At 60.9% G+C, this 53,339-nt stretch carries 64 protein-coding genes and 1 pseudogene (1 of these 65 only partly in view); 43 read left to right on the top strand and 22 right to left on the bottom strand.

The window, feature by feature from the left end; genetic code table 11:
- Window positions 1–513: 513 nt before the first annotated feature.
- Window positions 514–735: an RNA-binding protein gene (locus tag IVA96_RS24490; RefSeq protein ID WP_247419696.1), complete on the bottom strand. Its 222-nt coding sequence runs from the start codon at window positions 733–735 to the stop codon at window positions 514–516.
- 858 nt (window positions 736–1,593) lie between these two features.
- Between IVA96_RS24490 and IVA96_RS24485 the strand changes: the two genes are divergently transcribed.
- Window positions 1,594–1,788 (top strand): hypothetical protein, encoded by a 195-nt coding sequence (locus IVA96_RS24485; RefSeq protein ID WP_247281026.1) that lies wholly within the window; start codon window positions 1,594–1,596, stop codon window positions 1,786–1,788.
- A 25-nt stretch (window positions 1,789–1,813) separates the two neighbouring features.
- On the opposite strand, the gene IVA96_RS24480 is transcribed toward IVA96_RS24485, so the two are convergent.
- Window positions 1,814–2,980: an OpgC domain-containing protein gene (locus IVA96_RS24480; RefSeq protein WP_247281027.1), complete on the bottom strand. Its 1,167-nt coding sequence runs from the start codon at window positions 2,978–2,980 to the stop codon at window positions 1,814–1,816.
- A gap of 255 nt (window positions 2,981–3,235) precedes the next feature.
- On the opposite strand from IVA96_RS24480, the gene IVA96_RS24475 reads away from it, so the two are divergent.
- The 3 genes from IVA96_RS24475 (at window position 3,236) to IVA96_RS24465 (ending at window position 4,761) form a co-directional block, all read left to right on the top strand.
- Window positions 3,236–3,541: an ETC complex I subunit gene (locus IVA96_RS24475; protein ID WP_247281028.1), complete on the top strand. Its 306-nt coding sequence runs from the start codon at window positions 3,236–3,238 to the stop codon at window positions 3,539–3,541.
- 211 nt (window positions 3,542–3,752) lie between these two features.
- Window positions 3,753–4,247, top strand: coding sequence for an Lrp/AsnC family transcriptional regulator (locus tag IVA96_RS24470; protein WP_247281029.1), 495 nt, complete (start codon window positions 3,753–3,755; stop codon window positions 4,245–4,247).
- 217 nt (window positions 4,248–4,464) lie between these two features.
- A complete protein-coding gene (locus tag IVA96_RS24465; protein ID WP_247281030.1) occupies window positions 4,465–4,761 on the top strand; it encodes a DUF3551 domain-containing protein in 297 nt (98 codons plus the stop codon).
- 102 nt (window positions 4,762–4,863) lie between these two features.
- Here IVA96_RS24465 and IVA96_RS24460 read toward each other — a convergent pair whose 3' ends face one another.
- Complete coding sequence (locus IVA96_RS24460) at window positions 4,864–5,892, bottom strand: AraC family transcriptional regulator (protein WP_247281031.1); 1,029 nt, start codon at window positions 5,890–5,892, stop codon at window positions 4,864–4,866.
- Between the two features lie 111 nt (window positions 5,893–6,003).
- On the opposite strand from IVA96_RS24460, the gene IVA96_RS24455 reads away from it, so the two are divergent.
- The 4 genes from IVA96_RS24455 to IVA96_RS24440 are packed head-to-tail and all read left to right on the top strand — an operon-like array spanning window position 6,004 to window position 11,726.
- Window positions 6,004–7,176: an isovaleryl-CoA dehydrogenase gene (locus IVA96_RS24455; RefSeq protein WP_247281032.1), complete on the top strand. Its 1,173-nt coding sequence runs from the start codon at window positions 6,004–6,006 to the stop codon at window positions 7,174–7,176.
- A gap of 24 nt (window positions 7,177–7,200) precedes the next feature.
- The gene (locus tag IVA96_RS24450; protein ID WP_247281033.1) at window positions 7,201–8,805 is read left to right on the top strand and encodes a carboxyl transferase domain-containing protein; all 1,605 of its coding nucleotides are present in this window, start codon (window positions 7,201–7,203) and stop codon (window positions 8,803–8,805) included.
- Window positions 8,806–8,809: 4 nt separating this feature from the next.
- The gene (locus IVA96_RS24445; protein WP_247419691.1) at window positions 8,810–10,813 is read left to right on the top strand and encodes an acetyl/propionyl/methylcrotonyl-CoA carboxylase subunit alpha; all 2,004 of its coding nucleotides are present in this window, start codon (window positions 8,810–8,812) and stop codon (window positions 10,811–10,813) included.
- A 1-nt stretch (window position 10,814) separates the two neighbouring features.
- Window positions 10,815–11,726: a hydroxymethylglutaryl-CoA lyase gene (locus IVA96_RS24440; RefSeq protein WP_247419688.1), complete on the top strand. Its 912-nt coding sequence runs from the start codon at window positions 10,815–10,817 to the stop codon at window positions 11,724–11,726.
- A gap of 6 nt (window positions 11,727–11,732) precedes the next feature.
- Here the strand turns inward: IVA96_RS24440 and IVA96_RS24435 are convergent, their stop codons facing one another.
- From IVA96_RS24435 to IVA96_RS24420, 4 genes and pseudogenes are all read right to left on the bottom strand, one after another.
- A complete protein-coding gene (locus IVA96_RS24435; RefSeq protein ID WP_247419685.1) occupies window positions 11,733–12,659 on the bottom strand; it encodes a dihydrodipicolinate synthase family protein in 927 nt (308 codons plus the stop codon).
- 76 nt (window positions 12,660–12,735) lie between these two features.
- Window positions 12,736–13,719 carry a TRAP transporter substrate-binding protein gene (locus IVA96_RS24430; protein WP_247419681.1) on the bottom strand — a complete coding sequence of 328 codons (984 nt, stop codon included), beginning with the start codon at window positions 13,717–13,719 and terminating at the stop codon, window positions 12,736–12,738.
- A 23-nt stretch (window positions 13,720–13,742) separates the two neighbouring features.
- On the bottom strand, window positions 13,743–15,008 hold the full coding sequence (locus IVA96_RS24425; RefSeq protein ID WP_247419679.1) for a TRAP transporter large permease: 1,266 nt from the start codon (window positions 15,006–15,008) through the stop codon (window positions 13,743–13,745).
- Window positions 15,008–15,618, bottom strand: a pseudogene (locus IVA96_RS24420) (TRAP transporter small permease). The gene IVA96_RS24425 and the pseudogene IVA96_RS24420 overlap by 1 nt, the downstream one beginning before the upstream one ends.
- Window positions 15,619–15,842: 224 nt before the next feature.
- Between IVA96_RS24420 and IVA96_RS24415 the strand changes: the two are divergent.
- Entirely contained in the window at window positions 15,843–16,535 is a 693-nt protein-coding gene (locus tag IVA96_RS24415; protein ID WP_247419676.1) for a GntR family transcriptional regulator, read from the top strand.
- A 108-nt stretch (window positions 16,536–16,643) separates the two neighbouring features.
- Here IVA96_RS24415 and IVA96_RS24410 read toward each other — a convergent pair whose 3' ends face one another.
- Genes IVA96_RS24410 through dctP form a run of 3 tightly spaced genes read right to left on the bottom strand, consistent with a single transcriptional unit; the run spans window position 16,644 to window position 19,572 of the window.
- Entirely contained in the window at window positions 16,644–18,002 is a 1,359-nt protein-coding gene (locus IVA96_RS24410; RefSeq protein WP_247419675.1) for a TRAP transporter large permease, read from the bottom strand.
- Entirely contained in the window at window positions 17,999–18,553 is a 555-nt protein-coding gene (locus IVA96_RS24405; RefSeq protein ID WP_247419674.1) for a TRAP transporter small permease, read from the bottom strand. The genes IVA96_RS24410 and IVA96_RS24405 overlap by 4 nt, the downstream gene beginning before the upstream one ends.
- Window positions 18,550–19,572 (bottom strand): TRAP transporter substrate-binding protein DctP, encoded by a 1,023-nt coding sequence (gene dctP, locus IVA96_RS24400; protein ID WP_247281042.1) that lies wholly within the window; start codon window positions 19,570–19,572, stop codon window positions 18,550–18,552. Before dctP ends, IVA96_RS24405 begins: the two co-directional genes overlap by 4 nt.
- A 323-nt stretch (window positions 19,573–19,895) precedes the next feature.
- On the opposite strand from dctP, the gene IVA96_RS24395 reads away from it, so the two are divergent.
- The gene (locus tag IVA96_RS24395) at window positions 19,896–20,138 is read left to right on the top strand and encodes a pentapeptide MXKDX repeat protein (RefSeq protein ID WP_247419722.1); all 243 of its coding nucleotides are present in this window, start codon (window positions 19,896–19,898) and stop codon (window positions 20,136–20,138) included.
- 157 nt (window positions 20,139–20,295) lie between these two features.
- Here IVA96_RS24395 and IVA96_RS24390 read toward each other — a convergent pair whose 3' ends face one another.
- On the bottom strand, window positions 20,296–20,643 hold the full coding sequence (locus tag IVA96_RS24390; RefSeq protein ID WP_247419673.1) for a DUF6481 family protein: 348 nt from the start codon (window positions 20,641–20,643) through the stop codon (window positions 20,296–20,298).
- A 263-nt stretch (window positions 20,644–20,906) separates the two neighbouring features.
- On the opposite strand from IVA96_RS24390, the gene IVA96_RS24385 reads away from it, so the two are divergent.
- The 3 genes from IVA96_RS24385 (at window position 20,907) to IVA96_RS24375 (ending at window position 22,387) form a co-directional block, all read left to right on the top strand.
- The gene (locus tag IVA96_RS24385) at window positions 20,907–21,134 is read left to right on the top strand and encodes a hypothetical protein (protein WP_247281045.1); all 228 of its coding nucleotides are present in this window, start codon (window positions 20,907–20,909) and stop codon (window positions 21,132–21,134) included.
- Between the two features lie 77 nt (window positions 21,135–21,211).
- Window positions 21,212–21,424: a hypothetical protein gene (locus tag IVA96_RS24380; RefSeq protein WP_247281046.1), complete on the top strand. Its 213-nt coding sequence runs from the start codon at window positions 21,212–21,214 to the stop codon at window positions 21,422–21,424.
- 198 nt (window positions 21,425–21,622) lie between these two features.
- Entirely contained in the window at window positions 21,623–22,387 is a 765-nt protein-coding gene (locus IVA96_RS24375) for a hypothetical protein (protein ID WP_247281047.1), read from the top strand.
- A gap of 296 nt (window positions 22,388–22,683) precedes the next feature.
- Here the strand turns inward: IVA96_RS24375 and IVA96_RS24370 are convergent, their stop codons facing one another.
- The gene (locus tag IVA96_RS24370; RefSeq protein ID WP_247281048.1) at window positions 22,684–22,845 is read right to left on the bottom strand and encodes a hypothetical protein; all 162 of its coding nucleotides are present in this window, start codon (window positions 22,843–22,845) and stop codon (window positions 22,684–22,686) included.
- 250 nt (window positions 22,846–23,095) lie between these two features.
- On the opposite strand from IVA96_RS24370, the gene IVA96_RS24365 reads away from it, so the two are divergent.
- Window positions 23,096–23,284 carry a hypothetical protein gene (locus IVA96_RS24365; protein WP_247281049.1) on the top strand — a complete coding sequence of 63 codons (189 nt, stop codon included), beginning with the start codon at window positions 23,096–23,098 and terminating at the stop codon, window positions 23,282–23,284.
- 250 nt (window positions 23,285–23,534) lie between these two features.
- Window positions 23,535–23,753, top strand: a complete 219-nt coding sequence (locus IVA96_RS24360; protein WP_247281050.1) for a hypothetical protein — start codon at window positions 23,535–23,537, stop codon at window positions 23,751–23,753.
- Window positions 23,754–24,181: 428 nt separating this feature from the next.
- On the opposite strand, the gene IVA96_RS24355 is transcribed toward IVA96_RS24360, so the two are convergent.
- Window positions 24,182–24,409, bottom strand: coding sequence for a DUF2171 domain-containing protein (locus IVA96_RS24355; protein ID WP_027574503.1), 228 nt, complete (start codon window positions 24,407–24,409; stop codon window positions 24,182–24,184).
- 124 nt (window positions 24,410–24,533) lie between these two features.
- On the opposite strand from IVA96_RS24355, the gene IVA96_RS24350 reads away from it, so the two are divergent.
- The 9 genes from IVA96_RS24350 to IVA96_RS24315 all read left to right on the top strand — a co-directional run bounded on the left by IVA96_RS24350 (window position 24,534) and on the right by IVA96_RS24315 (window position 32,580).
- Window positions 24,534–25,817, top strand: a complete 1,284-nt coding sequence (locus tag IVA96_RS24350; protein ID WP_247281127.1) for a hypothetical protein — start codon at window positions 24,534–24,536, stop codon at window positions 25,815–25,817.
- 1,006 nt (window positions 25,818–26,823) lie between these two features.
- Window positions 26,824–28,128 (top strand): AAA family ATPase, encoded by a 1,305-nt coding sequence (locus tag IVA96_RS24345; RefSeq protein ID WP_247419670.1) that lies wholly within the window; start codon window positions 26,824–26,826, stop codon window positions 28,126–28,128.
- Between the two features lie 313 nt (window positions 28,129–28,441).
- Entirely contained in the window at window positions 28,442–29,395 is a 954-nt protein-coding gene (locus IVA96_RS24340; RefSeq protein WP_247419667.1) for a hypothetical protein, read from the top strand.
- Window positions 29,396–29,595: 200 nt separating this feature from the next.
- Window positions 29,596–30,135 (top strand): hypothetical protein, encoded by a 540-nt coding sequence (locus tag IVA96_RS24335; protein ID WP_247419666.1) that lies wholly within the window; start codon window positions 29,596–29,598, stop codon window positions 30,133–30,135.
- Window positions 30,135–30,719: a hypothetical protein gene (locus IVA96_RS24330; RefSeq protein ID WP_247419663.1), complete on the top strand. Its 585-nt coding sequence runs from the start codon at window positions 30,135–30,137 to the stop codon at window positions 30,717–30,719. Before IVA96_RS24335 ends, IVA96_RS24330 begins: the two co-directional genes overlap by 1 nt.
- Window positions 30,720–30,883: 164 nt before the next feature.
- Window positions 30,884–31,390: an HK97 family phage prohead protease gene (locus IVA96_RS24325; protein WP_247419659.1), complete on the top strand. Its 507-nt coding sequence runs from the start codon at window positions 30,884–30,886 to the stop codon at window positions 31,388–31,390.
- A gap of 160 nt (window positions 31,391–31,550) precedes the next feature.
- A complete protein-coding gene (locus IVA96_RS35650; protein ID WP_256465492.1) occupies window positions 31,551–31,679 on the top strand; it encodes a hypothetical protein in 129 nt (42 codons plus the stop codon).
- Window positions 31,676–32,299, top strand: a complete 624-nt coding sequence (locus IVA96_RS24320; protein ID WP_247419656.1) for a hypothetical protein — start codon at window positions 31,676–31,678, stop codon at window positions 32,297–32,299. Before IVA96_RS35650 ends, IVA96_RS24320 begins: the two co-directional genes overlap by 4 nt.
- A complete protein-coding gene (locus IVA96_RS24315; protein ID WP_247419653.1) occupies window positions 32,296–32,580 on the top strand; it encodes a hypothetical protein in 285 nt (94 codons plus the stop codon). Before IVA96_RS24320 ends, IVA96_RS24315 begins: the two co-directional genes overlap by 4 nt.
- A 1,367-nt stretch (window positions 32,581–33,947) precedes the next feature.
- Here the strand turns inward: IVA96_RS24315 and IVA96_RS24310 are convergent.
- Window positions 33,948–34,145, bottom strand: a complete 198-nt coding sequence (locus IVA96_RS24310; RefSeq protein WP_247277145.1) for a hypothetical protein — start codon at window positions 34,143–34,145, stop codon at window positions 33,948–33,950.
- Window positions 34,146–34,284: 139 nt separating this feature from the next.
- Window positions 34,285–34,461 (bottom strand): hypothetical protein, encoded by a 177-nt coding sequence (locus IVA96_RS24305; protein ID WP_247419651.1) that lies wholly within the window; start codon window positions 34,459–34,461, stop codon window positions 34,285–34,287.
- Between the two features lie 126 nt (window positions 34,462–34,587).
- Here IVA96_RS24305 and IVA96_RS24300 point away from each other — a divergent pair, with 126 nt between their 5' ends.
- Window positions 34,588–36,633 (top strand): hypothetical protein, encoded by a 2,046-nt coding sequence (locus tag IVA96_RS24300; protein ID WP_247419648.1) that lies wholly within the window; start codon window positions 34,588–34,590, stop codon window positions 36,631–36,633.
- Between the two features lie 53 nt (window positions 36,634–36,686).
- On the opposite strand, the gene IVA96_RS24295 is transcribed toward IVA96_RS24300, so the two are convergent.
- The 4 genes from IVA96_RS24295 to IVA96_RS24280 form a co-directional block, all read right to left on the bottom strand.
- On the bottom strand, window positions 36,687–37,262 hold the full coding sequence (locus IVA96_RS24295) for a hypothetical protein (protein WP_247419646.1): 576 nt from the start codon (window positions 37,260–37,262) through the stop codon (window positions 36,687–36,689).
- A gap of 1 nt (window position 37,263) precedes the next feature.
- On the bottom strand, window positions 37,264–39,072 hold the full coding sequence (locus IVA96_RS24290) for a KAP family NTPase (RefSeq protein WP_247419643.1): 1,809 nt from the start codon (window positions 39,070–39,072) through the stop codon (window positions 37,264–37,266).
- A 473-nt stretch (window positions 39,073–39,545) separates the two neighbouring features.
- Entirely contained in the window at window positions 39,546–39,821 is a 276-nt protein-coding gene (locus IVA96_RS24285) for a hypothetical protein (RefSeq protein ID WP_247419639.1), read from the bottom strand.
- Window positions 39,818–40,072 (bottom strand): hypothetical protein, encoded by a 255-nt coding sequence (locus IVA96_RS24280; protein ID WP_247419636.1) that lies wholly within the window; start codon window positions 40,070–40,072, stop codon window positions 39,818–39,820. Before IVA96_RS24280 ends, IVA96_RS24285 begins: the two co-directional genes overlap by 4 nt.
- 330 nt (window positions 40,073–40,402) lie before the next feature.
- On the opposite strand from IVA96_RS24280, the gene IVA96_RS24275 reads away from it, so the two are divergent.
- The 14 genes from IVA96_RS24275 to IVA96_RS24210 all read left to right on the top strand — a co-directional run bounded on the left by IVA96_RS24275 (window position 40,403) and on the right by IVA96_RS24210 (window position 47,947).
- The gene (locus IVA96_RS24275; protein WP_247419633.1) at window positions 40,403–40,810 is read left to right on the top strand and encodes a hypothetical protein; all 408 of its coding nucleotides are present in this window, start codon (window positions 40,403–40,405) and stop codon (window positions 40,808–40,810) included.
- A 134-nt stretch (window positions 40,811–40,944) separates the two neighbouring features.
- Window positions 40,945–41,202, top strand: coding sequence for an XRE family transcriptional regulator (locus tag IVA96_RS24270; protein WP_247419631.1), 258 nt, complete (start codon window positions 40,945–40,947; stop codon window positions 41,200–41,202).
- Window positions 41,175–42,323, top strand: a complete 1,149-nt coding sequence (locus IVA96_RS24265) for a tyrosine-type recombinase/integrase (protein WP_247419629.1) — start codon at window positions 41,175–41,177, stop codon at window positions 42,321–42,323. Before IVA96_RS24270 ends, IVA96_RS24265 begins: the two co-directional genes overlap by 28 nt.
- A gap of 108 nt (window positions 42,324–42,431) precedes the next feature.
- The gene (locus tag IVA96_RS24260; RefSeq protein WP_247419627.1) at window positions 42,432–43,688 is read left to right on the top strand and encodes a site-specific integrase; all 1,257 of its coding nucleotides are present in this window, start codon (window positions 42,432–42,434) and stop codon (window positions 43,686–43,688) included.
- Window positions 43,689–43,904: 216 nt separating this feature from the next.
- On the top strand, window positions 43,905–44,117 hold the full coding sequence (locus IVA96_RS24255; protein ID WP_247419626.1) for a hypothetical protein: 213 nt from the start codon (window positions 43,905–43,907) through the stop codon (window positions 44,115–44,117).
- 31 nt (window positions 44,118–44,148) lie between these two features.
- Window positions 44,149–44,832, top strand: coding sequence for a hypothetical protein (locus IVA96_RS24250; RefSeq protein WP_247419624.1), 684 nt, complete (start codon window positions 44,149–44,151; stop codon window positions 44,830–44,832).
- 26 nt (window positions 44,833–44,858) lie between these two features.
- Window positions 44,859–45,032 (top strand): hypothetical protein, encoded by a 174-nt coding sequence (locus tag IVA96_RS24245; RefSeq protein WP_247419622.1) that lies wholly within the window; start codon window positions 44,859–44,861, stop codon window positions 45,030–45,032.
- The gene (locus IVA96_RS24240) at window positions 45,029–45,325 is read left to right on the top strand and encodes a hypothetical protein (RefSeq protein ID WP_247419620.1); all 297 of its coding nucleotides are present in this window, start codon (window positions 45,029–45,031) and stop codon (window positions 45,323–45,325) included. Before IVA96_RS24245 ends, IVA96_RS24240 begins: the two co-directional genes overlap by 4 nt.
- The gene (locus IVA96_RS24235; RefSeq protein ID WP_247419619.1) at window positions 45,322–45,660 is read left to right on the top strand and encodes a hypothetical protein; all 339 of its coding nucleotides are present in this window, start codon (window positions 45,322–45,324) and stop codon (window positions 45,658–45,660) included. The genes IVA96_RS24240 and IVA96_RS24235 overlap by 4 nt, the downstream gene beginning before the upstream one ends.
- Window positions 45,657–45,881, top strand: a complete 225-nt coding sequence (locus IVA96_RS24230; RefSeq protein WP_247419615.1) for a hypothetical protein — start codon at window positions 45,657–45,659, stop codon at window positions 45,879–45,881. Before IVA96_RS24235 ends, IVA96_RS24230 begins: the two co-directional genes overlap by 4 nt.
- Complete coding sequence (locus IVA96_RS24225) at window positions 45,881–46,549, top strand: hypothetical protein (RefSeq protein WP_247419612.1); 669 nt, start codon at window positions 45,881–45,883, stop codon at window positions 46,547–46,549. Before IVA96_RS24230 ends, IVA96_RS24225 begins: the two co-directional genes overlap by 1 nt.
- A 3-nt stretch (window positions 46,550–46,552) precedes the next feature.
- Entirely contained in the window at window positions 46,553–47,440 is an 888-nt protein-coding gene (locus tag IVA96_RS24220; RefSeq protein WP_247419609.1) for a hypothetical protein, read from the top strand.
- The gene (locus IVA96_RS24215) at window positions 47,440–47,589 is read left to right on the top strand and encodes a hypothetical protein (RefSeq protein ID WP_247419605.1); all 150 of its coding nucleotides are present in this window, start codon (window positions 47,440–47,442) and stop codon (window positions 47,587–47,589) included. Before IVA96_RS24220 ends, IVA96_RS24215 begins: the two co-directional genes overlap by 1 nt.
- On the top strand, window positions 47,582–47,947 hold the full coding sequence (locus IVA96_RS24210; protein ID WP_247419603.1) for a hypothetical protein: 366 nt from the start codon (window positions 47,582–47,584) through the stop codon (window positions 47,945–47,947). Before IVA96_RS24215 ends, IVA96_RS24210 begins: the two co-directional genes overlap by 8 nt.
- A gap of 1,019 nt (window positions 47,948–48,966) precedes the next feature.
- Here the strand turns inward: IVA96_RS24210 and IVA96_RS24205 are convergent.
- The gene (locus tag IVA96_RS24205; RefSeq protein ID WP_247419600.1) at window positions 48,967–49,248 is read right to left on the bottom strand and encodes a hypothetical protein; all 282 of its coding nucleotides are present in this window, start codon (window positions 49,246–49,248) and stop codon (window positions 48,967–48,969) included.
- Window positions 49,249–49,353: 105 nt separating this feature from the next.
- On the bottom strand, window positions 49,354–49,710 hold the full coding sequence (locus tag IVA96_RS24200; protein ID WP_247419597.1) for a hypothetical protein: 357 nt from the start codon (window positions 49,708–49,710) through the stop codon (window positions 49,354–49,356).
- 129 nt (window positions 49,711–49,839) lie between these two features.
- On the opposite strand from IVA96_RS24200, the gene IVA96_RS24195 reads away from it, so the two are divergent.
- Window positions 49,840–50,223: a hypothetical protein gene (locus IVA96_RS24195; protein WP_247419594.1), complete on the top strand. Its 384-nt coding sequence runs from the start codon at window positions 49,840–49,842 to the stop codon at window positions 50,221–50,223.
- Here IVA96_RS24195 and IVA96_RS24190 read toward each other — a convergent pair.
- Window positions 50,220–50,615, bottom strand: a complete 396-nt coding sequence (locus tag IVA96_RS24190; RefSeq protein WP_247419589.1) for a hypothetical protein — start codon at window positions 50,613–50,615, stop codon at window positions 50,220–50,222. The genes IVA96_RS24195 and IVA96_RS24190 overlap by 4 nt on opposite strands.
- A gap of 105 nt (window positions 50,616–50,720) precedes the next feature.
- Here IVA96_RS24190 and IVA96_RS24185 point away from each other — a divergent pair, with 105 nt between their 5' ends.
- From IVA96_RS24185 to IVA96_RS24175, 3 genes are all read left to right on the top strand, one after another.
- The gene (locus IVA96_RS24185) at window positions 50,721–50,888 is read left to right on the top strand and encodes a ribbon-helix-helix domain-containing protein (protein ID WP_247419587.1); all 168 of its coding nucleotides are present in this window, start codon (window positions 50,721–50,723) and stop codon (window positions 50,886–50,888) included.
- Between the two features lie 699 nt (window positions 50,889–51,587).
- Window positions 51,588–51,758 carry a helix-turn-helix domain-containing protein gene (locus IVA96_RS24180; protein WP_247419719.1) on the top strand — a complete coding sequence of 57 codons (171 nt, stop codon included), beginning with the start codon at window positions 51,588–51,590 and terminating at the stop codon, window positions 51,756–51,758.
- Window positions 51,759–51,897: 139 nt separating this feature from the next.
- Window positions 51,898–53,339 carry the 5' portion of an AAA family ATPase gene (locus IVA96_RS24175; RefSeq protein WP_247419584.1) on the top strand. It continues 325 nt past the right edge of the window, so 1,442 of the gene's 1,767 nt are visible here — the first part of the coding sequence; its start codon is at window positions 51,898–51,900; its stop codon lies beyond the right edge, outside the window.

Below are 53,339 nucleotides of genomic sequence, written 5' to 3'. Positions count from 1 at the left end.
CCACCAGCATCCCAACCTCGGCTTCCATGACTCGATGGAAGCCACTGTGGACCCTTATCCCGGGGTCCCGATTGGATGCCGATCACCCCGAAAACGGGGTCCTTATTCCATGCCGAAACACAATTATGAACGATTTGGCACCCGTCGGCCGGACGCGCACCCCAAACCCGGGAAGCTTCGCGTCCCATACTGTGTATTCCGAGGCCTGCTTTTCCAGGCTGTCGACCAAGGTCTTTGTGATGGTTTGACCGCTCATTTGCCCTCCGGGAAGCACGGGGGAAGCACCGCGGTGCCAATCACAGCAGGCGATAGATGCCGGAAAGTTAGGGAGCGACCGATTTTCTTCGGAGCATTAGGGCGCCTGCGGGCGTCGGAGGGTAGGTGAGGGAATAGCCGGTATGTTTTGGGTACTGCAGGTCGTTGGTTCGAATCCAGCTGCCCCGACCAGTCCCGACGTGCGCCTCAAGCATCCCCAGGCCGACGCCCAAGCCTTATGAGGGCTTCGGGACCGCGTCAGAACAACAGCCAGCTGACGAGGTGCCAAGCAACCCAGGCGAGGGCGCAAATCCAGCCCAGCATGGCGATCCCCGCGAGGCCGAGCCCACCGAGCGCAAGCAGCGAGCTTCCGGCCTCCGGCGTCTCGACGAGCTTCTCCGGCGTATCGACTTGGCTCCCAGCGTTTCCTCGCGCTGCGGCCTGGCGTTCGTTGGTTTCGGCTCGTTCGCGACAGTTCACCGGCCGCGCTCCAGCTCATATGGACGTGCGACGCCTCCGTGCAGGCGGGCGCACGCTGATTGCGGACACCCTCGGACAGGCGGGAAAAAGCTGCAACGCGTGGCGCAGCGATTGGTTGCCCTCGTGTGGGCCGAAAGGCGCGGCGGAAGCTTTGGCGCTCAACCTCCTTGCCGCGCGACTTCGGTGCGACGCCTCAAGCCGTTGCGGTCGTCAGAGCGGCGCAGAATTTCCGGACGCTCTTCGAACCTTCTGAGCGCCGCCAAAGACATATTCGTGTTGGGGATTTCAGCGCCCAATGCCTAACGGACGCCGCCGAGCGATGATACTCCGCTTGCGCGGCGTTGCGCTTTTCAGGCATCACTGTTCAGATCTCGTCATCAGCTCGAGGCGTGCCAGCCGAGCGGAAATGGCACGAACGGCCAGACCGTCTGGTTATCGTTGGCGGCTTTCGGCGGCTGCTGGGCGGACGTGTTTACGATCGGGACAGGCGCCGTCGATCGCAGTGCCAAGCGCAGACATGCACATTGCAAATTCATTGTGGTCGCCCCGGCCGGTCAATTGTTTTCAAAATACGTGTCGGGCCAAAAACACGCGCGTCTCAAATCGGCGCGCTCTCAAATCACGCAAGCATTCTAGAAAAGTCGACCGCGGCTTTCAACCAATCTCGCCGTTTGCGCACGAGAAGTAAGGTTGACCGGTTAGGTTAAGGGCGAGCGATTGTTGCGGCCGCCTCAGTGACTGTTATCACATCAAGCACGGCTCGCGATGGGCTGCCGGAAATCCGCGCTCGCACGTGGACGGCAGCGCGCGCATCAGTTGAGTTCTGCGCGGGTGACTTCCGCGCCAGTGAGTTCTGCCATGTCTTTCGATCGCAATTCCAAGACCGCCGGTCCGCAGACGAGCTGGACCGAAATCTGGCATCTCTGGACCGTGATCGTGCCGCGCCGTTCGATCAACGGGCAGCTCGTGTACGGCAAGGTCTGGCGCCGCCATGACGGCCGCGACTGGATCTACAAGAAGTTCACCGAGTTCGACGGCGAAGCGGCGGCCTGACGCGGCTTCGGCCGCCGCGTCACGATCAGGCCGCCTTCGCTGCCGGCTTGGACGGTGGCGGCTTCAAGGGCTTGTCCTGCTTCTTCGACCAGGAGATGTAATAGGCCACCGTCGTCATGATCGCGATGCCGGCGATGCTGACGAAGAGCTGCGCAAGCAGCGAGCCCGAGCTCATCGACAGCTCGAAATGGCCGACGAAGGAGAGGAACACGCCGACGCAGAACACCGCGAGTGACTGCTGGCCGCAGACGATCAGCGGATCGAACACCTTCCACTCTAGGCCCGGCCACTCCTTCGGCACGAAGCGGATCACCAGGATCACGATCACGACGAAGTGGATGAAGCGGTAGGGCGCGAGGTTGGTCTTGTCGTTCGGGTTGAAGGCCGAGAACAGCCACTGCGGGAACATGCCGCCGAAGGTCGGGAAGCGCCCAGCCATAGTCATGATCAGCGCGAAGGCGAGATAGGCGAGGCAGAGGTAGAGCGTGACCGGCGCATTGATCAGCGCCATCGAGCGCCGCGCGCCGCCCATGGCGCACCAGGCCCCGAACACGAACAGCACCTGCCAGCAATACGGGTTGAAGTACCACTGCCCGGCCGGATAGGCCGTCAGATTCCAGCCGAAATGGCGCGCGGCGAGCCACAGCACGATTGACAGCGCCATCGTCACGTCGGGTTTGCGCAGCATGAACCACAGCACCGGCGGGAACAGTCCCATCAGCACGATGTAGAGCGGTAGCACGTCGAGATTGAGCGGCTTGAAGCGCAGAAACAGGCCCTGGCGCAGCGTCTCGGTGGCATTGTCGACGAGGCCGGCGACGTTGAACTCGTTGATCATCTCGGAATCGCCGAAGCGCAGGGCGAGGTAGCTGATCGAGGCGATATAGATCACGAACAGGATGATGTGGGCGACATAGAGCTGCCAGACCCGCTTGGTCAGCCTTGTGGCGCCGACGATGAAGCCGCGCTCCAGCATCATGCGCGCATAGACGAAGGACGCCGTGTAGCCGGAGATGAAGACGAAAAGGTCGGCGGCGTCGGAAAAACCGTAATTGCGCGTCGTGACCCAGTTCACGACGTTGTCGGGGATGTGGTCGAGGAAGATCGCCCAGTTCGCGACGCCGCGAAACAGGTCGAGCCGGAGGTCGCGACCCTTTTCGGGAAGTGTTGCGCTGATGTTCAGGAAGGCCATGCAACGAGAGCTTTCGGAAGGAACAAATACGCTGATGTCGGGGAGGCAATGGCGTCGGGCGGGGTCCCGGCGCGGAAGGCGGGTACGCAATTGTCACGGTGCAGCATAATGACTATACCCGTAAGGTAGGGCACCCGGGAGCCGGAATCACCGAACATTTCTCCAACGGTGTCTCTATACTATCCCCGAGGTTTCCACCAACTGCCACCGTGACGCATCGAAATCGAGCGAAAGACCAAGAGGCCCGGACCACCCATGACCGCACGCATTTTCAAGCCCGCCAAGAACGCGATGCAATCCGGCCGGTCCAAGACGAGGGAATGGCAGCTCGACTACGAGCCGGAGCAGCCGCGTTCGGTCGAGCCGCTGATGGGCTGGACCTCGTCCGGCGACATGAAGCAGCAGATCACCCTGCGCTTCCACTCTAAGGAAGAGGCGGTCGCCTATTGCGAGCGCAAGGGGATCGCCTACCAGGTGATCGAGCCGCAGGAGTCGGTGCGCCGGCCGGTCGCTTATGCCGACAATTTCTCGTTCCGGCGCGGCGAGCCCTGGACGCATTGAGGAGCGGGCGAGACTGCGCCGCGTCCAAACGACGTCAACTCGTCATGCCCGGGCTTGTCCCGGGCATCTACATCTCAGGGGCGCGCGAAAGAACCTAGATGGCCCGGACAGGGCCCGGCCATGAGGCAACCAGTGGCTCTGGCCCTTGGCAGCTATTCTGCCGCGTGCTTCGCTGGTGCGAGGCATGACGAGCTTATGGGCGAGGTGGGGTATGGCGGGGCGTGACCAGCTCGATCGCGTCGATCTGAAGATACTGTCCGAGCTGCAGCAGGACGGGCGGGTTCGCAACAACGAGCTGGCGCTGCGCGTCGGCGTATCCGCGCCCAACTGCCTGCGGCGGCTGAAATCGTTGTTCAGCCGCGGCGTGATCCGGGCGGTGCGCGCTGTCATCGACGAACGGCGGCTCGGCTTTGAGGTGGTGTCGTTCGTGTCGATCCAGCTCGGCAGCCAGGCCCAGCCGGTGCTGGAGGCGTTCGAGAGCTCGATCGCCGCAATCCCGCGCATCCAGCAGTGCTGGCGGATTTCGGGCGACACCGATTATCTCCTTAAATGCGTGGCGCCGAGCGTCGAGAGCATGCGCCAGCAGCTCCTGCATTTCGCCGCGATGCCGAACGTGAAGAACGTCCGCAGCTTTCCGGTGCTGGGTGTCGCGAAGGACGTGCCACTGCCGTTGCAGGAGGTCGCCGTGGCGGCGCCGGCAGGATAGGATCCGAATACTCCGGTCGGACAAATCGGTATTTCATGCAATCCGAATTATAATACATGAGTCAATAACCTAACTGTGACATGTGATTTGCGAAGTCCTGCAATGCGCTCGGCCGTGATTGTCGGTTCCCCGGCGCCGCTTAGATGCAAGGTGTGAACCTCGGCGTGCCTGCCATGCCGAGGACTCTTTTGTGGGACCCTGAAGCAGGAAAGACACCATGACATCGATTTCGAAGACGTTCGTCGCATCCGCTGCGACGCTGTTTGCATCTGCGTTTCTGATGATGACCGCACCCGCAGCACAGGCGGAAGAATACTGCATCACCAACGGCGCCCAGGCCGCTCATGGCTGCGGCTATCCGACGATGGAAGCGTGCCGGGCCGCGGCCGGCGGCATCGGCGGCACGTGCTCGCAGAGCGGCGGAGCGAAAACCTCCAGCGACGCGTTCGCCTTGCAGCCGAAGCAGACGCAGTCGCGCAAGCTTCGGTCGGGCGGACAGACCAATTCGAACTGACGTTGCAATCGAGACTGGTTTGGAGATGTGACGGCCTCCGAGAGTCATCTCGGAGGCCGTCAATTTCATGACGACCACGCAACGCACGCGCTCGCGTGTGCCTCACCGATACCGGCCGCGAAATTCACGCGGGCTCGCGCCGGTCCAGGTACGGAAGGCGCGCGAGAAGCTCTTCTCGTTGCGGAAGCCGGCGATCTCCGCGATGCGCTTGATCGGGGTGCGGCCGCGCATCAGCTCCTGCTTGGCGAGCTCGAACTTCGCCTCTTCCTTGAGATCGCGCAGTGAGGTGGCCTCTTCGCGCAGGCGTCGGTGCATGGTGCGTGTGGACAGCGCGAGCTCGCGCGCGACATCCTCGGCACCAAGGACCCGCCCACGCGCATTGCGGAGCACGCGGCGGACGCGCTCGACCAGCAGGCGGTCGCGCCGATAGGGCAGCACGGTCAGCCGCAACGCGCCTTTGAGCATGTTGTCGAGGTCGACCGCGGTGCGCGTGAGCGGCAGCGAGAGATAGTGCTTGTCGAAGATGATCGCGGCGCGGTCCGCGTCGAAGCGGATAGTCCGGCAGAAGATGGTCGGATAGACGGAGACGTGGCCGGGCTCCGGGTACGGGAATTCAGCCGCGCGGAGCGCGATCTGGGAGTCGACCGCCCAACACGAGAAGCCGAGCACGTAGCGGAACAGGGTGACCAGGCAGAACTCGCGGAAGGGCCCGAGGTCACGGAGCTCGCGGATCGACACGACGGCCGTCTCTTCGCCAACCTCGAGATCGAGCAGCACATCCTCGGTCACCAGACGGTGATGCCGGCACCATCGCTTGAGTGCGACCTCCAGCGTCTGTGCGGTGATAGAGGCCCGGCACAGCATGCCGTAGGTGCCCCAAGGCAGCCGCCGCGAGAACCAGCCGAGCGCTTCGTCATCGAGCTCGCGCATGGCATGGCCTGCCACGGCCTCGAACTGGGCGGCGGTGATCCGCCCATCCGGAGAATTGACAAGGTCCAGCGCTACCTGACCCCGGCTCAGCGCCTCCGCTGGATCGCGGCCGTATCGTTCATAAGCGGCGACCACGCCGCGGACGAAGGCGGCAGGGGTCACGGCGCGGCGCGGGATAGCGGTGGCGGCTTGAAAAGGCATCGGAATTCCCTCGGAAAATCCTCGCCAAGTTTGGCGGAAAATGCAACCTTTTCGACCGCAAGAGCGCCTGGGCCCCGCTAGGTTCGGACGCAAAGATACGGAGGAATCGCCTTGAACATCCCGAGCATCGACTTCGATCTGGGCGAAGACATCGGCATGCTGCGCGACACGCTTCGCGCTTTCGTGGAGGCGGAGATCACCCCGCGCGCTGCCGACATCGAGAAAGCCAATCTGTTTCCGGCAGACCTCTGGAAGCGTTTCGGCGACCTCGGCCTGCTCGGCATGACCGCGCCGGAGCAATATGGCGGGTCAAACATGGGCTACCTCGCCCATATCGTCGCCATGGAGGAGATTTCGCGCGGCTCGGCTGCCGTGGGGCTCTCCTACGGCGCCCATTCCAATCTCTGCGTCAACCAGATCCGCCGCAACGGCAACGACACCCAGCGCCAGCGCTATCTGCCGAAGCTGATCTCCGGCGAGCATGTCGGCGCGCTCGCGATGTCGGAGCCCGGCGCCGGCTCCGACGTGGTCTCGATGAAGCTGCGCGCCGACAAGCGCGGCGACCGCTACGTGCTCAACGGCTCCAAGATGTGGATTACCAATGGCGGCGACGCCGACGTGCTCGTCGTCTACGCCAAGACCGATCCGGAGGCCGGTCCGCGCGGCATGACCGCCTTCCTCATCGAGAAAGGCTTCAAGGGATTCACCCACGGCCAGCACCTCGACAAGCTCGGCATGCGCGGCTCCAACACCTACCCCTTGTTCTTCGACGAATGCGAGGTGCCGGAGGAGAACGTGCTCGGCAAGGTGGGCGAGGGCGTCAAGGTTCTGATGTCCGGCCTCGACTATGAGCGCGCGGTACTGTCAGGCGGCCCGCTCGGCATTATGGCGGCCTGCATGGATGCGGTGGTGCCCTACATGCACGAGCGCAAGCAGTTCGGCCAGCCGATCGGCGACTTCCAGCTGATGCAGGGCAAGCTTGCCGACATGTATTCGACCTGGCAGGCCACGCGCGCTTATGTCTATGCGGTGGGGCGCGCCTGCGACCGCGCCGACCACGCGCGCAGCTTGCGCAAGGATGCCGCTGCCGCGATCCTCTATTCCGCGGAGAAGGCGACATGGATGGCGGGCGAGGCGATTCAGGCGCTCGGCGGGGTCGGCTACACCAGTGAATTTCCGGTCGGACGTCTGTGGCGCGACGCCAAACTGTACGAGATCGGCGCCGGCACCTCGGAGGTCCGCCGCATGCTGATCGGCCGCGAGCTGATGGCCGAGACGGCTTGAAACGTTCACCTCATTGGAATCATCATGCCGCTCCATTCCAGCATCGATCCGTCTTCATCAGACTTCGCGCGCAATTCCGAGGCCATGCGCACCCTCGTCGCGGACTTGCGTGAAAAGCTTAGCCAGGTCGCCGGCGGCGGCGGTGAGGCGTCGCGCAACCGCCACACCGCACGCGGCAAGATGCTGGCGCGCCAGCGCGTCGACCTGCTTGTCGATCCCGGGACGTCATTCTTGGAGCTGTCGCCGCTCGCGGCCTATGGCCTCTATGGCGGCGACGTGCATTCGGCGAGCGTCGTCACCGGGGTCGGGCGCATCTCGGGTCGCGAATGCGTGATCGTCGCCAATGATGCCACCATCAAGGGCGGCACCTACTATCCAATGACGGTGAAGAAGCATCTGCGTGCGCAGGACATCGCGCGGCAGAACAACCTTCCTTGCGTCTACATGGTCGATTCCGGCGGGGCCTTCCTGCCGCTCCAGGACGAGATCTTTCCGGATGAGCGGCATTTCGGCCGCATCTTCTACAACCAGGCGCAGATGTCCTCGGCTGGTATCCCGCAGATCGCGATCGTGATGGGCTCCTGCACTGCCGGCGGCGCCTATGTTCCAGCGATGTCGGACGAGAGCATCATCGTTCGCAATCAAGGCACCATCTTCCTCGGCGGTCCGCCACTGGTGAAGGCTGCGACCGGCGAAGTCGTGAGTGCGGAGGAGCTCGGCGGCGCCGACGTGCATTCGCGGCAGTCCGGCGTGACCGACCATTACGCACAGAACGATGCACACGCGATCGGCATCGCCCGGCGCATTGTCGGCACCTTGAAGCCACCGACGCGGCCGAACCTCAACATGCATCCGCCGCGCGAACCGCTGTTTGCGGCGGAGGAGATCTACGGCGTGGTCCCGGTCGACGGCCGCAAGCCATTCGACGTGCGCGACATCATCGCCCGCATCGTCGACGGCTCCGAGTTCGACGAGTTCAAGAAGCTTTACGGCACGACGCTGGTGTGCGGCTTCGCTCATATCTGGGGCTATCCGGTCGGAATTATCGCCAACAACGGCATCCTGTTCAGCGAGAGCTCGCTCAAGGGCGCACATTTCATCGAACTGTGCTGCCAGCGCGGCATCCCGCTGGTTTTCCTGCAGAACATCACGGGCTTCATGGTCGGCAAGAAATACGAGGCCGGCGGCATTGCGCGCGACGGCGCCAAGCTGGTGACGGCGGTTGCGACCGCTTCGGTGCCGAAATTCACCGTCGTGATCGGGGGCTCCTATGGCGCCGGCAATTACGGCATGTGCGGCCGCGCTTACTCGCCGCGCTTCCTGTGGATGTGGCCGAACGCGCGCATCTCGGTAATGGGCGGCGAGCAGGCCTCGATGGTGCTGAGCCAGGTCCGGCGCGACAATATCGAGGCCAAGGGTGATAGCTGGTCCAAGGAAGAGGAAGAGAAATTCCGTAGCCCCATCCGCGCGCAATATGAGAGCCAGGGGCATCCCTATTACGCGACCGCGCGCCTCTGGGACGACGGCGTGATCGATCCGGCCGACACGCGGCTGGTGCTTGGGCTCGGCCTCTCGGCGGCGTCGAATGCGCCGATCGAGCCGACGAAATTCGGCCTGTTCAGGATGTGATGCGATGGACCGCTCAAAGCTCTACCGGCGATTTCGCACGCTCCTGATCGCCAACCGCGGCGAGATCGCCTGCCGCGTCATCCGCACTGCGCGGGCCATGGGCCTGCGCACGGTCGCGGTCTATTCCGAGGCCGATCGCGACGCGATGCATGTCGCGCTCGCCGACGAGGCCGTGCTGCTCGGGCCGGCGCGGGCACGCGACAGCTATCTCAATGTCGAGCGGCTGATCGAGGCCGCGCGCAAGACCGGCGCCGAAGCCGTGCATCCCGGCTACGGCTTCCTATCGGAGAATGCCGAATTCGCGCGGGCCTGCCTCGATGCGGGGCTTGTTTTCGTCGGGCCAACCGCCGAGATGATGAATGCGATGGGCTCGAAATCCGGCTCCAAGGCGCTGATGGAGAAGGCTGGCGTGCCGCTGGTGCCCGGCTATCACGGCGAAGTCCAGGACGAGGCGACGCTTTCGAAGGCTGCGGACAGGATCGGCTTTCCCATCCTGGTGAAGGCGTCGGCCGGCGGCGGCGGCCGCGGTATGAGGATCGTGCGCTCGGCGGCCGAACTCGGGCCCGCGATCATCAGCGCCAAACGCGAAGCCAAGGCTGCGTTCGGCGACGACCGCATGCTGATCGAGAAGTATGTCGACAATCCTCGGCACATCGAGGTGCAGGTGATCGGCGACAGCCACGGCAATCTCTTGTCGCTGTTCGAGCGCGAGTGCACGCTCCAGCGCCGGCACCAGAAGGTGATCGAGGAGGCACCATCGCCGACACTCAATCCTGCCCAGCGCGAGACCGTTTGCGCCGCCGCGCGAAAGGCGGCGGGCGCGGTGAACTATGTCGGGGCGGGTACGATCGAGTTCGTCTCCGACGGCAAGGACGTGTTCTTCATCGAGATGAACACGCGCCTCCAGGTCGAGCATCCCGTGACCGAGCTGATTACGGGCATCGACCTCGTCGAATGGCAGCTGCGCGTCGCCTTCGGCGAGGCGCTGCCTTTGAAGCAGGACGAGATCCGGCTCAACGGCCATGCGGTCGAGGCGCGCGTCTATGCGGAAAATCCAACCAAGAATTTCATGCCATCGGTCGGCAGGATCTCGACCTGGCGTTTGCCGGCCGAGACCGGCGGACTGCGCATCGATGCCGGCTATCGCGAGGGCGACAGCGTGTCGCCGTATTACGATGCGATGCTCGCCAAGATGATTGCCTGGGCGCCGACGCGGGACGTCGCGATCGAGCGGCTCAACCGCGGACTGCAGGAGTCCGACGTCCGCGGCATCGTCACCAACATTCCGTTCCTGTCGGCGCTGATGACGCATCCGAAGGTGCGGACCAATGCGATCGACACCGGCTTCATCGAGCGCGAACTGGCGGTGCTGACACAGGCAGCGCCGGCGCCCGGCGAGCTCGAGCTGTGCGCCGCCGTGGCCGCAATCGTCAATGACGAACGGCAAGCAGCGCAGGCGGATGCGAATTCGCCCTGGCAGACCTTCGGCTGGCAGCCGGTCGGCTGCCGCCAGCGCATTTTCGCCTTTCGCGTCGGCCATGGGCCAGAGCAGAAGATTACGCTGAACTACGGGAGCGGCGCCTCGACGCTGGTGATCGGCGAACGCGAGCTGGCGTTCGCGATTGCCACCAAGGAAGGCGGCTTTGACTTGACGCTGGACGGCGTCAAATCGCAGGTCGCGGCGGTGATCGACGGCCATGAGCTGTATTTGCGCACGCGCAACGGCCGCTTCGACCTGCACTGGGTCGATCCGTTCGGCGGCGAGAGCGAAGAGCATGCCGGCGAGGACAAGATCGCGGCGCCGTTGCCGGGTACCGTCGTCGCCGTGCTGGCGGAGGAGGGCGCCAAGCTCGATAAGGGCGCGCCGATCCTCACGCTCGAAGTGATGAAAATGGAGCAGACGCTGCGCGCGCCCTATGCCGGCGTGCTGAAGTCCGTCAAATGCAAGGTCGGCGACATCGTGCAGGAGGGGGTCGAACTCGCTGTGGTCGAGCCTTCGGGAGAGTGAGATGAGCGATCAGGTCCGCATCATCGAAATGGGGCCGCGCGACGGCCTCCAGAATGAGAAGACGCCCGTCAGCGTCGAGGTCCGCATCGCTTTCGTCGAGGCGCTGGTCGCGGCTGGCCTCACCACGGTCGAGGTCGGCGCTTTCGTCTCGCCCAAAGCGATCCCGCAAATGGCAAGCTCGGACGCCGTGCTGCGCGGCGTCAGCCATGTGCAGGGCGCCGAATTCCATGTGCTGGTGCCGAACGAGAAGGGTTATGATGCCGCACGTGCTGCGGGCGCGCAGGTCGTCTCGGTGTTTGCGGCGGCCTCGGAAGGCTTTTCGCGCGCCAACATCAATTGCTCCGTCGCGGAGTCCATTGAGCGGTTCAAACCGGTGCTCGCGCGCGCCAAGGCGGACGGTGTTCCGGTGCGTGGCTATATCTCCTGCGTGCTGGGCTGCCCGTTCGACGGCGAGATCAAGCCGAAGGCGGTCGCCGATCTTGCCAACACGCTATGGGAGCTCGGCTGCTACGAGATCTCGCTCGGCGATACAATCGGCGTCGGCACGCCGAGCAAGGCAAGGGAGATGCTGCGCGCCGTAGCCGCCAACATTCCTCCCGCCAATCTCGCCATGCATTTCCACGACACCTACGGCCAAGCCCTCGCCAATCTCTATGCGGGGATGGAGGAGGGCGTCCGCGTTATCGACGCCGCCGCGGGCGGCCTCGGCGGCTGCCCCTACGCCCCCGGAGCGACTGGCAATGTCGCGACCGAGGACGTCGTCTACATGCTCGAAGGTATTGGCATCAGGACCGGCATCGATATGGACCGGCTGCTGGCGGCGACCAACGAGATGAGTGCCGTGCTGGGCAAGCCGCCAGTGAGCCGCGTGGCGTCCGCGCTGAACGCCAAGCGGAGGCGCGTGGCGACTTAAGGCCGCTTACGCCGCCTTCAAGCCCACGTCCGGCAGGCGCGGCCGGTTCTTGAGCGCCTTGTCCATCATAGCCTCGACCTCTGCCTTCTCTTGTGGCAGCAGCGCCAGGCGCGGCGGGCGCGTCAGCGCGGTGCCGCGGCCCATGATGTGCTCGCACAGTTTGATGCACTGGACGAGGTCCGGGCGTGCATCCAGATGCAACAGCGGCATGAACCATTCGTAGAGCGGCATCGCCTCGGCGTAGCGCCCTGCCTTGGCGAGACGGAACAGGGTCTCGCCCTCGCGCGGGAAGGCGTTCGACATGCCGGAGACCCAGCCAACCGCGCCCATGGCGACGCTCTCGACGATGACGTCGTCAAGACCAGCGAACAGCACGAAGCGGTCGCCGACCATGTTGCGGGTGTCGATGAACCGTCGCGTGTCGCCGGACGAATCCTTGAAGCAGACGACGGTGTCGACATCGGCGAGCGAGGCCAGGATGTCCGGAGTGACGTCGTTCTTGTAGATTGGCGGATTGTTGTAGAGCATCACCGGCAGGTCGGTGGCACTGGCAACGGCGCGGAAATGCGCAGCCGTCTCGTGCGGCTTGGACGAATAGACCAGCGCCGGCATCACCATCACACCGTCGATACCGGCGCCCGCGGCTTCCCTGGCGGTCTCGACTGCAAACGCCGTGGTGAATTCGGCGATGCCGCACAGCACGGGCACACGGCCGGCCGCAACCGACTTCGCGGCCTCCATGATCGCGACCTTCTCCTTGCGCTCCAGCGAGGTGTTCTCGCCGACCGAGCCGCAGACGATCAGACCGGAAACCCCGTCGCGGATCAGCCCATCCATGACCTTGGCTGTCGCATCGATGTTGAGCGACAGATCGTCGTTGAACTGCGTGGTGACGGCCGGGAAGACGCCTTCCCAGGAAATGCGTCGGCTCATTGCTTGGCTCCGATTGGAATTGTATCGGCGGATGGTTCAATCCGCCGGGCAGTGATGGTGAAGGGCGAGGGTGGGATCAGAGCGTCGCGCCGACCTTGCGCAGCTCGGCGAGGACAGGGGCTTTTGGCAGCCAGATCTTGTCGAACTCGGCAATGACGGCCTCGGTGTCCTTGGCGTCGACCTGGCGGATCGGGATCGGCGCGTTCTTGAAGTTCTCGATCAGCGCGGGCTCATTGCCGGCGAGCTCGTCGATCTGCACATCCAGCGTCGACTTGATCGTCTTCGTGATCAGCTCGCGGTCGGCCGAGGGGAGCGACTGCCAGACTCGGCCCGAGACGACCGCCGCCATCGGCATGAAGACGGCATTCATCTGGAGGATCACTTTCGACACCTTGTCGAAGCGCTGGTTCCAGGAGAATTCGAGATCGGCCTCGAGGCCGTCGACCTGGCCGTTGGCCATGGCGTCGAACACCTGCGGCGTCGGGATCGGAGTCGGTGCAGCGCCCAGCGAGGAATAGAAATCGCGATAGACCGGCGTCGGATTGATGCGCAGCTTCATGCCGCGAATGTCGGCCAGGGTATTCAGATCCTTGGAGGAGAACACGGCGCGCATGCCGGTGATGCCCCAGCCGAGCCCGATCGTTCCGGTCTCCTGCGGCAGCACTTCGAACAGCTTCACCGCCGCCGGATGCCGCACGAATTTCGCGACCGCAGGTGTCGAGCGGACGATATAGGGCGCATTGATCGCGGCGATGTGCGGCACGCGGGAGCCGAGCTCGGCGGCTTGGATGAAGCCCATGTCGAGCGCGCCGGATTGCAATTGCTGCATCATCGCGGGCTCGTTGCCGAGCTGCCCGGAGTGGAACACGCTGACGCTCAAGCGGCCGCTCGTGGCCGCCTTGAGATCTTCGCCGAATTTGAGCGCGGCCTTGTTCCAGGAATGGCCGTTGGGCGTGATCAGGCCGAGCCGGAATTCCTTGGGTTGGGCGAGCGCCAGCGACGGCGCGAACACCGATGCGGCGGCACTGGCGGCCAGAAAGCGGCGACGTGAAAGCGGCATGGTCGGGCTCCTTTCGGATGGGCCTATTTGACGAGGATCAGCGAGAGTGACGGGTAGAGCGAGAGCAGCACGAGGAGGACGCAGGAGATGACGAAGAAGGGCAGCGTCACCATGAACATCTTACCCGGCTTGGCACCGGTGACAGCGGCCGCAACGAAGAAGCAAAGTCCGACCGGCGGCGACAGCAGGCCGAGCACGAGGTTGATCACCACCACGACGCCGAAATGCCGGGGGTCGATGTGATAGACGTCGGTCGCGACCGGAAGCAGGATCGGCACCGTCATGATCAGGCCGGGAATGCCGTCGATCACCGTGCCGATCACCAGCAGGATGACGTTGCAGATCAGCATGAAGCTGACCGGGTCCTTGGCGGCCGTCTGGATCCAGGCGGCAGTCTCCTGCGGCACTTTGCCGAAGATCAGGACCCAGGAGAACACCGCCGCGGCTGCCACCAGGAACAGCACGATTGCCGAGTAGACGGCGCTGCGCAGCATCATTTGCGGCAGCTGGGAAAATTCGAACTCCTTGGTCCAGAATTTTCCGACCAGTGCTGCTGCGACGGCCCCGACGGCTGCGGATTCGGTCGCGTTGGCGAGGCCGCCGAGAATGGTGCCGACGATGACGATAGGGATCAGCAGCGTCGGAGACGTCCGCAGGATCGTCATGATGCGCTGACGCGGCGTCTGATAGTCTGCGCGGGGATAGCTGTAGACATAGCCCATCAGCGCGATGACGAGGCAGAACATCACGGTGAGGATGACGCCAGGCACGATGCCGGCGATCAGCATGTCGCTGACCGAGACCTGCGCGAGCACGCTGTAGACCACGAACATCACCGATGGCGGGATGATCGGGCCGAGCATGCCGCCATAGGCGGTCAGTCCCGCGGCGAAGGTCTTGTCGTAGCCCTTCTTCTCCATCTCCGGCACCATGATCTGGGCCATGATCGCGACCTGCGCAGTCGCAGAGCCCAGGATCGACGAGATGAACATGTTGGCGAGGATGTTGACGTAGGCGAGCCCGCCCTTGAACGAGCCGACGAACGCCATCGCCATGTCGACGATGCGCCTTGTGATGCCGCCGCCATTCATGATCTCGCCGATCAGGATGAAGAGCGGAATGGCGATCAGGCCGTAGCTGTCGACACCGCCGAAAAGCTGGAGCGGGTAAGACTGGAACAGCACGGGATTGCCGGATGCGGCGATGTAGACGAGGCCGGCGAGGCACAGGCAGAGGCCGATCGGCACGCCGACCAGCATGAAAGCCATGAAGGCGGCTGACGTGATCATCAGTTGACCCCGTCCAGCTCGGAGAGCTGAAAGCCTTTTGGCGAGGTGCGCGGGACCAACTCGAGATCTTCCAGCAGATTGGCGAGGCCGTGAATGGTCATCGACACCGCGAAGATAGGCAGCGTCAGATATAGCACCCAGGTCGGCCAGTTCAGCGTCTGGGTGTGCTCGGTGTAGAGGAAGTTGAAGGTCTCGGCGGCGAGCTTGCGCCCGTCGAAGCCGGCGCGGGCGAGACCAATCGGGTCCATCCAAAGCACGCAGGTGACGATCAGTGCGGCGCCGAACACGACCACGAGGCCGGTCGAGATCACTTTGGCGAGCTTCTGGCGCGGCGCGCCGAAAGACGCTCCGTCAGCATGGTCACCGCGAAATCGAGCCGCAGCCGGGTCATCGCGGAGGCGCCGATGAAGGTCAGCCAGACCACGCAATAGACGGCGGATTCGTCGATCCAGTAGATCGGGAAATGCGAGTACCGGGTGACGACGTTCACCAGGATCAATCCGGTAAGCAGGTACATGAGGCCCATCAGCGCGAGGCGCTCGACCGCGAGCAGGGCGCTGGACGCGCGGACGATCATGCGTCGAACGCTGAATGCGCGTGTGGGCAGCATCGTCTGTTCGATCATGGAGGCCCAACCTCGAGATTTGTCGTGCTATCGCCAAATGTATAATTTATACATTTACGCTGTCAAACGGAGATTGCGGCCACTTCGGCGGCAGGACGCGCTTGGCTGGGCACTGGCTTTTGCTGGACTCTAGCTTTCGCTGAAGCCTTCAACATGCAAGAGAGGGACCGCTTCGGCCGGATGAATCGCGAAGGAAGACAGAAGGTCAGATGAAACAGCCTTTGAAGCATCGCACGCTGTCGGCTGCGATCGTCGACCAACTCAGGCAGGCGATCCTCGACGGCACCTATCCGGCGGGATCGCAGCTGCGCCAAGATGCGCTTGGCGAGGCCTATGGCGTCAGCCGCATCCCGGTGCGGGAGGCGCTGTTTCAGCTGGAGGCGGAAGGGCTGGTGCGCATCGTGCCGCAGAAGGGCGCCATCGTCTCCGAGCTGTCGCTGGACGAGATCAACGACGTGTTCGATTTGCGCCGCATCCTGGAGCCGAGATTGCTGGCGCAGTCGGCGCCACGTTTCACCGTTGATGATTTCGACGGGCTCGACGACATCCACAAGAGTTTTGAGAAGGCGATCAAGGCGCGCAACGTCAGCGAATGGGGGCAGCTCAATGCCGACTTCCACATGGCGCTCTACGTTCATGCGCCGCAGCCGCGCACAAGAGCGATCGTGCTGTCACTACTCCAGACCAGCGACCGCTACACCCGCTTGCAGCTCTCCAACACCAAGGCGATGGGGATCGCCGAGAAAGAGCACGCCCATCTGATCGCGCTCTGCCGCGCACAGAAGGTCGATGAGGCCTGCCGCTTCCTGGAGCGGCACATCGAAGCCGTGCGTAAGGATCTGTTGCAGGTGGTGGCCGGCAGCGCGATCGCGCCGAAGTCACGGCGGAAGGAGAAATCGTAAGGCGAGGAAAAGCGCGCAGCGCCGTGCCCACCATCTGTCCATGATCGCGACCGAAGTGGTGGGCACGCTTCCGCCTTCGCTCCTCGAGCTACGGCAGTTCGGCTAGCTCTACCTGCTCCCGTCCGGCCCCATCACGAGATCCGGCAGCCAGGTCGAGATCTCCGGCACGAGGCACAGCAGCAGGACTGCGAGCATCATCAGCAGCACGAAGGGCAGCGTGCCCCAGATCACCTCGCGCAAGGGAATGTCGGGCGCGACATTGCGGATGACGAAGATGTTGAGGCCAACCGGCGGGTGGATCAGGCCCATCTCCATCACGATGGTCATGACCACGCCGAACCAGATGATGTCGAAATTGGCGGCGCGGAGCGGCGGCAGGATGATCGGCGCCGTCATCAGGATAATCGAGACCGGCGGCAGGAAGAAGCCGAGCACCACGACCATGACGAGGATCGCGAACAGCAGCTCCCAGCGCGGCAGGTGCATCGCGACGATCGATTCGGCGACCGATTGCGAGATGTGCAGATAGCTCATCACGTAGGAATAGAGCAGCGACATGCCGATGATCATCATCAGCATGGTCGATTCCCGGATCGTCGACCGCATGATCGGAGCGAGATCGCTCGGCCGCCACACGCTGTAGATCGCTGCGATCAGCGCCAGCGCCAAGAGGCCGCCGAGGCCGGCGGTTTCCGACGGCGTGGCGTAGCCGCCATAGAGCGCGATCATGACGCCGGTGAGCAGCAGCACGAAGGGGATCACCCGCGGCAGGACGCTGAAGCGTTCGGCGAGCGTATACTCGTCGCGCTGCAGGATCGGAGCTTCCGCGCCGCCGTTCTTGTAGATCGCTTCGGCGGCGGCATATTCCTGGCGGAAGCGGATCACGGCATAGGCGCCGAACAGCGAGACCAGCAAGAGGCCGGGCCCGATGCCGGCGAGGAACAGCCGCCCGAGCGACTTTTCGGCGGCGACGGCGAACAGGATCATGGTGATCGAGGGCGGCAGCAGAATGCCGAGCGTGCCGCCGGCAGCGATAATGCCGGCAGCAAAGCCGCCGGAATAGCCGCGCTTGCGCATCTCGGGGATGCCGGCCGAGCCGATCGCCGAGCAGGTCGCGGGCGAGGAGCCCGCCATCGCTGCAAACAGCGCACAGGCGAAGACGTTGGCAACGCCGAGGCCGCCCGGCACCCGATGCAGCCAGGCATGCAGCGCCGAATAGAGATCCTGGCCGGCGCGCGACTTGCCGATCGCGGCACCCTTGAGGATGAAGAGCGGGATCGACAAGAGCGTGATCGAGGCCATTTCCTCGTAGACGTTCTGCGTCACCGTATCGAGCGAAGCGGCGGGCATGTAGATGCCCATGAACACGACTGCGACTGCGCCAAGCGCGAACGCAATCGGCATGCCCGAAAACATCACGAGCAGCGTCGCGATGCCATAGGCGAGGCCGATACCAAAGACGCTCATGGCCGCCGGGCTCCGGTGAAGGGCAGCGCAAGCTGCACGAGGATCTGGATGCAGAGCAGGCTCATGCCGAGTGCCATCAGCGAATAGGGAATGGCGAGGGGCGGCGACCACATCGAGTTGGAGACCTGGCCGTCGACATAGGCTTCATGGGCCAGGGTCCAGGACTTCCAGGCGAAGAAGCCGCAGAACAGGAACGTTGCGGCGTCGACCAGCCAGAGCCGGACCTTGTTCGCGAACGGCGAGAGCAGGCCGACGAAGGCCTCGATGCCGATGTGGCCGCGGTTCTGCTGCACATAGGCCGCCGTCATGAAGGTGGCGCCTACCAGCAGGAACACGGCGGCCTCATCCTGCCAGTAATTGGCGGCCTTGAACAGCGCGCGGCTGAGCACGCTGTAGCTCAGGATCATACAGGCCGCGACCAGCGCGATCGCGGCGAACACGACGATGATGCTGTTGAGGACGGCGAGGCCGCGATCGATCGCCGCCGCAAGGCCTGTTCTTGCGGCAGCGTTCGGCAGGTCATCACGATCCGGAAGCGGACCGTGGCTCATGCTGCGACGTCGGTGGCGAGCTTGAGCAGGTTCGCAGCGGTCGCGGTCTTAGCGCTGTAGTCCTTCCAGGCGGTGTCGCGGGCGATGTCGCGCCACTTGCCGACGGTCGCGGCGTCGAGCGCCGAGACCTTGGCGCCGGCTTTCTCGTAGACCTTGGCGACCTCGACGTCGTCGTCCTGCGCGCCCTTGCGGCCGAAGGCTTCGAGCTCGGTGCCGACCGCGAGCAGGATGTCCTGATGGTTCTTCGGCAGCTTGTCGAAGATCGCCTTCGACATCATCAGCGGCTCGAGCATGAACCAATAGGAGGTGCCGGCCCCTGATGTCAGCGACTTCGCGACCTCTTCGAGACGGAACGAGATCAGGCTGGTGGACGAGGTGATGCCGGCATCGCAGGCGCCGGTCTGCATCGCCGCGTAGATTTCGTTCGATGGCACCGACAGCACCGAGGCGCCGGCGGTCTGGAGCACCATGTCCATCTCGCGCGAGCCGCCGCGCACCTTCAGGCCCTTGGCGTCTTCAGGCGCGACGATCGGCTTGGAGCGGCTGGCGACGCCGCCGGCCTGCCAGACCCAGGTGAGCAGAATGATGCCCTTGTCGGCGAGGAAGTCGGTCAGCGCCTTTCCGACCGGTTCTTTCTTCCAGCGCAAGCCCTGGTCATAGGTGGTCACGAGGCCGGGCATCAGGCCGATATTGGTCTCCGGCAGCTCGCCGCCCGCATAAGGCATCGGATAGAGGCTGATGTCGAGCGCGCCCTTACGCATCGCGGAGAACTGCGCGTTGGTCTTGATCAGCGAGGAGTTCGGATAGATTTCAGCGGCGATGTCGCCATTGCTGCGCTTGGCGACTTCGGCGGCGAACATGCGGCAGAGCCGGTCGCGGAAATCGCCTTTGTCGATGGTGCCACCTGGGAATTGGTGCGAGATCTTCAGCGTGGTGGCGGCCTGCGCCGTCCCGGTGCCGAAGCGAAGAATGGCGGGTGCGGCGACGGCGGTCGCGAGCAGATGACGGCGCGTGAGCATGGTGTGATCCCCTTGGGCGGTTCTTTGCAAGGTTCTTGTTTGGCGTGAATTTGGGTCCGGGTTTTCGAGCCCGGCGCGTAGGCCCATCCTAGCCGGTCTTACACCCGATGATCTCTCATCTGATAGTTCGAGACCGAATGCCGCGGCAAGTGCCGGACGTGCTGCGCTGCACACTTTCGATCTGCGTGGGACTACGCCAGACGAAGGACGGCAGCGGGCGCGCGGAAATTATCGGCCGGCGCGTAACAACACCACGTGGCAATCCGTCGACAGGACAGCGGCATCCGTCGCTGACAAACACCATCTCGAAGGGAAGACTGCTCATGACCATTCGCACCCGCATCGTGCTCGGCATTTCGGCTGCCGCCCTGTCGCTTGGCCTCGCGCTGATGCCTGCCGCCTTTGCTCAGGACAAGATGGGCAAGGACGAGGGCATGATGAAGAAGGACACCATGTCCAAGGACGGCGTGAAGAAGAATACCATGTCCAAGGACGAGGGCATGAAGAAGGATCACATGTCGAAGGACGGCATGAAGAAAGACGACGGGATGATGAAGAAGAATTGATTATCCGCGGTCGTCGCGAAGCGCCTCGCCGAGGCGAAGGCGCGCGCTTCGGATGCCCTCCGCAATCGGCCATCGGGGCGGCGCATTCGCGCGCTCCGGTGGACCATCTCGAAGTGAAGTGAACTGAGGCGTGCCTCAGTTCAATTTGATTTGAACGCTACTTCCGCTTGGCCTTGCGGGCCGCGTAGCGGGCGTCGCGCTTTGCCTTCTGCTCGGCCTCGAGCGCAGCCATCCTTTCGGCCGCCTCCTGAGCCTCGCGTGCAATCCGCGCGGCCTCGGCTGCCTTCGCCTCTTCCTCGCGGCGCTTCTGCTCAGCCTTCTCCGCGTCGCGCGCGGCCTTTGCCTCGGCGCGCTTCACTGCGAGAGCCTCGCGCTCGGCGCGCTTCGCCGCAACCGCGGGATCATCGGGCCCGGGTTGGGATTTGAATTTGTTCAAAAGATTTTTGCGTGCGTCCTGCGCCGCCTTCTGACGGTCTGCGAAACCGGGTTCCCTGAATCCACTCATCGACCAGCCTTGTCTTCCTCGCTTTCGATCCTACATCACTGCCTGTTGGTACGTCGGCTGGGCATAGCAGGCGCCACGCGACGCACATGCGTGTACATCGACGCACGTCGCAACGCCACCCAAATCGCAGCCGATCAGGTCAACGAAAAATCGCCCCCCGACGATCTCTCGTAGCCCGGAAAAACTGCCGAATTGTGATGTCCCTCATAAGGGAGCACGCGGAGCGGCGCCTAGCGTCCGCCCCAACGAGACGGAGCACGGGCATGACGATCTTCCGACTGAGCCTGAAGGCGCTCGGAGCTGCCTTCGTGGTGGCGGCGCTGGCCGGCGCCGCATTGCTGCTAGCCCGTCCGCAGCCGATCGAGAGCGCCGTGTTGGGCGCCGATTGGGAGTGCACCCGGACCGCATTCGTGCTCACCACCTGTGCACCGCGGACGACCCCGGCGGTCGAGACCTCGCGCAAGGATGCAATCCGGCCGACCAGGGGCTGAACTGGATCGGACGATCGGATGTGACGCCACGTCGCAGAGGTGCTAAAGGCACCTTGCCCGACCGAAACAGGTCACCCATGTCCAAGCCCGAATCGGGCCCGAAGCCCAAATCCTCTCAAAAGTCACCATCCGGCGACAACCGCCGCGGCGCGGTCGCCGGCTTGATTATCGCGATCGTGATCCTGGGCGTCGGCTGGTGGCTCGCGCGGGATCTCACGGCCGCCAGCAAGATGCAGGACTGCCTGATGTCAGGGCGGAGCAACTGCAACGTGATCGAGCCGGCGCGCTAGGAGCGGTCCGGCGCGCACCGCTGCAGCTCTTTCGGGCCAAAAATTGCTCTGATCTTAATCATTTTTAACGGGACTTGGCCGATCAAGCAGGTCAGTTATGTCAGCCCGGCATCAGCTCGGCGTGAGATGAAGCGTTTATCGCGCCAGGAACCACGGCAATTGAGCACGGCAATCGAGAGAGTAGGGGGTCAAACACGCATGAGTGCGTCCAGCCGCATGAAGATCATCATTCCCTTGGTTTCGGCCATGTCGTTGCTCGCGCTGTCGGCGCAGGCGCAGGAGGCCAGACCGCCGAAGGAGGCCGGCCAACAGCCGGCAGGGTCGCGACCCGGCGCGCCGCCCCAGGACAATCAGTCCATGCGCAAGGGGCCTCCGCCGCAGCAGGCGGCCCGGCCCGCGCTGCAGCCTTCCGGTCAGCCTCATGCCGGTCCCGGCTCGCACAATGCCGGCGGCCCGCCCGCGCGCAATTATGCCCGCGGGCCCGCACCGGCGCGCGATTGGGGCGGTCACGCCTATCGCGGCAACCGCGCCTGGGAGGGCGGACGCTGGCGCCACGAGGTCCGCAACGGCCGATCGGGCTGGTGGTGGGATGTCGGCGGCGTCTGGTATTATTATCCGCAGCGCATGGCCGGACCGCCGGCCTACATCTCCGAGGAGTATATCGACGACGTGCCGGTGGCTTATGCGCCGCCGCCGGCGGCGTACGCGCCGCCACCGCCTCCGCCGCCAGCTGATCCCGGTGCAAGCGCGCTGGGCGGCGCCATCGTCGGTGGGGTGCTGGGCGGCCTGCTCTCCGGCAATGCAACCGGAGCTGCCGCAGGCGCGGTTCTCGGCGGGGCGACCGGCGCGATCGCCGGCGCTACGGCCGCCTCGCAACCCGGCTACTATCTGGCTCAGGGCGTTTGCTACTACCGCTATCCCAACGGTCAGTATGTGCAGGCCGATCCCCGCGCATGCTACTGAGTTTTCCCAGCCGGATTTGAAGCGCAGAAGCGGGCTCAGGCCCGCCTCTTTCGTCTGGCGCCCCGCGATAGGCATCACATCCAGCACTGCGCTCGCTGACACTCACGCAAGTCTCGAAAGAAAACGTCGGGATGATTCGCGGGGTGTAGCTCATGCTGGATTCCATCCAGATCAGCATGGCGTGGTGGGACATGATCGTTTGCGGGGGGATCAAGCTCTCGCAGGTACTGCATTAGCTGTTCTAGCGCACCATCGGCGGCGGCTCCCCAGCGGGCAGACCAAATCGCCTTTGCGCTTCAAGATACCAGCCAGTTGAAAAACGCCATCGCGGCCCAGACCAGGCCGCCGATCCATGCCAGCATTACGATGGTGATGGTGCCGAGATAGGCGATCCCGAGCAGGGCGGACCCTTGTCGTTGGGTCGGGACGACCACCTCGGCTGCTGCTTTGTGTGTCATGACCGGACCATCCTGTCCTCTGCGCTCCTGCAAGCGCTCGCGCCTAGAGAGCGCCAAGTAGTGTTTATCGGAGATGCCGTCCGCAGCCTGTGAGGCAATTCACAGACCAGTCTGAATGACACACCAGTCTGAATGAATCTCGGCCCTGGCGTCACGATGCCTGCATACATCGAAGCGATCGCTCCGGAGTCTCCCGTGACAATTCCGCCGGACGCCGGCGCTGCCCCGCAATGATACGGACGAAATTGCCATGCGCTTGTCCAGATCGGCCGGTTATACGGTCGGCATCATGTGCAGCAAGTACGATCCACAGCACGAGGCCGAGGCCGCGATGAAGCGGGCCGCTGCGTCCGAAGGCGCTGATCGGCAGCGCCTGATCCAGCTGGCCCTGGCTTGGCATCAGCTCGCCCGCGACCGGCGTGAGGAGCGGACGGATTAGCCGCATTCCCGCCGACAGCCCTTTCGTGGCAAGAAAAACCCCGTGCTCGGGGGGACAAGCACGGGGTTCTTCAAAGCCGACCGGGGCTGGTAGGTCGGCACCACCTGTTTCGTCGCATGCAACGTGCCGGTGGTGAACTCGTTCCATGACGCGCAGAAATTTATCGCGCCTTTGCCCAGGGCGACCGGCTTGCGCGGTCCACCTCGGCTCAGATCTCGGAACATTCGATCCGCAGCAGCGTTGGCCGGCCATGACCGACCCCGAATTGCGTGCACAGTCCTTCGAGATCGCCTGGAGATATCTCGACCAATCCGGTCTGCTAACCGGTGAACCCAAGGATTCAGCCCGCTTCATCCTGAACAGGATCGACCGCATGATGCTGCGCGGCGAGCGGCGCAGACTGCTACTGTCAAACGCCGCGATTGATGCCTACCGGCTGCGGCCTCTGCTCGTGACGCTGGATGCATGATCGATACGCCGCCGGGTGCGTCTGGTCGCCTCCACGCGCCCAGGCCCGAACGGCGAAGGCCAGTTGATGGTGACCAACCGCGACATCCGTCAGAGAAGCTTGCACAACTTCGAGGCGCTTCGCAATTCCGCCCGGGCTCACGTCTACGGCAGCGTCGATCGCCAAAAATGCCATGGCGCTGGCGGCAACCCCGGACGTGATGGCGATTCTTGTCCAATCGGATGGCGGCATCACGATAACCTTCGACAGCTCTTTTGCATGCCGGATAGGTAGGGCTCTGCTGTCCGCTGGACAGGCCTGCGCACGCTTTCTTGAAGTGCGATAGATTTGCAAAGTTTGCTGCGTAGCGATGTTGCGCTTGACACGAATCGGCGAACCCCGAAACGGGTCCGTGAACAAAGAAAAAGCCCCCAAAGGGGCTTGCTGTGTTATGCCGCTTCCGTTTTCGGCACGGCGTCGGCGTTCACCGACAGCTTGACGACATCGCCTTCGACGGCGCCGACATATTTCGTGTCGATGTAGTGATGGTGGTCCTTGTGACCTTCGGGACTGTCCTTCCGGGTCAGCTTGATGCGGTTGCCCTCGACGCGGTCGACGGTGCCGACATGGGCGCCGTCCTTGCCGATGATTTTCATGTGCTCTCTGATATCAGCCATATGGTCCTCCTTGCACAGTCTTTAACTGCGAAGAGCGGCCTTCGTTGCAGGCCGCGCGGGCAGATACTGGACCCAACGCAGGGCGCAGACGTTGAATTGCGGATGGCACATGTCCAAGATCCGCATGGAGACGCTTGAGGCCTATCTGGAACGAAAGCATCAGGAACTCAGGCTATTGAATGATTGTCTGAGAAACCGGCTCGATTTGGCACGTCCGCGATCCGTCGACGAGGTCGTCAGGTCCAAATTCCAGATCACTGCGGCGCTGAGAGCGGAGCATGAGCTGCATGAGTGGAAGGCGACGGAGACGGCCTGGTCGCACACGGCCGATCCCGCCAGCGGGCCGTTCCAGTTCAGTTATGACTACCAGCGGGCCGATCTCAGGGTACGCGGTCCTTCGTTCTATGAGCTCGCGTGCGGCTGCACGATCGAGACGATCTATACCGCGTCAGGCATGGCCGCGATCTCCGCTGTGCTCCTCGCTTCCGCACAGATCATCGACAAGGCCGACATCCTGGTGCTCCCGAGCACCTACGGCGAAACGCTGGAGCTGATCCGAAGCTTTGTCCCGCACCTGCAACTCGTCGGCTTGAAGCCCGCGCTGGGCGATGGGTTTGCCCGGGGGAATTCTCCGCAAATCCTGTTGCTCGATTCCTGCTCCTTTGCCGGCGCTTTCGAGGCGGCGCTCCGCAGTGACGGCTCGGGGCTCGATCTCCTCGTCTTCGACACGACCTGTTTCGCCGGCAGATCCGGGCGGATCAGACGCGTCCTGCGATGGGCCCGGCGATACGGAATTCCGCTGGTGCTGGTGCGAAGCCACAACAAGCTCGATTCGCTCGGAGCGGAATATGGCCGGCTCGGCTCGGCGGTTTTCGTCTATGACAAGGAGCACGAGCGGCGGGCAGGGCGCCTTGACTGCAAAGGGCTCGCCGCCGCAACGCGTAACGCGGTGCGGCTGCTCGGCGGCGCGGCGTTGCCGGCACACTTCCCGCCCTTTGCGGGCAGTGCAACCTACTGGGCTCTGACGAAAAGGCGCGTTGCGGCGATCTTGCGCAACGGACGAAGCACGGCCCGATATTTTGCCGCAAGGCTCCCGGCGCTCTCGGCCGAGCTCCATTTCACCCACGGCCTCTACGTTACGCTTCGGAGCAGGCATCCGCTGGACGAGGCGAGCGCGCGACAGGCCGCCGAAGACATGAGCAACGAACTCCGCGCCGAGGGTTTTCCCATCCGTCACGCCGGCAGCTTCGGTTTCGACTTCGCCGCGACCGAGTGGTTTCACGATGCCACTAGGGAACAGTATAGCGTCCGGGTGGCTATTCCCGATCTTCCGACGGAGCTCTGGAATGATCTGGCCGCGGCGATTGCGTCGTGGTGGCGGGCGCATCAGGCCGAGGTTGGAAGATGAACGCCGCTACTATCGGTAAATCAATCAGTTAGGGCCAAGGTTAGGCAATTTCGGTACGATTGAATCGCATAGAGATTTTTGGCCATTGCCTAACCCCCGTCCGGGCGGGCGGGGCGGTCTAGTCGACCGCGACACAACCGCACAACCACATAAATCGCTTTTAGGTTGCCGAAGCGAACAAAGATGGAGCGCAGTGCTGCTATCCTGTCCCAACGTTGCTTGGTCTGCTCCTCAGGGTAAAATGATCCTGCTGGGCGAAGAGGCTCAAATGGAAATATTCAGGCAATCGATAGAGCAATTGGCCGCGCCGATTTGCGACACTTGCAAGATCGAAATGGCCTGGTCCAGGTCGGCTCTCAGAGCGGTCGAGAATGTGGTCCTGCACGTGTTCGCCTGCTCGCGGTGCAATAAGATTGCGCCGGTTAGGACGCCCGTGAAGCCCTCAGGAACGTAGGGCCGCTAATTCTGATCGCCAGCCCTGAACCTGTCTTAAGAACAGAAAGACAGATCGTTACCGGGGTTTTGCATAATCCCCCTCGGGGCTGGAAAGCCGCCGCCTGCGGGTCATTTAAGCAGGCGGCGTTTTTGTTTCTGCTTGAACAATGCCTCATCCGGCCGCCCCTTTACCGCCGCCGCGCGCCTTCCTATCTCCCACAGCTTTTTGGACGGCCCGCTTTAGTGCCGGGCCGCCAGGGGCGCGCTACTTGCCAAAGCACGATCGGCCCAGCCGAGTGCACCGCCCAATAGGGCAACCCCAATAGGGGGACTCAGTTGAAAATCCTAGACATCAGACCAAGCCCTCAAGGCTCGACAACGCTTGCGCGTTTCGACCTCGAGCTGAACGACCACCTACGGCTGTACAATTTGGGCCTTCGCCAGCGCGGCAACGGCCATTGTTGGACCGTCGCGCCCAACGCCTTCAGCGAGCGTACCGCCGCGTTTGGTGAACAATTCAACCGCGCAATTTCCGATATGGCCCTTGCGGCCCTCATGGAGCTTCCGGCCGATGCCAGCACCGACGTCTAAAGACGCAAGCCGGGGCGGCGACTCGTTCACGGCTACTCCATTCGTTTTGCCAGACCCAGCTACGCTGCCGCCAATCGGCATGACTGCCGACGGCCCCGCCCTAGAATATATTGACCCGAAAATCATGAGTTGGGTGCAGCAGGCCATTGCCGCCCGTGAGATCGTCGAGGCGTCGTCCCGACCGACTCCAGCCAACGACAACCACGCCGACGAAATAAAAATCATCGACCCCTCAGACTGGGAAGGGCAGCCAATCCCGGAGCGGCAATGGTATCTTGAGGGTCTGATCCCAAACCGTCAGGTGACGCTGCTTTCCGGTGACGGCGGCACCGGCAAGAGCTTGCTGGCCTACCAAATCGGCCTGGCTGGCGTGCTCGGTGTAGAAACGCTGGGATTTAGGCCGGCAGAGGGCCGCGTCGTCTACCTTGCTGCGGAGGACGATGAGGGCGAGCTGAAACGACGCGGCCATGACATCCTCACAGCTATGAGGCGCACGTTCGCAGACCTGAAGGGGCGAATGCGCGTCATCCCGATGGCCGGTAAGGATGCTGAACTGGTCTCCGAAAAACGCCGAAGCCGTGAGCTTGAGCTTACAGGCCTGGCCCAACGGATTACCGATCTGCTGACGGAATTCAGACCAAAGCTCTTGATCCTCGATACGGCGGCTGACGTGTTCGGCGGTGACGAAATCAACCGCAAGCAGGTTCGCTTTTTTGTCTCGATGCTGCGGCGCTTTGCGATGGACTGTGATCTAGCCGTGCTTCTGCTTTCGCACCCCTCGGTGCAAGGCATGCAGTCTGGTACCGGGCTATCGGGATCAACAGCCTGGAACAACTCGGTTCGATCAAGGCTGTATTTCACCGCAGATAAGACCGATGAGGATCTGCGTCTGCTGAAGAATATGAAAGCGAACTACGGCAAGAAAGGCGCCGAGACCAAGTTACGTTGGCACGAAGGTGCTTTCATTCTCGACGACGACAAGCCGACAGCCCACGCTGCCTTGTTAGCCAATCATGCAGACGAAGTGTTCCTGAGGATGCTTTCCTCGATCAATGGAAGCGGCAGACGAGTGTCATCTTCCAGGAGCACCGCGTACGCGCCGACAGTGATGGCGGCCATGCCGGAACGCGAGGGGACAAGCAAGAAAGCGCTGGAGGAAGCGATGGCAAGATTGTTCACTGAAAAGAAGATCGCGGTCGTCAAGGAAGGACCGCCGTCAAAGTTGCGTGAGCGATTGGTCGTTGTCGAGGACGAGATTCGGCAGAAACGGATGGCGCCTGGTTAGGCTTCCAACGGTCTACCAACGCCCTACCAACGGCTACCAACGGTGTGTGTGTTCCAACCCCCTTATACCCCCACCGTTGGGATGGAATCCCAACCCGGTTGGTAGACCGGTTGGAATTCCACCCAAGAAAGCGATGGCAAGGGCAGGGGGCCACCGCAATCCCTGCCGCGATCCGCCCCGCTTACCGGCCGCCCAATCGCACGCGTCATCCCGCAAGTTTTCAAATTATTGTTCCCCTGTGTGCAGCCGGCAACCGGCCACGCCAAGACCGCGGAAAGCGGCAAAAACGAAACCCTTCCCGGGTGCACTCAACGTGAAACCAGCAAACGACAACTGCCACCATACGGCACCGATCCTAACGCGCCTACGTCGCGCAGGCCGATACGGAGATATTGGCAACCTGGTCCGCTTCTCCGGCCCAGATCAGATATCGCAGCATGCGGACAACGACGACGTCGCCAGCGGATTTGCTGTCGATACCACCTACGAGATTCGCCCTACCGAAGGCGAGATCGAGCGAGCCTGCATGGGGCAGGACGTGCACGGTATCGGCCTGAGGTTCGATAGCCGCGGCAGAATCACGGCCTATCGGGCACATGACGCTAAGGGCGATCCCATCCCAGACGAACAGGGCAATGAACAGTGGTTTCCCGCCCGCGAGGGCTACCGGCAATCGAAAGGGCGCAGACGTGTGTCCCAATCGGATCTGGCCGCCCAGAGCGCCCAGCACCTCTCCCTGCGCGGTTCAGGCGGCTTTCCGGAACGGTCCAGCTACGTTGAGCGGGGTAGCGGCGGCGCCGATACTTGGCGCATGCGTCACGCCCGGATGTGCGAGCTTATTGCCGGTCTGTACAATGATCGTAGGCTGGAGTTAGACCGCCTCGGCGTTGGAGCGCGTGCTACCTTTACCGAGGCTCGCACCGCTGTGGGCTTGGCACCTGCAGAGCGCGGCCCGACAGTTGTTGCCCGCGGGGCGGCGTTCCTTGCCGGCAAGACGAAGGGAAACAAGCTCGCCACGCCCGGCAGCTTTGTCGGTGCGCCTGACGCCGCTGAAAATACGATAGCAGCCGCTTTGGACGCACCCACTGTCGCCCTCCAGCTCGGTGAGCACGCTGCCGTATTAAACGAGGCCCTTGACGGTATGTCGGCCCGCCAGATCGCCGCAAAACGCGGTTGGGGTACCAGCAAGGCGGCTGAGCAGCGTGCGATACGAGCGCAGGACCGAGCCTTGGCGGTGCTGGCTGAGGCGCAGAAACGGGCTGCGTAAATTATTTCAGCGAGAATGCTGCCTCCGGGTCGGTTCGGAACGAAAGCAAGTGAAGGCTGCAGTTTGTAGCCGGACGTGACGTGCACCACTCGCGCCGGTTCGATCCCGGCGCACCTCTTTTCCGGCGTAGTGCCGTGAAGCCGCTGGGCGGCTTTTTATTTCACCACAAACGAGACTCTTTCTATTGAGAAGGAAACACTATGGCAAAGCTTGCCGACGTATTGTCGGCTATCGATGCGCTCGGCTTTGATCCGAGGCGTTCAAAGGTGGTCGCAACGCGCCTAAGAGATGCTGGCGTGATTCCGGCGGGCGGCCCTGCGCGTTCACCCGATCTGGACGAGACCGATACGCTCCGGTTGATCGTAGCCATCGCAGTTACTTCGAAGCTGCGCCTCGCTGACCACGATCTGGATGTGTACGCAGGCCTAGTTCCCTTCGGCCTTGTCTTCCGCGAGGGTACCCCAGATTCTATTCCACGAACCGCCTTCGATGCAATCGATCTGTTGGTCGAGACGGCCCGTGCTGGCGATACGGACGCGCGACTCTCGACGATCGAATTCGTGCGCAGCTGGCCGGAGATCGTCGTAAATCGCTACCCTAATATCTGGATTCGGCATTTTGTAGTTGCCGGATCTAACGCCGGCCATTGGCAGCGTTCAGGACATCGCACCGCGACGACGGTGCCGGTGCGCGTGATTGCGGACATTTTGGATCAAGTTTTTGGAAAGGTTGCTGCCTGATGGCTCTCCTAAAGAAGAAACCTGCCGAGGAATTCCGCGTGCCGAGCCTCGCGGAAAGCTCGACGGAATACCAAAGCCTGATCGCAAAGCGGCAGGAGTTGGAGCAGAGCTACTCGAAACTCAACGCTGAGCGATCGAATCTACTTGACCAGATCAAAGCTGCAAAAGCGGCTGGCGGTGAACGTCTCAGTGCTGGTGTAGCGAGGCTTTTGGGTGAAGAGGCCGAGGGCAGCGTCACTGAGCTTTCGAAGCGACTGCGCGATGTCGTCGCCGAGATGGGTAACATCGAGGATGCCAGGGAAGTGTTGCGCCGACGTACCGATGAGGCGCGAGACAAAGCCAGCAAGATTGTCTGCAGCACTGTGCTGCCAGAGTACCAGCGCCGCTTACGGACGCTGTGCGATGCCGCGCGTGCATTGGAGGCGGCCCGGGAGGACCATGACGTGTTGCTTGATGATATCGAGCGCGAGGATGTGCGCGTCGGTTATCTGCGTCCCGTTCGCGCGCACTTCATGGGCGACCGCGGGCAGGGTCGGGTTTTTTACTTTTTGAAGGAAGTGAAGGAGGCCGGTCACAATGTCTAAAGGTTCTGAACGCACGTCCGACGTGGCTGACCGAAAGCCAGTCCGCCGCAGCGTCAAGCTCCCTGGGGAAAGCCGGCACTCAGAATGCTCCGACTCGCCGGCCGTGATCGCGCGCAAGCTGATGCAGGAAAAGCGCGAGAAGAGATTGCGAGCGATGCGACGCAATGGCTGAAACTATCTCAGGATTTGCCATTGCGTGGAATAGGCCCGCGATCATCGCGGGGCTCTTCGAGGAGCGCTTCGCGAAAGGCGCCTTCGATAAGCACCTCGCGCAAAACCCCGATGTCGCCGCGCTCTGGGCGCACGATCAAAGCAGGCCACTGGGGCGCATCAGTAACGGCACCCTAAAACTTCGCTCGAACAATATCGGCCTTTACTACTCGTTGGAGCCGAATCCCGAGGCGCCGTTAGGGCAAGAGGCTTTAGCTACTGTGGGCAACGGCACGGTGACCGAGGTCAGCGTCTCTTTTACGCCGGTTGTTGAGGAGTGGGATGATAGCGGCGACATTCCGAGACGGTTGATTACAGAGGCCAAGCTTTACGAGATCAGCTTGGTTCTTTGGGGAGCGTACGGCAAGGACACCTCAGCGCAGCTTAGCCGGGCACGGACCAACAGTCAGGCAGCCCGCCGCCGCATCGAAGCAGCGCAGCGGCGACGCGGCATCCTTTAGCGATGGGCTGGGGAGGGGTGTTTCCAATCCTTCCAAGCTGGGCGTTTTACAGACCGGCGCCCTCCCAATTCACGCGCATCTGCAATTGAAAAGATGGGGTATCAGAGGTTGCATTGGTTAATCATGCAGCCGACCACAAAATCCCAGAACGGAGATCTCAATGCCAATTTTTACGGCTATCGCGACCGCAGCTCTCGCGACTTTCAGCATCACTAGCACCTTCATCGACGAAGCTGAAATCGTGGTGATTGACGAAGGGTCTGATGATGACGAGGGCGTGGACAGATGACTGCGATTTCGGCTTTCAAGTCTTCAGACTCGATTCACGTCTTTTCCGATGGCGCCTGGCACGACCCGATGTCTGCTAAACTTTGCGGCGTGGGAACCAAAGTCCACACGATTCCGGAGCACAACGCAATTTTTGCGGTCACCGGAATGTCGACGGTGCCGCATCTGCTTTCGGGACTTCTGATGGAAAATCACTTCGCCGATTTTCGTTCGCTTGCAGATGCAATGCCGGATCTGGTTAAGGCGTGCTCCACTCGGGCGAAGGCAGTCGGCCTTAACATGACCGGCCGGTGCGACGTCGTCCTGGCGGGTTGGTCCGAAAATGTCGGTCCATCGATCTTCGTCACGGAATGCCATTTTGACCACGGCTTTTTCAAAGGAGCCGCAGTCGAGCGGTACATCAGGCCTAGCGTAGATGGTTCATCGGGAATGCATTTTCCTGATGATGGACTGCGGTTGCTAGAGAAGCAGCATGCCGCAAGATTTAACCGAGCCGCCGAAGGCACGTTCGGCAGCGTGACGGTCGGCGGACTTGTTGGCGGCTTCGCGCAGCATACGCAAATCGATGCTAACGGAATCCGGATTCGGGTTCTGAAGCGGTGGCCGGATGAGATCAAATGATTGCATCAAAGCAGAGACGAGCACTCACCATGTGCGCATTGGCAGATGGACATCAACAACATCTTTCCGTCGATGAAGCCGTCGCGCCGACGCATGACCAACGCCACCACGCCGTTCTACCTCAATGCGCAATCCGTCTTTACCGGTACGGCGCCAACGGCCACTTGGTCGATCCGAGCAAGACGGATGCGCTAGCTAACGAGGCGCTTTCCACTCCTGATCGTCTGGGAATGAACGTGATTGCCGCGCCTTTGCTAGTATTTCGCCAGCGACCGACTTGACCGTCACCTCATACTGGTAGACGCCGGGATTGCAAGGCGCGAACGTGCGAAGAGCGCCAGCTGGAAGGATGCCGTTCTTAGGCAGGGGAACTTCCTGGCCGCCATATTCTCGATCGGCCTGGGAAAAGAGCACAAGGATTGAAGCCGCTCCTTGCGGAACATCTTTAAGCCGGAGTTCTGGATTGTCGAAGAGGCTAATGCAGCGCTCTGATCTAAGAAACGAGAAGCTCATTGTCATTCGTGCAGCAGCCGGCGGTGAGATCACCTCGTGCTGGACCTGTTGTCGCGCGGTTGTTTGGGCTGCGGCCGACGTGGCCCAGATCAGGACCAAACCCGTGACTACAATTGCTCTCATTGGCTTCGATAGCATAAACCGCGAGACGAGTCTGATCTATTCTCGATCGGTCGCTCCCTCAGGGACGGTCAGTGCGGCCGTCTGATCTTCTTTTTGCGCCTAGCAGTCGCCTTCTTAATCTGCTCTCGCAAGCGAAGGATTTCTGCCCATCGAGCCGCGATCTCCGGATCGAATGGTGCCCATGTCGGCTTGCCTTTTTGACGGTTGCGTTTCGCCATGTTTGCAGCCTAGCGACTGCAATCGGTGCTCGCGCGGTCATTCCGTCGTTAAGCTTGATGGGCGCGGCCCGAGTTAATTCTGGAACCGCACGCGCGGGCCTTGCCTCGCGCGATCAAGCGGCGAAAAGCAAGTAATAAAGAAGCGCGGCGGCGACCATGGCCAGCCACACTAACGACGCTAAGAAATAAGCCCTGTGCCAATCCATGGGCAGGGAGCGTAGCACCAGCGCCGCCAACTGGGAATCTCTTCCACTCGCTCAGGGCTTTGAAGCATCCCGTCCAGAGGATTCGCGGCGTTTTCCATGTCAGTGATGGGTAAACGCTGCCGCGGCACAGCCTCTATGCATCAAGGCGCTCGCTATCGTCGGAGCAGAGGCGCGGCACGCGCGCTGACCAAATTGCACTGAGCCGGCCGGGATACGGGAGAACTGCGGACGCGTCTCTCGGCTTCTTTGATCTGAAGCCGAAGGCTCTCCAATTCCGAAAGTTCAGAACAGAGTTCGCTAAGACGTTGGGCGAGAAGGGTCGCGCGAGAAATAAGCATGAGCACCCCGACACAAAAGCCACTGTGAAAACGCTTTAGAAAGAAATGCGCACCTTATCGAAGAATAACAACATGACCGGAACGGCATAGGAGCCGGGCAGTTCAGACTATGAACAGAGCAGTCGTCACAATCAGCAACGCAACAAGCAGCACGCTTTCCAGTTTGTGATTGTAGGAGCCGAAAGATCTTCTAATCGATCGCATGTCAGCGCCTGCTAGCGGTTTCAATCCGGTGGCTTGAGCCTGGAAATTACGTTGGCGCTTGCAGACCTGGAGAGGTCACCCACGCGTTGATTTCAATGGCAACATCGATCTGCCGCGCCTTCCGCAGTAGCTCGTCGCGCCGAACGCTGGTGGGCATTCCTTCAGCCTGCTTGCGCAAGCTGGTCGCCTCTCGATCTAGACGGTATTCAAATGATGTAGATGATGGCTTGAAATGATGTCGCATCACAATGCTCCCTGCTCGATTGGGCGGGAGCACAATACTCTCAGTCACCGATAGAAGCCGTGCGCCGAGCGGTGATGAAGCGACTAGACACCCTATTCGGCAGGGAGTCGACCTAATTCGGTTAGGGCGCTTCGAATTGTCACTTCGGCGTACGAAGTAGGTAAAACAGGGCGCTATTCCCTTCTATCTGAGCCGTTTCCCGCGAAGTCTCATGGCCGCTCATCAGCAAGGCGTCGTCTTCCCAAACCTGCCACTCCCACTTTCGCGGGAGAAGAGCGATCAGCCTCACTTCAAGCATCGCGGTAAATTTGGCCATCTACGCTATATGCGCTCCTGATCGTCAATATTCCAGTGGTCAATATCCGTCCGAGGGACGGCACAGAATTGCGCTCGTAGTGCGCAACCCCGCGCGAGCATGCGCGTACTCACCGACAGGATACCAATGGCAAACGATTTAGTCGTCCAACTCGGCGCGAAGTTGGATCAATTCCAAAGCGACCTGAACCAAGCCGGCGATATGGCCGATGCAGCAATTGATCGCATCGAAAGATCGTTCGCTAGCCTTAACCCAACTGCCGGAGGGTTTGCGTCGCTCGGCGTTGCAGCAGCTGGTGTTACGGGGCTTGTTGGGGGGCTTCTGGCCGCGCTCACCAAGGTCAATAGCGAACTGGCCGACTTGCAGAAGAACGCAGAGTTTACTGGCTTAACTGCGGAGCGGTTTCAGCAGATCCAATTCGCGGCGGGGCAGGGTGGCGTATCGTCCAAGGAGTCGGTTGACGATCTGCGCAAGGTCGCTTCGTTACTGGCAGATGCCAAGGAAAACGAAAATTCTCTGACGAAACTGCTTGATGCCAACAACATCAAGTACAAGGACCGCAACGGGCAGGTTATCAGCCTAAACCAGCTTTTGGTGATAGCCGGCGATCTGATTAACAAGTTCGGCTCAATGCCGGAAAAAACGAAGGCCGCGCAGATGCTCGGCCTTTCCGAAAGCTGGGTTGAGGCGCTTCGCAACGGCAGTAAGTCGTTTGAGGATATTGCGCAGGGGGCAGAGGCGGCTGGTGCGGTCATCGACGGCGCGACCGTTGCCAAGGCTGCCGCGTTCGATCGAGCGTGGAAGCAGTCCTCAGCGCAGTTGGCTGCACAGTTCAAATCAACTGCTGCCGACATTGCTGGCTGGCTTGATGACCTGATTGCAAAGGCTCAGGATCTTCTAACGAAGACGCTGGCGGCGCAGAATATCCAGACCGGCAGCGGACAGGAGAAGTTCAGCGCCTACGCTGACGCACTCGATATCGTGCGCAAGGACACGCAGGGCGCAACGCAGGACGTAGATCAGCTTACGCGCGTTATTGAGCGGATGCAGGCGTCAGGCAAGGGCGATCCTGAAATCATCGCTGGCCTGGAGCTTATCCGCGCCAAGGCTCAACTTGCCGCTCAAATGCTGCAGGCCGCAGCCGAGCAGCAGTCCAAGGTTGAATTTCCCAACGGCGTACCCACACCTTCCGCACGCCCCGCCGCTGCCAACAAAGATGATCCTAATGCTGCAAAACTACCGACGCGCGGTGGTGATGGTGGCGCGAACGCTTACGATCGTGCGACCGAATCCATCATAAAGCACACGGCCAGGGCAGAGGCGGATGCCGAGGCCATGGGGAAGGGCTCGGCGGCACAGGCTGAACTGCGCGCTGAGACTGAATTGCTTGCGGCGGCACAAAAAGCAGGCATCCCCATTACCGACCAGGTCCGCAATCGAATTCAAGATCTTGCGCAGGATGCAGGACTTGCCGCTGAAGCTCTAGCCAAGGCCAAGGTCGAAAGCGACATATCTCGCGGTCGGCAAACGGCATTTTTTACTCCTCAAGACTTGGCTATTGCCAATCAGCTCAAGGATATTTTCGGCGACAACATTCCTGCAGCAATGGCGTCTAGCGAGGCCTCAGCGCTCCGTTTCAACGCAACCATTAAGCAACTTGCCGATCTTGGGCAGCAAGTAAACAGCGGGTTCTTAGTCGAATTCGGCCAGCAAATCCGCAACGGCGCATCTGCGATGGATGCGCTTAAGACGGCTGGCCTGAATGCGCTAGGTAAGATTGCCGACAAACTGGCCCAGATGGCGGCTGACCAGTTGTGGGCGTCGGCGTTTGGCGGGTCTGGTGGATTTGGTATTGGCAGTTTGTTTGGTTTCAGCGGCGCCGTGAACGCGAACGGCTCTATCGCGGGCGCTATCGGACCTAGGACGAGGGCCGCGGCTATGCGACGCTATTACTTCCCGATCATCCACAACGGACATTTACAGGCGGACGATGAGGGGGAGCTATTTGGCACTGCTGAACTGGCGGTCCAATACGGCGCCCGTGTTGCTCGGGACATCGCCAGCGATCCCGAATGTGACCGTGGTGCGGGCACGGTTGTAATCGTGGTTGACGCGTGCGGTGCTGAGATCGCGCGGCACAGGGTTGGTAGTGTTGGCGCGTCAGAACCGTGAACTGTCCGGCGTCGGAGGCGCTAAGTCGCGTCGCTCGACTCCCTGAGTGATTGCTAATTTCTAGTTCTGTTGGCTAGTGCCGCCATCATGCTGATCGCGTCTCTGGTGGGTAACTCGGTGAAATACTGTTTGGTGATTCCTCGGATCGCGGCCATCGCGTTGATCAGTTTCAGGGCTACATCGGTCAACTCGCGCAGCTCGGCGGGAGACACCTTTGCTAGATCGAAAACATCATTGTAGGAAACCGCGCTGGTTCGATGGGCGAATGCGTTGTTACGTAGAATGGCCACTTTCCCGGCTGCAGATTTGGCCGTCAGCATGAGTGCCGCGACCTCCGCTTCTTGCGATCCCTGCAGATGACCAGCGCCCCTCATATCGCGGATCAAAGCTCCAAAATTTATCGTGTCGCTCCTCTTTTCGAAGGCTCCTGCGATGTAGATGCAGTAAGTGAGAAGATATGCGTGCGGGGTGAACCTGAAAAACTCATTGTAGTCGCTCATCGTCTCGATGATGTGCTGCCGTGTCTCATCGAGCTCAAAATAGCTCCATAGATCCAGGAATAGCCTCGCGCGCACAACATGCTGGCCAAGGCGATCCAAGCGTTGATCAATCGATAACTGCTTCTGCACGTCATTTTCCCGAAACGGCGGCGACGTCGGGAATAGCCTTCATGTAATAAGCTACACGCATCTTGATCCGCTTACCGGTGATAGGGCCGCTCGTTTCGCAGGCATCGAGAAGCTTCCTCTTTACAGCTTCTGCCCACGGCTTCTCAGTCGACAAATCATTATCTAATTGACTGTGGTCATACCGAGATTTGAACATCATGAACACAACATGCTCGTCCGCGATTGGAAGATCTAGCATCGTAAGGACGAACTTGTCCGGATCTAGGGACGTAAGAAGAGGGGTGTTGTAATAGATATTGTCGTCGCTATTGGTTATGCACAGTCGACGATAGAACAACTGGACGTCAGTTTTCATGACCTCAAGCAGTTCAGACGCCTTCTCTGGGTATGTATCGCGGAGGGCTTTCGCGCTGCTTTCTCGGAGATGCTGGAAAAGTTCTCGGTATTCCAAAGTGTCAGAACTTTGTATGCCCAACCCGCCATAGCCGTCAAAGCGGAGCGCATAGTCATCGCGCTGCGTCGCTTCGAGTTTCTTGGTCTTATATAGATCGTCGATGTATTGCTTTCCGTCCTCGACAACCTGCCGCTTTGAAGACTTGATCACTCCGATGTCAGAAAGAAACAGCTGAAGACCGAGCACGTGAAGTATTTCGCCTTCGATTGTGAATGCCCGCTGCTCGAACTGCTCGCTCATCTTGGCCACGGCAGCCAGTACCTCGCTCTCGGTGCGTTCTGTCCAATGCCAGACCGTGCGCCAGGGAGCTTCGTCGGCGACCTTTACAAAGAAGCTGCTCGCATTGAGGGAGGCCTGAATTTCATTGGGGTCGACAATGCCGCGGACCAAGCAGTTCACAAGAACCGAACTGGACAGAATAGAGTCATCGATATCGACATTCTGATATCGATCGGCAACTCGCCTCATGGGCGAGGGTTCTTTATCCTTTTCGACGTGGGCTTGAACCATAGCTGCTAGCCCGCGCCCCTTTTCGAGATCTTCGGCATTAATCTGATTGGATTTGAATTCGAACGAAAGCACGAAGAACAGGCGCAACAGTGTCAACATTGCATCGGGATGCCCTCGGTGCTCATCCGTTACGGCCTTGCATACCCGCTCAAAGTCCCACATGGTTTGCTGAAGGATGCGCAGATTGTCCTTTTTCGACTGCTTATAAAGAGAGGAAATTTCCTCCGCATTTTTTTTGAAGAACTCTTGGGTGAACTTGTCATCAACCAAGGCGACGAACGCTGAGAAGGCCTCATCGAAAGATGATTGGACTTCCAGAACCTTCCCGATCAACTTCTCTTTGCGGCGCTCGTAGTCCTCGCCGGCCTTAATTTCTTTATCATTGGCAATGATTATTACTTTGGCGCCCTCGTGCTCGACGAATTGATTGATGTAACCTAATGCGGTGCTTTTATTCCCTTCGTATCGTTCAAGGTCATCGAAAACGTAAACGTCGGCGCTGAAACCGATGACGTCGCCCACGCTAATGCTGCCGGTATCCACCTTCACGTACTTCAGGCCTGCAGTAAGCAGGCTTCCAAAAAGCTTGGCTGGTTTTCCTGTGAGTAGAGGATAGGCGGCTTGAAACAGCGCGTCCCTAATTTCATCGAGAGTCGACAGGCCATAAAGACTTACGTAGAGGAGTTTTTTGGGTTCGGGCCGATGGTGTTGGAGAAACCGTTTTACCTGATAAGTTTTTCCAACACCCCACGGCCCCGAAATCAAGACCGCATAGCGGGGCGAGTGCGTGAGCGAGAGATAATAGCCAAGATAGTCCAATAAGTGCTGATTTTTAGGGTCTGGCATTGTGTGATCTCTGATGAGGCAGCCCGACAATTACTCGATAGGTTCGGCTTGCCATGATTTATCTAGTAACGCGAACGTCGCCGTAGTCGTCTGCTATCGGCCGCTCACCGTCAAAGTCAGTCTGCGCGAGTAGGGCGCCTATACCGAACAAAACCATGCCTCCGATCCACACCAGGCAGGTTGCTGTCAAATAGGCCGACGTTCCAACGCCGACACTGCCGGTGAGCCCGAACAGCGTGCCGGCATTGAACAACAGTCCGACACAGCCCCAGAGCCAAAATAGGACGGCAAGCAGTCCCCTTGAGACGCCGTGGTGGCTTCTGAGCCGGAACGTGCGCTCCCAATTCTCGTTGCGTTTGAATAGTCCCATTGGAATCCCCCAGACCCGCCGCAATTTTAGATCGCGCGCGGCGGGGAGGGCAACTGCTACTTTTCTCGCCCCACCTGGAGGCGGCACAAACTGAATTCTAGAGTTAGGCCCGGCTGGTCGGCTCAACCCGCGCATTATCGAGCGAAATGTGTTGCCACCCGTAGAAGAACGCGACCACCGCAGGCCAGAATCTGCCGCCCATCAACTCGTTGATTTTTGGCAGCCCCTCCTTGTCCTCTAGGACTCTGGCAATGCGCCTCCAGTCGGTGGCGCGATCACCCAGCACAGCCCGCGCAATCTGCGCCTCACTGGGATAGAGGGGCATGTTGCGGATCGCGCCGCGCTCTTTATGGGTCGGTTTTTCGTTTTCCGTGGTCATGTCTTTATCGAGTGCTCTTGCATAAAGCGCGCAGCTCGAACACGCGCCCGCTCTAGCATGTCTTCTTTCGCTTTCGCGGCAGCTAGTTCAGATTCAAGCCACTCAAAGATCGGAAGATAGACTTCGCCGCCCATCGGCGCTCGCTCCATGGCGATACCAAGCCGGTCGAGGCAACGTTCGAGTAGATCAACCGTGATGGGCTCGTCGGCGGAAATCTTGCCGCGCTGTGGGATCGTGTACCGTTTGGCCATTAGCCTTTCGGCCTGGACTTCAGCGCCTGCCGCACCAGCGTCCTGATGGCCTCTGGCCTCGTTGGAGCGGCATCCTGCTGAGCCATCCACTCGTCAACCGCAGCAAGATCGTCGGGCTGCAGGCGAACCTGTACCTGTATGCCTTGCCCAGTAGCTGGTGGCCCGCGCTTTTTCTTTGGTACCAAGGTTTGACCTTTCATGGAATCTTTGGTACCACAGTTTCGGGGCCGGTCAAATGAGCCGGACGAAGTGGGGTTATAAATGACTAATCTAAATCTTAAGGCTAGCGCTGGTGTCGGTTTATCAACACCCGTCTCGACCGGTATGGGAATGCTGGCGCTATTTCGCGACCTGACGCTCGCGTTCGAGCACAAGCAAAACGACGGCGACTCCGCCGATTACAGGGAGTTCGATGCGGCAGAAGATGTGGCCAACATGCTCTCGCTGGTGCGCCCAGTGACGGCTGAGGAGGCTCTCGCGCAGGCTGTCTTTCTGTACAAAGATGCAGCCGAGATATTCCATGGAATCGACGACGGAACGGGCAGCGACGAGGAGCGCAAAGACCTCGCGCGGCAAATGTTGCGCCGCGCCTTCGGGCTCGCCCAGTGGATCGAGCGCATGCATCAGGTCGACCGTCGCGACTTCGCCCTTAGCGGTTATTGCTGCGAAGCCTCGGAAGGGATGATCTTCCCCCACGCACCGGCCGCTGCCGCCAAGCCCGATCCCGCTATGGTATAATCCCATGAGGCCGGTTGATTCGCCGCCAGTGGATGGTCGATACCCATTGACCCGACGCGGCAAGTCAACCGGTCTCCTTGTGCGTCGGCTCGGCCGGCGAGGTAAGCAGAGCATTTTTATTAAGGGGCTCGCTCTTGCCCGCTCCCGCCAACGACAATCGTGTGCAGCCGCGTGGCCTACGCCGTGCAGACGCTGCTCGATATCTCGGGATCAGTCCCAGCCACTTCGACCTCCAGCGCAAGGCGGGCAATATTCCGGCGCCGAAACAGATGCTCGGCGTTGTACTGTGGGACCGCCAGGAGCTCGATCAGCTGTTCGATGGTGTTTCAGTTGCAAATGATGACGACGGTTATTGGGACAAGGCATGCGGCAGCGAAAGCCAAAATACGTAAACGAATACATCGATCGGCACGGCAAGGCCCGCGTATACCTGCGACGACCGGGCAGGGCGCAAATTGCTCTGCCTGCACCTCTCTACACGGCCGAATTCTGGACGGCCTACCGTGCGGCCATGACCGACGAGCCGACCGCCGACGTGCGACGTATTAAGGCGGGCAGCATAGCGGCGGCCGTTAACGGCTATTACGGTTCGACTGAATTCAAGGTACTGGCCGAAACGACAAAGGCGACCTATCGCGGCGTTTTGGACCGGTTTGTGGACAAGCACGGGGCAGGGCCGATTGCTGGCCTTCAGCCAAAACACGTCAACAAGCTGATTGACGAGATGGCCGATACGCCATCCGCCGCGAGTAATTTCCGGAAGCGGCTTAAAGGTCTAATGGACTATGCCGTGTCGGCTGGCCTACGCTCGGATAATCCCGTGGTCGTGGCCAAGAAAGTGAAGCTCAAAACAACTGGCCATCGGACCTGGACCGAGGAGGACATCACCAAGTTCCGAAAGCACCACGAGGTTGGCACGCCGCTACGGCTTGCCTTCGAGGTGCTCTTGCATACTGGCCTGCGCCGCTCGGATGCCGTGCGCCTTGGCTGGCAGCACCTAACCAAGGACGGCTTTGTCATTAGCACAAAGAAGAGCCAAGGCCATGTTGAGTTGTGCATCCCCGTGCATAGCGATCTTGCGCGCTATATCGCCGACTGCCCAAAGGATGGCCCGGCCTTCATCGCAACTATGTACGGCCGCGCCCGCAGCGAGAAAGCCTTCTCCGCGTGGATCAGCGAAGCGGCGAGCAACGCTGGCCTGCCTCCAAAGTCTTCACCACACGGCATGCGCAAAGCCGCGTGTCGGCGCTTAGCTGAGGCTGGATGCAGCGCGCTGGAAATCATGTCCATCACCGGTCACACCGATATCCGCGAGATAGAGCGATACTGCCGCGAAGCCGCGCGCAAGAAGCTCGCAGTTGCCGCTATGACCAAGCTCGAAGGCGGATTCGACATCCGATTGCCTAACCAGCCCGATGAGTTATGCAATAATGACGATAACTTATTGAAATCGTTGGTGGCAGAAACAGTTTGGCGATCCCGGCAGGACTCGAACCTGCAACCCGCGGAGTAGAAATCCGCTATCACTCGCTGATTTTGCTATATAATTTCGCTTCATGTTGCGCTTTTGTTGCGCCTACCGTATACTCCCGCCAGTTCTCAGGGACGCGAGGGGCGCAACATGTCGATCAGAAAACGGACGTGGAAAACCGAGGCCGGGGAAGAACGCTCAGCCTACGTTGTCCAGTATTCAACCGCTGAGAAGGATAACCGAGGCAAGCGGCGCCGGCACATAAAGACTTTCGATCGCAAAAAGGATGCCGAGGACTTCCAGGCTCAAGTTCGGATTGACGTGAAGAAGGGAGTTCATACCCCCACTAGCCGCAGCATCACCGTCGAGGAAGCCGGCGACCTCTGGATTGACGGTTGCGGCGATCTCGAACGCGCGACGGTGGATCAGTATCGGCAGCATCTTAAGTTCCACATCAACCCCTATTTGGGCGGCTTGAAGCTTCCGGCACTGACCGTGGCCGCCGTCCGGGATTGGCAAGACAAGCTTCGAAACGGCGTTCCGGCGCCCGGCCAAAAAGAGGCGGAGGCGCGGTCGGCGGTGATGGTCAAGAAGGTCACGACGTCGCTCTCCAGCCTGCTCAGCGACGCTTTGGAGCGCGGGAAGGTGGGTCATAACGTCGTCCGCTCGATGACGGCGAATCGCCGCCGAAAGCGGAAGGTCGAGCGACGCCAAAAGCGCAAGCTGGTTATCGGTAGAGATATCCCCGAACCGCGTGAAATAGATGCGTTGCTGCAGCAAACCGGCAACGAGCGGTGGCGTGCCTTCTTCCTCACGGCAGTCCGTTGCGGCCTGCGCGCGAGCGAACTGCGCGGGCTGCGCTGGCAAGACGTCGATTTCAAAAAGAAGGAACTGCACGTTCGCCAGCGCGCCGACCGATACAATGCGATTGGCAACCCCAAATCTGCCGACAGTCAGCGGACGGTCCCGATCCCGCCCAAGACGCTCGCCGCGCTCAAGACGTGGAAGCTTCAATGTCCGAAGTCGGACGGGCAACAGCATCTCGTATTTCCCAATGGATCTGGAAAGGTCGAGACGCACTCGAACATCATTGAGCGCGGCCTCATTCCAGCTTGGGAAAAGGCCGGCATCACCGTGCCGGTGCTGGACAGAAGCGGAAAGCCACAACGTGATGACGAGGGAAGGCCGGTCGTAAAGGCGAAGTACACGGGCGCCCACAGCCTACGGCATTACTTCGCCAGTTGGTGCCTTGCGCGGCCGCCGATCGGGCTTGGCTTGAACCTGAAAGAGCTGTCCGAACGCATCGGGCATGCTTCCATTCAAATCACGATCGACACGTACGCGCATCTGATTCCGCGAGCCGATCATGCCGAAGAACTGGCCGCGGCCGAAGGCGAGTTTGGTTAAGGAATTTGTTAACTAATGAAGTGGTAGTTTCTGGCAGTACGTAGTTTCTAGGCGGAAATTCGCGTTGCCGGGATGGCGACTGACGGGCGGGATGCCCTAGCGCGAGTAAGAAGCCGAACGACCGGGATGGTCGAGAGCGAACAGCACAACATGTGCTCGCGCCTCGGCCTTTTTTATTGCCCGATGTAGCGAGCCCCACGATGGAGTCTCGCGGTCGTGAAGATCGACAATCCAGAAACTGATCTCATTTGGGGCGCCGCTGCCATTGGCAGAGTGATCGGTCGCACCGAGAAGGGCGCTTTCCATGCGCTCGAAAGTGGCCGCGTGCCTGGCGCGAAGAAGATCGCCGGCCGTTGGGGAATGCACGTTCCCACATTTCTCGCCAGCTTCCAGCCCACCAATACGCAGCGCGCAAGCGCGGCGGCGTGACGGCGACAGACAATCAAGGATCACCAGCACAATGAACGACCGCTACTTCGACCACCTCACCAACTCAACCGCCGACATCGGCGACATTCACGTCCGCGCCGCGGCAGCCCGCATCACCAACGTGCACCGGGCGATCCTCGCCGCGATCGCCGCGAACATTGGCGATCGCGATCTGACCCCGACCGGCAAGCAGAAAAAGGGTCGCGACGAACTGAAGCAGAAGGCGCCCGACCTTGTTAAGATCAACGCGCTGGTGCAGCGGCTCGCTGCTCGGACCGACGAAAAGCGCGCGGCTGTCCAGCTTCCGGCGATCGACAAGACGGACACGGCCGGCGCCGTCCTGCGCGGCCAGGTGCGTGATCGCCTCGCCGGGAAGTCGCCGCAGGAATTGCGCGCGCTCATTCCGACAATGTCGGCATTGTACCTGCAGACGATCCTCGAAGCGCCCGAACTGATCGGCGCCGATCGCGAGACCGTGGATGCCGCTCGCGCACGCGTGATCGATGTCGTCCGCCCCGGAATGTCCGCTGAGTTGGAACGGGAGCGCGTGGCCGTGAACTTGCTGGTGAACGCCGCCGCGGCGCTGTCCACCGACGCGCGTGAACTGGCCGATCTGCCGACGGCAAACGCACTCGACGCGTTCATCGCCGAAGCAGTCCCCAACCCGAGCGGCATCGTCGCGGAAATCGCCCGCGATACCGCGATCGCCGCCTAACCCCACAACCCACGAAAGGACACCCCATGGTCAAGAAACTCACTGCCGAAACCGCGGCGAAACAGGTCACCGAGGCCGCCCAGCCCGATGTCGATTTCCGGATCGGCGCCGGCGTGCCGAATGATCCGCGCCAGGCTGCGCCGGCCAAGACGCCGCTGCCGGCCGATCTCGCGCGCGCGCTGGGACAGACCGAGCGATGAACCGGCAACAGCTCCAAGCCGAGCGCCAGGCGGCCGGCGCGGCCTACGTCGAAGCACTCAGCGCATTCCGCGAAGCGTGGGCGCGCCTGGCCGCGATCGACCGCACCTTGGCAAATGCGAACGTAGCGCAGGGCGAGACCATCCGTTCTTGGCACTTCGCCTCGCGCAACAGACTCGAAGATGGTCTTCGGGCACTGCAACACTTCGAGTTTGCCCCACGTATCATCGTCAACGACTGGCACGACCGCGCGGTCGCGCTGTCAGACGATCAAATCGAAAGGTTCAAGCCGTGAGCTACGACTACGCGAAGCAACGTGGCTTCATTGTGCCATTCACCGGCAATCTGGTCATCACGCGGAACGATGAGGGCAAAATCTTCCGCAGCGACGATACGAGCAACGTGACGGTTACGGTGCCGAACGATTTGCACGACGGGTTCAATATCGGGTTTATGACGTACAGCACCGGCACGATTACGCTTGTGCCTGGCCCCCACGTCATCAATCGATCTGGAAAAACCGCGCTCTTGTCTCAGTACTTGGCGGGATCGTTGATGGTCACGAAGCGTTCGGGTGGCGACGGCGTCTTCGGAGACATCGAATTTCTGGTCGGCGGCGATTTCGCATGACGGACCAACTGAAAACGATCGTCCTCGACTTCGAAGCCGCGGTGTTGAACGGCGTCCGCAGCGGCGCCGATGAAGCGGAGCTGAAAAAGGTTCGCGAAGGCGCTTTCGATCGGCTGCGCCAAGTCAAAGAAGGTCCGTCGCCGCCGAGTTTGGAGTCGATCTTCGACGTTGCTGGCGAAATCGGTATCAAGTTCGACATAGCCACCAGGGCGATCCGGTGATGACCGCGAATAATCTTGTCGCGTCCAGAAAACACAATTGCATTTTTGTCGCAACGGACGCGGCGAGCTACGACGATAATGGTTTCGTTGGCGAATTCCGGTCCAAGGTGCACGCGATTCCCGAATGGCCAGGCGTGATCACGGGGCGCGGCAACTCATTCGGCTTGGACACAGCAGCGCGCGAGCTAACGTGCCGCGCTTCGAGCTTCGACGAGCTTGTCAGCATCGTTTCGCGCGATCTGCCCGTGATCGTCCAGCAATTCAAATTGGATCGGCCGTTCGAACTAAATCTGGCGGGCTTTTTCCACGGTCGCCCAATGATCTTTTTCATTCGGACGCCTGGCGATCACAACAGCATGGGCGATTGGCCGCCCTATCTCGTCTGTCCCGTCGGCCCAACGTTCTTCGGTCCTTGGCCATCGGACGAACTGATTTCGGTGTCCGGGTTTGTTGAACCGAATCCTGATGACGCGCTCGATGCGATCGCCAGGGGCATGCGCAAGTTGCTTGAACTGCAACGGCGTATTCCAGCGGAGGACGGTTTCTCCCGGGTGGGTGGCTTCGCCGAACTGACCGTCATCAGGGCGGACGGAATCGACCAGCAGATTTTGTGTCAATGGCCAGCGGATCGTGTCGGTGCGCGCATGTCGATCAATGGGGAGCACTGAGCAATGGCGCAGATTGGCATTTTCCGGACGAAGGACGCCGCGAAGGCGATGGCGGACCAGTTTCAAAGCTGGGTCGATCGCGGGCTGGTCAATCCGAAGGACGTGAACGAGTTCAGTGCCGCTTTGAACTATTCAGCCAAGCAAATGGAGGAGTTGAGCGACCAGGCGAAGGTTGCCGGCGCCGCGCTGCCTCAATTCCAGCAAGCCTTGAACGATGCTGGCAACGCCCGGAAGCAACTCGACTCCCTCATGGTCGAGGGGATGAACGTCAACCGCGGATTCTTCACCACATTCGGCCAGCAGATCCGTAGCGGCGCGAGCGCGTGGGACGCGTTCAAGTCCGCCGGCCTCGATGCCCTTGGCAAGATCAGTGACAAGCTGATGCAGATGGCGGCCGACAAACTGTTCGCTTCTGCGTTCGGCGGCTCGTCGGGCGGTGGGTTCTTGGGGATGCTCGGCGGTCTTTTCGGGGTCGGCGGTGGCGGCGGCGCGAGCTTCAGCGAAGCTGTATCCGCAGGAAGTTACGCGATCCCAAAGGCTGGAATCAATTTCGCCAATGGCGGTTACACCGGCCCCGGTGGCAAATACGAGCCGGCCGGCGTCGTCCACAAAGGCGAATATGTGATGGACGCAGTGACGGTGCGTCGCATCGGTGTCGCCAATCTGGACAGCCTGCGCGGTTATGCTGAAGGCGGAATGGTCGGCAACATGGCGCGCGCTGCTACCGAGGCCGGCAACGTGAGCGCGCCTGTGTCGATCGCCATTGATGCCCGCGGCGCTGACAAGGACGGGCTGGCGCGCGTCGAAGGCCAGTTGCGCCAGCTAAAGGCGGAGCTGCCCGGCCGCGTCGTTTCGGCAGTCACCGACGCGAAGAAAAAGCGGATGCTGTGATGACCATCCCGCCGAAAGATCGCAAGCACCAGCGCGAGCCAGCCAAGCCGCAGCCGACCAGCGAGACGCGAGATCCGGCGTTCGACGATCTCGATGGCGCGGACGTCGAGTTCACGGCATGGCGCTGGCCCGAGCGCGCTGATGACTGAGGTCGACAACCGGGCATTACGTCGCGCGCTTCAAATAGAGCGCATCACCCGCAAACAATTCGCGCGTCGCTTACGCAGCATGTTGAAGCGGACGGAATACGATGAGTTTTTGAGAATTTGCCGAGCGGAAGCGATCGAGATGACCGCCCATTTGGCAAATGTGACCGTCGAAGTTGGGGACGCTCAGCAGCGACGGTCCGGCGATCGACCCGGCGGGGACGCCTGCCGGTCGGTCGTGTCCAACACCATGCGGCAGCCGCCCGATATAGGTAAGGCCCGAGCTCGCCGCTCGAATGGCGCGACCGAGCAGATAGACAGCTCGCCGCCAAAAAAGCCAATACCAGGCTCGCTCCACTAGGGGATCGGCAAATCCTTCAAGTGTCGCCCGATTAACCATTAAAAATGATAAATGTATTTAAATAAATTAAATGATGGTCGAGATTTAAATTTGGATTAGAATGCGAATGCTTGGCGCCGGACGCACGCGTCAAGGACCTCCAGGAAGCGGCCCCATCATCCTGCCCCCTGCTAACGCCGTCCAAGGGATGTAGGGGGCCGCTTCTTTGGCAAATTGGGAGGCGAATCATGCAGTTCCTGTCATTAGGTGACTTGTTTTTCATCTCCGCAGCAACGGGTACGCTCCTACTGGTTGAGCTCGGAGTTTTGATAATTGTGGGCGTGATCTGAGCGGGACGTTCTCCGGTCAATTTCAATTTCAGCGCTCCCGGGCCGGCTTGTTGTGATTAAAGTTGCCTATTTTTGGTAGTTCCTGTAGCCGGAACCGGATTGTAGGCGTACAGGTATTCCATCACCGCGCGAACCTTTGGTACCCATCGGTGACAGAGAGACGTTACCGCGCTCCCGCCTAAAGTTTGGAGCAAGAGCCATGTCCCTCCAGTCGGCGCGAGATGCATTCCCGTCAGTAGATAATCAGATCAAGTGTGACCGCTGTGCGGCCAGCACCAGACTGCTACAGAAGTTCCTGAACGCCCGAACTGGCGGCACCGTGCGCATCTACAGATGCCCATGTGGCGAGCAGATGTGGCGCGAGACCGAGGAGTAAGGCCGCCTCAGTTGGCAGCTCCTAGGCCACGCGGGAGAGAATCTGCAAAGGAACGACTCTCCAGCTGAGAGAATTGAATTTTCGGTCTGTGGCGCGATCCTCCAAGTGTCGCGACATCCACCCGGGACGGCCCATCGTTCGAACGCGCGTTTGGCGATGGGTCGGTTCTCGAGGCTCATTGGCGCTCTCCTCCGGCACGGGAACTCGCGGCAATCGGTCAGATTGGTGCCGTGCTCCGGCTCAAAGCCCCCTGCGTGCCGGAGCGTCCCACGGACCCAGCAGCCGCCTGTTAGCTGGGGCCGCTTTTTGGCCGGCTACGCGTTTCGATACCCCTTTATCGCAAGCCGTGGGTCGCCCCGCTCGAAATCGGGCCGCACATCGGCGCCGCGGCAACCGCAACCCTGACAGACGAACTGCCGCTCGATATCAGACAGCCTCACTTCATCGGGCCAGCGGTCCGCTTCTAACGCAGTGTGATGGCCGCAATGGCAGTAGACCAAGACGCCACGCACTCCCATGCGGCGCATCTCGCCGAACGTGATCTTGAGGGGACGGCCGTCTGCGTGGGTGGGCGTGTGGCGCTTGGGGCGAGGCATCACGCATCGAAGCGCGCGAGTGGCGAGAGTCAAATTATCGATGGGTAGCGGTCCGAAATGGCAGTGAACTACTGCCTATGGGTAGGGGTGAAAGGCGGTTGGCCATCAACGGCGAACACCATTCAGTGCTGGGAATGGCGTCAGCTTCCCGCACTTTGATGTGTCCGCCATTTGGCCAAAAGCTTCGGCCGCCGAGCCATTGATGCGAATCCCAACAATCTGAAGTCCTGTCATCCCGCCCATTGAATTGCGAGCATTCAGCTCGACGCAGACGCAGTCGCCATTGCCACTTGGACATGAAGCGACAGCACCGATCGAAGCGTCTCGGATCGAATCCGGGTCTTTGAACATGCGAGATTTGTTGGCCAGTATCGCGCGTTTGGCATTGTCCTGAGTGGTCGCCGCGCACGCGGCATCGCTTAGCAGGATCAACGCGGCTACCGCCATCATTATGCGCCGCATTAAACTCTCCCTAAATCGGGACATTGAAACGCAACCGCCACGGCAACGCAACCAGAAATTACCTGTGCAAACCGATACTTATGTAGATTGTCAACATCAGAGGCGTCGGGCTCATGGTACCGATTGCCGGTGACCGACTGGAAAGACCAAACACTGCGGCCGCTCGACGAACTGGCGCGCATCGCTTTTCCCGACGGAAGTGGCGTGACGGCCGACACATTGAAGCGGCGAGCGCGCAAAGGTCAGTTGCGAGTTTATCGGCCGGGCAAGGCGTTTCTATCGACGTTGGCCGACGTGTGGGAGATGATTCAGGTCACCCGAACCGGACCGCCCCCGGCCGCTTCAAATGCGCTCGGCATGGCGCAAGCGGATCTTTCTCACGCGGCCCTTGAGCAAGCCCGCGAGGCGCTGCGCCGCCGTGAGGAGCGGCGCATTGAGGACGAATGGGAACGGAAGTACGAAGCGCGCAAGGCGGCACGAGCCAAAGCCCGGCCGCCCCGCAACAAGCGCTAATGCGTCCGGCGCTTCCGCAGTTCGTCCCAAGTCGAAGCGGCGGTGCGCTCGTCCATGAAGTAGAAATGTCGATCGCGGCGGCCCCGACGAGCGGCGTGCCACTCGATATCGCTTTCGCTGTAGCCGAGCGCCGAAAGGCTCTCGCGCAGTCCGTGAACGGCAGCCTCACGGGCTTCGGCCCTGGTCATTTTGAAGCCGTACCGACGGGCTGCTGCAAGGGATTCGCTGATGCCGGCCGGGCTCGCCTCTTTGGCGAACGTCTGCACTGCGGCCTCGTATTGGCGGCGCTCAAAGATGAATTCCATAAAGGCGCCGCCGTTAGAAAAGAAAGCACCCGGAAGAGTGTAGATGTGCGTGCTGCGGGCGGGGTTGAAGGTGGCAAGATTAATCATGCTGCTCTCCGATTCGGCTGGGCTGTTGCCTCAAGCTCGAAAATAGCGTATATGCGATATATGCGCTTGTCAATAACGCATATGCGCTATTTGTAAGGAGTACCGATGCCCCGTCCCGAAATCTATCCGGTCAAAAAGCTCGTGGGCCTCAGCGAGAGCATGTTGGAAGCGATCGACAAATGGCGCGCGAAGCAAAAGCCGATCCCCAACGTTTCCGATGCGATCCGGCAGTTGATTGAGATTGGATTGAAAGCGCCGCGCGGGAAAGACTAGGCTGACGTAATCATATGCAAAACTCAAATCCGTACGGCAAACCTCCTGTGCCACTCGAAACCGTCGAGGACTTTGTACGTGGCATCGTCAGCGACAACATCGACTCAATTAATTGCTGCCTATGGGAGGCGAGGCAAAAGCCGGCATTGTTCTACGCGTTACTGATCCATCTAGCCCAGGTTCCGTCGGTCAAAGATTCGATTAGACACGCTTTCCATTCCGCTTGGACAAATCAAGGGCTCTGGATCCGTGAGTGCTTCTCTATCGATCCTGTTCTCGCGCCGGCGCTTGCTAATCTTCTGCCAGGGTATGGCGGGCCGCCAAGGCGCCTCTATCGCGGTGAGCGATGGTCAAATCACGAGTATCGTACATATGGGTTTTCTTGGACGTCAGAACGTAAAGTCGCTGAAATGTTCGCGCGGGGCTTAAATTGTCCCGCTGACGAAGGGGGAGTCCTCCTTGTCACGAACGCCCCCGCGAATGCAATACTAGCTCCGCCAAATGACCACAGTCGCCAAATTGGAGAATTCGAATACATAGTCGATCGCCGTCGCCTCACGGAGATAGAAGTTGCGGAACGGTATCGATAGAGACGGTAACGTACTTTTAGCAACTCAGGCGCATGATCTTGCCAGTGACCTGCCAAGGCTTTGGGAAAAGCTGCGGCGGGATTTTTTGTGTTCAGCAAAAGGAGCGAGCATGTTGACCGTCGATGAATTCTGCCAACGATATCGGATTTGCCGGGCGACTTTTTACCGACTGCGAGCCGAGGGTAAGGGACCGCGGATCGTTAAAATCGGTAAGTGCACACGCATCAGCGAGGCTGCCGCCTCCGAGTGGCTTGCCGCCAACGAGCTAGTCGCCGCCTAAACGGAAAACGCCCCAGCAACGGCAATTGCTGAGGCGTCGAAGAGTTATTCGGTAAACTGTCGCAAGTTCATCGCTATCACACTTCGACGTCGGTCGCAATATAAATGTTGCGTGGGGCTCCAAAACAAAGGAGTCCACAATGTCATTATTGGAAATCGACGAGACCGAACGCCTATCCGCGCCGCTCAGCATCGAGGCGTTCCGCGACCTTACCGAATGGTGGTGGGGTGGCAGCCATGAACCTGAAATGTCACCACCGCTCGCGCTTGGCTGGGACATCCACCGTCAATGGCCGAACGCAGAGGGTTTCGCCATCTGGCGTGATTTGATGCACGAGTATGAGCAGCCTTTGCTCGTAAACAATCTACTCGGCCCAGGCGACCCCCGCCAGCCCGTGACGATGGAGCAATACGAAGCTGCCCTGGTCGACGAGTGGGGGTCCTACGCTCGTGAAAAGCATTGGCTCGATCAGCTAATCGTCGATGTGATGCACGGCGAGCGAGAGCGCGGTTACGAGCCCTGCGGTGACGCCTGGGCACGCACCGAAGCGATCTTGAACGAGCTGGCTGCAAAGGTCGGCGCGAAACGCGCAGGAGATGAGGCGCAGCGCGATGCGCGCGAGGCCCGCCGGCAAAAGCGGCTGGATCGATATTTTGACCTCGACGATGCCGCCTACGCTCAGTGGTTGGCGAATGGTCGTCCCTGGTCAGACGCCAAGAAAATTGAACGCTGGTCGGAGCGGCGCACACATGAACTATTGGAGAAGGCAAAATCAATGAGTGTCGTTCCCTTTCCCGCACCGCCAAAGCAGGCCGCGCCGCGCTATCGATTCGAAACCATTTCCGATCTTCGCAAGCTGCCGGCGGCGAAATGGCTGGTCGACAAATGGATCCCCGATGAAGGCGTCGGGCTGATCTTCGGCGAATACGCCGGCGGAAAGTCATTCATCCTTTTCGACCTGTTGCTGCATCTGGCCTACGGCTTGCCGGAGTGGCATGGCGCCAAACTGCCGGGCGAGCCGCGGGACGTGCTGCTGATCGCGCGCGAGGGGAGCAAGGGGTTCGGCGAGCGGATCGACGCGTTCAAGGCGCATCACGGCATCGCCGCGGACCCTGACCGGCTCGTGTTCATGCGATCGCCGACTAACCTTGGCGACCCTGCGCAGTTTGAGGAACTGAAGGCGGCAATTGCCGCGAGCGGTCGACAGTTCAAGGTGGTCGCGGTCGATACAGTCGGGCGAGCGCTGCCCGGGGAGGATTTCTACGACGCCAAATCGATCACCGGGTTTATGGAGCGGCTTCAGCAGCTCGGGGAGATCGGGCAAGGCGTCGCCATTGGCGTGCATCACGTCAACAAAAGCGGCGACGCGTTCGGGTCTGTTTACTTCGGCGCCAGCTCGGATTTCATGTTCCTGGTGGAGCGTGAGGGCGACGGCCAGCTGGTCCGAGGCAAGCTCACTTGCGCCAAAATGAAAGACGGCGAGGACGGCTGGAAAAGGCGCGTCGACTATGGGAAGGCCGCGAGTAGCCTCGTGGTCACGGACGTGACCGAGGGCGGCGACATGATGGGCAAGGCGCTAAA

Source organism: Bradyrhizobium sp. 159, from assembly GCF_023073795.1.
GTDB lineage: Bacteria > Pseudomonadota > Alphaproteobacteria > Rhizobiales > Xanthobacteraceae > Bradyrhizobium.
The sequence above is the reverse complement of the archived record's forward strand: the minus strand, read 5'-3'. Positions and strand labels throughout refer to the sequence as shown.

Excerpts from the sequence above, each read along its gene's own strand:
- IVA96_RS24485 (WP_247281026.1), top strand. The coding sequence starts at position 1,594 with ATGTCTTTCGATCGCAATTCCAAGACCGCCGGTCCGCAGACGAGCTGG.
- IVA96_RS24480 (WP_247281027.1), bottom strand. The coding sequence starts at position 2,980 with ATGGCCTTCCTGAACATCAGCGCAACACTTCCCGAAAAGGGTCGCGAC.
- IVA96_RS24475 (WP_247281028.1), top strand. The coding sequence starts at position 3,236 with ATGACCGCACGCATTTTCAAGCCCGCCAAGAACGCGATGCAATCCGGC.
- IVA96_RS24470 (WP_247281029.1), top strand. The coding sequence starts at position 3,753 with ATGGCGGGGCGTGACCAGCTCGATCGCGTCGATCTGAAGATACTGTCC.
- IVA96_RS24465 (WP_247281030.1), top strand. The coding sequence starts at position 4,465 with ATGACATCGATTTCGAAGACGTTCGTCGCATCCGCTGCGACGCTGTTT.
- IVA96_RS24460 (WP_247281031.1), bottom strand. The coding sequence starts at position 5,892 with ATGCCTTTTCAAGCCGCCACCGCTATCCCGCGCCGCGCCGTGACCCCT.
- IVA96_RS24450 (WP_247281033.1), top strand. The coding sequence starts at position 7,201 with ATGCCGCTCCATTCCAGCATCGATCCGTCTTCATCAGACTTCGCGCGC.
- IVA96_RS24445 (WP_247419691.1), top strand. The coding sequence starts at position 8,810 with ATGGACCGCTCAAAGCTCTACCGGCGATTTCGCACGCTCCTGATCGCC.
- IVA96_RS24440 (WP_247419688.1), top strand. The coding sequence starts at position 10,815 with ATGAGCGATCAGGTCCGCATCATCGAAATGGGGCCGCGCGACGGCCTC.
- IVA96_RS24435 (WP_247419685.1), bottom strand. The coding sequence starts at position 12,659 with ATGAGCCGACGCATTTCCTGGGAAGGCGTCTTCCCGGCCGTCACCACG.
- IVA96_RS24430 (WP_247419681.1), bottom strand. The coding sequence starts at position 13,719 with ATGCCGCTTTCACGTCGCCGCTTTCTGGCCGCCAGTGCCGCCGCATCG.
- IVA96_RS24425 (WP_247419679.1), bottom strand. The coding sequence starts at position 15,008 with ATGATCACGTCAGCCGCCTTCATGGCTTTCATGCTGGTCGGCGTGCCG.
- IVA96_RS24415 (WP_247419676.1), top strand. The coding sequence starts at position 15,843 with ATGAAACAGCCTTTGAAGCATCGCACGCTGTCGGCTGCGATCGTCGAC.
- IVA96_RS24410 (WP_247419675.1), bottom strand. The coding sequence starts at position 18,002 with ATGAGCGTCTTTGGTATCGGCCTCGCCTATGGCATCGCGACGCTGCTC.
- IVA96_RS24405 (WP_247419674.1), bottom strand. The coding sequence starts at position 18,553 with ATGAGCCACGGTCCGCTTCCGGATCGTGATGACCTGCCGAACGCTGCC.
- dctP (WP_247281042.1), bottom strand. The coding sequence starts at position 19,572 with ATGCTCACGCGCCGTCATCTGCTCGCGACCGCCGTCGCCGCACCCGCC.
- IVA96_RS24395 (WP_247419722.1), top strand. The coding sequence starts at position 19,896 with ATGACCATTCGCACCCGCATCGTGCTCGGCATTTCGGCTGCCGCCCTG.
- IVA96_RS24390 (WP_247419673.1), bottom strand. The coding sequence starts at position 20,643 with ATGAGTGGATTCAGGGAACCCGGTTTCGCAGACCGTCAGAAGGCGGCG.
- IVA96_RS24385 (WP_247281045.1), top strand. The coding sequence starts at position 20,907 with ATGACGATCTTCCGACTGAGCCTGAAGGCGCTCGGAGCTGCCTTCGTG.
- IVA96_RS24380 (WP_247281046.1), top strand. The coding sequence starts at position 21,212 with ATGTCCAAGCCCGAATCGGGCCCGAAGCCCAAATCCTCTCAAAAGTCA.
- IVA96_RS24375 (WP_247281047.1), top strand. The coding sequence starts at position 21,623 with ATGAGTGCGTCCAGCCGCATGAAGATCATCATTCCCTTGGTTTCGGCC.
- IVA96_RS24370 (WP_247281048.1), bottom strand. The coding sequence starts at position 22,845 with ATGACACACAAAGCAGCAGCCGAGGTGGTCGTCCCGACCCAACGACAA.
- IVA96_RS24365 (WP_247281049.1), top strand. The coding sequence starts at position 23,096 with ATGCGCTTGTCCAGATCGGCCGGTTATACGGTCGGCATCATGTGCAGC.
- IVA96_RS24360 (WP_247281050.1), top strand. The coding sequence starts at position 23,535 with ATGACCGACCCCGAATTGCGTGCACAGTCCTTCGAGATCGCCTGGAGA.
- IVA96_RS24355 (WP_027574503.1), bottom strand. The coding sequence starts at position 24,409 with ATGGCTGATATCAGAGAGCACATGAAAATCATCGGCAAGGACGGCGCC.
- IVA96_RS24350 (WP_247281127.1), top strand. The coding sequence starts at position 24,534 with ATGGAGACGCTTGAGGCCTATCTGGAACGAAAGCATCAGGAACTCAGG.
- IVA96_RS24345 (WP_247419670.1), top strand. The coding sequence starts at position 26,824 with ATGCCAGCACCGACGTCTAAAGACGCAAGCCGGGGCGGCGACTCGTTC.
- IVA96_RS24335 (WP_247419666.1), top strand. The coding sequence starts at position 29,596 with ATGGCAAAGCTTGCCGACGTATTGTCGGCTATCGATGCGCTCGGCTTT.
- IVA96_RS24330 (WP_247419663.1), top strand. The coding sequence starts at position 30,135 with ATGGCTCTCCTAAAGAAGAAACCTGCCGAGGAATTCCGCGTGCCGAGC.
- IVA96_RS24325 (WP_247419659.1), top strand. The coding sequence starts at position 30,884 with ATGGCTGAAACTATCTCAGGATTTGCCATTGCGTGGAATAGGCCCGCG.
- IVA96_RS35650 (WP_256465492.1), top strand. The coding sequence starts at position 31,551 with ATGCCAATTTTTACGGCTATCGCGACCGCAGCTCTCGCGACTTTCAGC.
- IVA96_RS24320 (WP_247419656.1), top strand. The coding sequence starts at position 31,676 with ATGACTGCGATTTCGGCTTTCAAGTCTTCAGACTCGATTCACGTCTTT.
- IVA96_RS24315 (WP_247419653.1), top strand. The coding sequence starts at position 32,296 with ATGATTGCATCAAAGCAGAGACGAGCACTCACCATGTGCGCATTGGCA.
- IVA96_RS24310 (WP_247277145.1), bottom strand. The coding sequence starts at position 34,145 with ATGCGACATCATTTCAAGCCATCATCTACATCATTTGAATACCGTCTA.
- IVA96_RS24305 (WP_247419651.1), bottom strand. The coding sequence starts at position 34,461 with ATGGCCAAATTTACCGCGATGCTTGAAGTGAGGCTGATCGCTCTTCTC.
- IVA96_RS24300 (WP_247419648.1), top strand. The coding sequence starts at position 34,588 with ATGGCAAACGATTTAGTCGTCCAACTCGGCGCGAAGTTGGATCAATTC.
- IVA96_RS24290 (WP_247419643.1), bottom strand. The coding sequence starts at position 39,072 with ATGCCAGACCCTAAAAATCAGCACTTATTGGACTATCTTGGCTATTAT.
- IVA96_RS24285 (WP_247419639.1), bottom strand. The coding sequence starts at position 39,821 with ATGACCACGGAAAACGAAAAACCGACCCATAAAGAGCGCGGCGCGATC.
- IVA96_RS24280 (WP_247419636.1), bottom strand. The coding sequence starts at position 40,072 with ATGGCCAAACGGTACACGATCCCACAGCGCGGCAAGATTTCCGCCGAC.
- IVA96_RS24275 (WP_247419633.1), top strand. The coding sequence starts at position 40,403 with ATGCTGGCGCTATTTCGCGACCTGACGCTCGCGTTCGAGCACAAGCAA.
- IVA96_RS24265 (WP_247419629.1), top strand. The coding sequence starts at position 41,175 with ATGCGGCAGCGAAAGCCAAAATACGTAAACGAATACATCGATCGGCAC.
- IVA96_RS24260 (WP_247419627.1), top strand. The coding sequence starts at position 42,432 with ATGTCGATCAGAAAACGGACGTGGAAAACCGAGGCCGGGGAAGAACGC.
- IVA96_RS24250 (WP_247419624.1), top strand. The coding sequence starts at position 44,149 with ATGAACGACCGCTACTTCGACCACCTCACCAACTCAACCGCCGACATC.
- IVA96_RS24245 (WP_247419622.1), top strand. The coding sequence starts at position 44,859 with ATGGTCAAGAAACTCACTGCCGAAACCGCGGCGAAACAGGTCACCGAG.
- IVA96_RS24240 (WP_247419620.1), top strand. The coding sequence starts at position 45,029 with ATGAACCGGCAACAGCTCCAAGCCGAGCGCCAGGCGGCCGGCGCGGCC.
- IVA96_RS24230 (WP_247419615.1), top strand. The coding sequence starts at position 45,657 with ATGACGGACCAACTGAAAACGATCGTCCTCGACTTCGAAGCCGCGGTG.
- IVA96_RS24225 (WP_247419612.1), top strand. The coding sequence starts at position 45,881 with ATGACCGCGAATAATCTTGTCGCGTCCAGAAAACACAATTGCATTTTT.
- IVA96_RS24220 (WP_247419609.1), top strand. The coding sequence starts at position 46,553 with ATGGCGCAGATTGGCATTTTCCGGACGAAGGACGCCGCGAAGGCGATG.
- IVA96_RS24215 (WP_247419605.1), top strand. The coding sequence starts at position 47,440 with ATGACCATCCCGCCGAAAGATCGCAAGCACCAGCGCGAGCCAGCCAAG.
- IVA96_RS24210 (WP_247419603.1), top strand. The coding sequence starts at position 47,582 with ATGACTGAGGTCGACAACCGGGCATTACGTCGCGCGCTTCAAATAGAG.
- IVA96_RS24205 (WP_247419600.1), bottom strand. The coding sequence starts at position 49,248 with ATGCCTCGCCCCAAGCGCCACACGCCCACCCACGCAGACGGCCGTCCC.
- IVA96_RS24200 (WP_247419597.1), bottom strand. The coding sequence starts at position 49,710 with ATGCGGCGCATAATGATGGCGGTAGCCGCGTTGATCCTGCTAAGCGAT.
- IVA96_RS24190 (WP_247419589.1), bottom strand. The coding sequence starts at position 50,615 with ATGATTAATCTTGCCACCTTCAACCCCGCCCGCAGCACGCACATCTAC.
- IVA96_RS24185 (WP_247419587.1), top strand. The coding sequence starts at position 50,721 with ATGCCCCGTCCCGAAATCTATCCGGTCAAAAAGCTCGTGGGCCTCAGC.
- IVA96_RS24180 (WP_247419719.1), top strand. The coding sequence starts at position 51,588 with ATGTTGACCGTCGATGAATTCTGCCAACGATATCGGATTTGCCGGGCG.